This window comes from Streptomyces fradiae ATCC 10745 = DSM 40063 (assembly GCF_008704425.1).
Lineage (GTDB): Bacteria > Actinomycetota > Actinomycetes > Streptomycetales > Streptomycetaceae > Streptomyces > Streptomyces fradiae.
Window position 1 is genome coordinate 4,680,797 of the sequence record NZ_CP023696.1, and the last position, 57,671, is coordinate 4,738,467.

General features: G+C 75.8%; 43 protein-coding genes, 1 tRNA gene and 1 pseudogene (2 of these 45 running past the window's edge). 28 read left to right on the forward strand and 17 right to left on the reverse strand.

Annotated features, from left to right (window positions below; genetic code table 11):
* The 4 genes from CP974_RS21060 to CP974_RS30400 all read left to right on the forward strand — a co-directional run.
* On the forward strand, positions 1–2,845 hold the 3' portion of the coding sequence (locus CP974_RS21060) for a M4 family metallopeptidase (protein WP_031129015.1). Its footprint begins 188 nt before the window's first position; the window shows 2,845 of its 3,033 coding nt (coding positions 189–3,033); the start codon falls outside the window, past its left edge; it ends in the stop codon at positions 2,843–2,845.
* Positions 2,846–3,264: 419 nt separating this feature from the next.
* Positions 3,265–3,942 carry a response regulator gene (locus CP974_RS21065; protein WP_223844533.1) on the forward strand — a complete coding sequence of 226 codons (678 nt, stop codon included), beginning with the start codon at positions 3,265–3,267 and terminating at the stop codon, positions 3,940–3,942.
* A complete protein-coding gene (locus tag CP974_RS21070; RefSeq protein WP_031129013.1) occupies positions 3,939–5,054 on the forward strand; it encodes a sensor histidine kinase in 1,116 nt (371 codons plus the stop codon). The genes CP974_RS21065 and CP974_RS21070 overlap by 4 nt, the downstream gene beginning before the upstream one ends.
* 487 nt (positions 5,055–5,541) lie before the next feature.
* Positions 5,542–6,240: a MarR family winged helix-turn-helix transcriptional regulator gene (locus tag CP974_RS30400; RefSeq protein ID WP_223844534.1), complete on the forward strand. Its 699-nt coding sequence runs from the start codon at positions 5,542–5,544 to the stop codon at positions 6,238–6,240.
* Positions 6,241–6,349: 109 nt separating this feature from the next.
* Here the strand turns inward: CP974_RS30400 and CP974_RS21080 are convergent, their stop codons facing one another.
* Positions 6,350–7,132 carry a hypothetical protein gene (locus CP974_RS21080; RefSeq protein WP_031129008.1) on the reverse strand — a complete coding sequence of 261 codons (783 nt, stop codon included), beginning with the start codon at positions 7,130–7,132 and terminating at the stop codon, positions 6,350–6,352.
* Positions 7,133–7,510: 378 nt separating this feature from the next.
* Here CP974_RS21080 and CP974_RS21085 point away from each other — a divergent pair, with 378 nt between their 5' ends.
* The 5 genes from CP974_RS21085 (at position 7,511) to CP974_RS21105 (ending at position 13,556) form a co-directional block, all read left to right on the forward strand.
* A complete protein-coding gene (locus CP974_RS21085) occupies positions 7,511–10,564 on the forward strand; it encodes a sensor histidine kinase (RefSeq protein WP_223844535.1) in 3,054 nt (1,017 codons plus the stop codon).
* Entirely contained in the window at positions 10,561–11,088 is a 528-nt protein-coding gene (locus CP974_RS21090) for a roadblock/LC7 domain-containing protein (RefSeq protein WP_031129005.1), read from the forward strand. The genes CP974_RS21085 and CP974_RS21090 overlap by 4 nt, the downstream gene beginning before the upstream one ends.
* Positions 11,085–11,495, forward strand: coding sequence for a DUF742 domain-containing protein (locus tag CP974_RS21095; protein ID WP_031129004.1), 411 nt, complete (start codon positions 11,085–11,087; stop codon positions 11,493–11,495). The genes CP974_RS21090 and CP974_RS21095 overlap by 4 nt, the downstream gene beginning before the upstream one ends.
* Positions 11,476–12,090, forward strand: coding sequence for a GTP-binding protein (locus tag CP974_RS21100; RefSeq protein ID WP_031129003.1), 615 nt, complete (start codon positions 11,476–11,478; stop codon positions 12,088–12,090). The genes CP974_RS21095 and CP974_RS21100 overlap by 20 nt, the downstream gene beginning before the upstream one ends.
* 230 nt (positions 12,091–12,320) lie before the next feature.
* Positions 12,321–13,556, forward strand: a complete 1,236-nt coding sequence (locus tag CP974_RS21105; RefSeq protein WP_031129002.1) for a styrene monooxygenase/indole monooxygenase family protein — start codon at positions 12,321–12,323, stop codon at positions 13,554–13,556.
* Between the two features lie 87 nt (positions 13,557–13,643).
* On the opposite strand, the gene CP974_RS21110 is transcribed toward CP974_RS21105, so the two are convergent.
* From CP974_RS21110 to CP974_RS21130, 5 genes are all read right to left on the reverse strand, one after another.
* On the reverse strand, positions 13,644–14,783 hold the full coding sequence (locus CP974_RS21110; RefSeq protein ID WP_051838982.1) for a C40 family peptidase: 1,140 nt from the start codon (positions 14,781–14,783) through the stop codon (positions 13,644–13,646).
* A gap of 215 nt (positions 14,784–14,998) precedes the next feature.
* Positions 14,999–15,289, reverse strand: coding sequence for a DUF8847 domain-containing protein (locus CP974_RS21115; protein WP_031129000.1), 291 nt, complete (start codon positions 15,287–15,289; stop codon positions 14,999–15,001).
* 10 nt (positions 15,290–15,299) lie between these two features.
* Positions 15,300–16,022 (reverse strand): TetR/AcrR family transcriptional regulator, encoded by a 723-nt coding sequence (locus CP974_RS21120; RefSeq protein ID WP_031128999.1) that lies wholly within the window; start codon positions 16,020–16,022, stop codon positions 15,300–15,302.
* Between the two features lie 246 nt (positions 16,023–16,268).
* Positions 16,269–16,904, reverse strand: a complete 636-nt coding sequence (locus CP974_RS21125) for a response regulator (RefSeq protein WP_031128998.1) — start codon at positions 16,902–16,904, stop codon at positions 16,269–16,271.
* Entirely contained in the window at positions 16,901–18,121 is a 1,221-nt protein-coding gene (locus CP974_RS21130) for a sensor histidine kinase (protein ID WP_031128997.1), read from the reverse strand. The genes CP974_RS21125 and CP974_RS21130 overlap by 4 nt, the downstream gene beginning before the upstream one ends.
* Before the next feature lie 183 nt (positions 18,122–18,304).
* On the opposite strand from CP974_RS21130, the gene CP974_RS21135 reads away from it, so the two are divergent.
* From CP974_RS21135 to CP974_RS21145, 3 genes are all read left to right on the forward strand, one after another.
* Positions 18,305–19,393, forward strand: a complete 1,089-nt coding sequence (locus tag CP974_RS21135; RefSeq protein WP_031128996.1) for an ABC transporter permease — start codon at positions 18,305–18,307, stop codon at positions 19,391–19,393.
* Positions 19,390–20,073, forward strand: a complete 684-nt coding sequence (locus tag CP974_RS21140) for an ABC transporter ATP-binding protein (protein WP_031128995.1) — start codon at positions 19,390–19,392, stop codon at positions 20,071–20,073. Before CP974_RS21135 ends, CP974_RS21140 begins: the two co-directional genes overlap by 4 nt.
* 475 nt (positions 20,074–20,548) lie before the next feature.
* Positions 20,549–22,378 (forward strand): alkyl/aryl-sulfatase, encoded by a 1,830-nt coding sequence (locus tag CP974_RS21145; RefSeq protein ID WP_215908538.1) that lies wholly within the window; start codon positions 20,549–20,551, stop codon positions 22,376–22,378.
* Positions 22,379–22,670: 292 nt separating this feature from the next.
* On the opposite strand, the gene CP974_RS21150 is transcribed toward CP974_RS21145, so the two are convergent.
* Entirely contained in the window at positions 22,671–23,606 is a 936-nt protein-coding gene (locus tag CP974_RS21150; RefSeq protein WP_031128993.1) for an AurF N-oxygenase family protein, read from the reverse strand.
* A 414-nt stretch (positions 23,607–24,020) separates the two neighbouring features.
* On the opposite strand from CP974_RS21150, the gene CP974_RS21155 reads away from it, so the two are divergent.
* Entirely contained in the window at positions 24,021–25,133 is a 1,113-nt protein-coding gene (locus CP974_RS21155; protein ID WP_031128992.1) for a ferritin-like domain-containing protein, read from the forward strand.
* Between the two features lie 161 nt (positions 25,134–25,294).
* Positions 25,295–25,907 (forward strand): annotated as a pseudogene (locus tag CP974_RS21160) (Uma2 family endonuclease).
* Positions 25,908–25,927: 20 nt separating this feature from the next.
* Here CP974_RS21160 and CP974_RS21165 read toward each other — a convergent pair.
* The 7 genes from CP974_RS21165 to ligD form a co-directional block, all read right to left on the reverse strand.
* A complete protein-coding gene (locus CP974_RS21165; protein WP_031128991.1) occupies positions 25,928–27,418 on the reverse strand; it encodes a penicillin-binding transpeptidase domain-containing protein in 1,491 nt (496 codons plus the stop codon).
* Positions 27,415–28,923, reverse strand: a complete 1,509-nt coding sequence (locus CP974_RS21170; protein WP_085921554.1) for an FtsW/RodA/SpoVE family cell cycle protein — start codon at positions 28,921–28,923, stop codon at positions 27,415–27,417. Before CP974_RS21170 ends, CP974_RS21165 begins: the two co-directional genes overlap by 4 nt.
* A gap of 245 nt (positions 28,924–29,168) precedes the next feature.
* Positions 29,169–30,440 (reverse strand): ATP-binding protein, encoded by a 1,272-nt coding sequence (locus CP974_RS21175; RefSeq protein WP_223844536.1) that lies wholly within the window; start codon positions 30,438–30,440, stop codon positions 29,169–29,171.
* Between the two features lie 83 nt (positions 30,441–30,523).
* Positions 30,524–31,492: a hypothetical protein gene (locus CP974_RS30740; protein ID WP_261344845.1), complete on the reverse strand. Its 969-nt coding sequence runs from the start codon at positions 31,490–31,492 to the stop codon at positions 30,524–30,526.
* A gap of 333 nt (positions 31,493–31,825) precedes the next feature.
* On the reverse strand, positions 31,826–34,309 hold the full coding sequence (locus CP974_RS30410; protein WP_224354481.1) for a PBS lyase: 2,484 nt from the start codon (positions 34,307–34,309) through the stop codon (positions 31,826–31,828).
* A 488-nt stretch (positions 34,310–34,797) separates the two neighbouring features.
* A complete protein-coding gene (locus CP974_RS21195; RefSeq protein ID WP_223844537.1) occupies positions 34,798–35,718 on the reverse strand; it encodes an ATP-dependent DNA ligase in 921 nt (306 codons plus the stop codon).
* 226 nt (positions 35,719–35,944) lie between these two features.
* Complete coding sequence (gene ligD / locus CP974_RS21200; RefSeq protein WP_085921278.1) at positions 35,945–36,931, reverse strand: non-homologous end-joining DNA ligase; 987 nt, start codon at positions 36,929–36,931, stop codon at positions 35,945–35,947.
* Positions 36,932–36,972: 41 nt separating this feature from the next.
* Between ligD and ku the strand changes: the two genes are divergently transcribed.
* The gene (gene ku, locus CP974_RS21205) at positions 36,973–38,205 is read left to right on the forward strand and encodes a non-homologous end joining protein Ku (protein ID WP_031136382.1); all 1,233 of its coding nucleotides are present in this window, start codon (positions 36,973–36,975) and stop codon (positions 38,203–38,205) included.
* Positions 38,206–38,261: 56 nt separating this feature from the next.
* On the opposite strand, the gene CP974_RS21210 is transcribed toward ku, so the two are convergent.
* Entirely contained in the window at positions 38,262–38,579 is a 318-nt protein-coding gene (locus tag CP974_RS21210; protein WP_037939707.1) for a trypco2 family protein, read from the reverse strand.
* A 155-nt stretch (positions 38,580–38,734) separates the two neighbouring features.
* Here CP974_RS21210 and CP974_RS30415 point away from each other — a divergent pair, with 155 nt between their 5' ends.
* The 5 genes from CP974_RS30415 to CP974_RS21240 are packed head-to-tail and all read left to right on the forward strand — an operon-like array spanning position 38,735 to position 47,251.
* Positions 38,735–40,846, forward strand: coding sequence for a S1 family peptidase (locus CP974_RS30415; RefSeq protein WP_223844538.1), 2,112 nt, complete (start codon positions 38,735–38,737; stop codon positions 40,844–40,846).
* A complete protein-coding gene (locus tag CP974_RS21225; protein ID WP_162530970.1) occupies positions 40,843–43,242 on the forward strand; it encodes a serine/threonine-protein kinase in 2,400 nt (799 codons plus the stop codon). The genes CP974_RS30415 and CP974_RS21225 overlap by 4 nt, the downstream gene beginning before the upstream one ends.
* A 33-nt stretch (positions 43,243–43,275) precedes the next feature.
* Positions 43,276–45,012, forward strand: a complete 1,737-nt coding sequence (locus CP974_RS21230; protein WP_031130225.1) for a vWA domain-containing protein — start codon at positions 43,276–43,278, stop codon at positions 45,010–45,012.
* Positions 45,009–45,935: a GlnX family signal transduction membrane protein gene (locus CP974_RS21235; RefSeq protein WP_031130226.1), complete on the forward strand. Its 927-nt coding sequence runs from the start codon at positions 45,009–45,011 to the stop codon at positions 45,933–45,935. Before CP974_RS21230 ends, CP974_RS21235 begins: the two co-directional genes overlap by 4 nt.
* Complete coding sequence (locus tag CP974_RS21240; protein WP_037937433.1) at positions 45,932–47,251, forward strand: ABC transporter substrate-binding protein; 1,320 nt, start codon at positions 45,932–45,934, stop codon at positions 47,249–47,251. The genes CP974_RS21235 and CP974_RS21240 overlap by 4 nt, the downstream gene beginning before the upstream one ends.
* A 92-nt stretch (positions 47,252–47,343) precedes the next feature.
* Here the strand turns inward: CP974_RS21240 and CP974_RS21245 are convergent, their stop codons facing one another.
* On the reverse strand, positions 47,344–48,312 hold the full coding sequence (locus CP974_RS21245) for a CpaE/TadZ family protein (protein WP_031130228.1): 969 nt from the start codon (positions 48,310–48,312) through the stop codon (positions 47,344–47,346).
* Between the two features lie 524 nt (positions 48,313–48,836).
* On the opposite strand from CP974_RS21245, the gene CP974_RS21250 reads away from it, so the two are divergent.
* From CP974_RS21250 to CP974_RS21260, 3 genes are all read left to right on the forward strand, one after another.
* Complete coding sequence (locus CP974_RS21250) at positions 48,837–50,033, forward strand: ATP-binding protein (protein ID WP_373276756.1); 1,197 nt, start codon at positions 48,837–48,839, stop codon at positions 50,031–50,033.
* Positions 50,030–51,100: a ParA family protein gene (locus CP974_RS21255; protein WP_031130230.1), complete on the forward strand. Its 1,071-nt coding sequence runs from the start codon at positions 50,030–50,032 to the stop codon at positions 51,098–51,100. The genes CP974_RS21250 and CP974_RS21255 overlap by 4 nt, the downstream gene beginning before the upstream one ends.
* Before the next feature lie 299 nt (positions 51,101–51,399).
* A complete protein-coding gene (locus tag CP974_RS21260; RefSeq protein ID WP_031130231.1) occupies positions 51,400–51,681 on the forward strand; it encodes a hypothetical protein in 282 nt (93 codons plus the stop codon).
* 139 nt (positions 51,682–51,820) lie between these two features.
* On the opposite strand, the gene CP974_RS21265 is transcribed toward CP974_RS21260, so the two are convergent.
* Positions 51,821–51,892 (reverse strand) — tRNA-Arg (locus tag CP974_RS21265).
* A gap of 105 nt (positions 51,893–51,997) precedes the next feature.
* On the opposite strand from CP974_RS21265, the gene CP974_RS21270 reads away from it, so the two are divergent.
* From CP974_RS21270 to thrC, 5 genes are all read left to right on the forward strand, one after another.
* Positions 51,998–52,501: a response regulator gene (locus tag CP974_RS21270; RefSeq protein WP_078915498.1), complete on the forward strand. Its 504-nt coding sequence runs from the start codon at positions 51,998–52,000 to the stop codon at positions 52,499–52,501.
* 100 nt (positions 52,502–52,601) lie between these two features.
* A complete protein-coding gene (gene nrtL / locus CP974_RS21275) occupies positions 52,602–53,795 on the forward strand; it encodes an ArgS-related anticodon-binding protein NrtL (protein ID WP_031130233.1) in 1,194 nt (397 codons plus the stop codon).
* Positions 53,796–53,811: 16 nt separating this feature from the next.
* Positions 53,812–55,203: a diaminopimelate decarboxylase gene (lysA, locus tag CP974_RS21280; protein WP_031130234.1), complete on the forward strand. Its 1,392-nt coding sequence runs from the start codon at positions 53,812–53,814 to the stop codon at positions 55,201–55,203.
* 104 nt (positions 55,204–55,307) lie between these two features.
* A complete protein-coding gene (locus CP974_RS21285; RefSeq protein ID WP_031130235.1) occupies positions 55,308–56,654 on the forward strand; it encodes a homoserine dehydrogenase in 1,347 nt (448 codons plus the stop codon).
* A 7-nt stretch (positions 56,655–56,661) separates the two neighbouring features.
* Positions 56,662–57,671: the 5' portion of a threonine synthase gene (gene thrC / locus CP974_RS21290; protein WP_031130236.1), read on the forward strand. 61 nt of this gene lie beyond the right edge of the window; 1,010 of the gene's 1,071 nt are visible here — the first part of the coding sequence; its start codon is at positions 56,662–56,664; the stop codon falls past the right edge of the window.

Sequence of the window (57,671 nt, forward strand, 5' to 3'; positions counted from 1 at the left end):
CGCCCCCACCGGGGCCGGCGCCACCGGACCCGCCGGGACCACACCGCCCACCGCGGGGACCGACGTCATCCCGCTGCCCGACACCGACACCCCGCAGCTCGTGGACGGCCTGGACGCCCCGGTGGACGCCAAGGCCGCGCCCGCCGACGCGGCCCGCGCCCATCTGGCCGCCGAGCGCGGCCGGTACCGCATCCCCGAGCCGCGCCGCGACCTCGTACCGCTGCGCACGTACCGGCACGGCGCCGACGAGACGGTCCGGCTCCAGCAGCGGCACCGCGGCGTCCCCGTCCTCGGCGGCCAGTACGTCGTGCGGATGGAGACCGGCAAGGGCGAGCGCACCGTCACCGGCACCTCCGGCCGGTACTTCACCGGCCTGACGGTCGGCACCGCCCCGGCGGTGAGCGAGGCCACCGCCGTGCGGCGCGCGGTCACCGCGACGCTCACCCGCCTCTCCGGCGACCGGCTCGCCCGCACCGGCCCGGACGGCTCCGCGCGGCGCGGCACGGCCGAGGAGGAGCGGGCGCTGCGCGGCGCCTCCGCCGGGCTTGTGGTCGTGCCGCGCGGCGAGGGCGTGCTGACGTACCACGTGACCGTGCGCGGCACCCATCCCGTCAGCGGCGAACCGGTCCTCCAGCACGTGTACGTGGACGCCCGCGCCGGCTACCCGGTCCTCCAGCACACCGGCATCAAGACCCTCGCGCCGCCCGCCGGCGCCCCGGCCCCCGCCGCGCCGCGCGAGGACGCCGCCCGCGGGGGCGCCCCGCGCGAGAACGGCACCGGCCAGAAGGCCCCAGGTCAGCAGGCCCCCGGCCAGAACACCACCGGCCAGAACACCACCGGCCAGAACACCACCGGCAGCGGGGTCCGGCTCGACGGCTCCAAGGTCCCGCTCGCCGTCCACCGCCCCGCCCCGGACGGCCCGTACGAGCTGTCCGACCGCGCCCGCATGGCCTCCGGCACGGGCAACGCGCTCACCACCTGGGACGCGAGCGGCCTGGACGTGTTCGACGTGCTCGGCACCTGGCCGGACGGCCTGAAGCCGGTCGCCTCCGCCACCCCCGACTTCGGGAAGGACGCCACCGACTCAGGCGCCGTCGACGCCCACTGGGCCGCGGCCCAGGTCTTCGACTACTACCGGGACCGCCACGGCCGCACCGGACTCGACGGGCGCGGCTCGGCCGTCGACTCCCTCGTCGGCGTCACCGCCTTCGGCGAGCCGTACGTCAACGCCTTCTGGGACGGCACCAAGATGGTGTACGGCTCCGGCGACGACGAGTTCCGCCCCCTCTCCGCCGACCTGGACGTCGTCGGCCACGAGATGACCCACGGGGTCGTGGAGAACACCGCCGAGCTGGTCTACGCGGGCCAGTCCGGCGCCCTCAACGAGGCCGTCGCCGACTACTTCGGCAACGCCGTCGACGTGGACCGCTCCGGCCGCTCCATGGACGACCCCGACGCCGGCCTCATCGGCGAGGACCTGTGCCGCACCGCCGCGCCCCGCGACTGCGCCCTGCGCGACCTGGACGACGGCGCCACCACCGCCGAGGACTTCCTCGGCGTCACCTTCGGGATCGACAACGGCGGCGTCCACCTCAACTCGACCATCTTCTCCGGCGCCCTGTGGGACCTGCGCCAGGACCTCGGCCCCGAACTGGCCGACCGGATCGTCTACAAGGCGCTGGCCGAGTACCTCACCCCGCTCGACGGGTTCACCGAGGGCCGCGAGGCCGTCGTGGCCGCCGCCCGCGCGCTGGGCGCCACGCCCCGGCAGCTCGACACCGTGAAGCGGTCGTTCCACGCGCACGGCATCGTGCGGGGCTGGGAGAACGCCCTGGGCGCCGACTCCGACGCCCTGCTGCGCAAGGTCAACACGGACGGCACGGAGGTGCAGGCGGGCGGCGGCTGGTGGACCGCCGCGACCTCGAACGACGACGGCTCGGAGCCGTACTCGGTGTACGCGGGGCGGCTCGACGGCAAGGGCGCGCCGAAGCCGATGAGCCCCAACGACGGCCGCTTCCACGTGAACCCGGCGACCGACGGCCGGACGGTCGTGTGGGTCGCGTACGGCCCGCGCGGCGTCGACATCCTGTCCCGGCCGCTCTCCGGCGGCCCCGTCAAGCGGCTGCTGACCACCGAGGCGGACGTCCTGAGCGTGCGCGTCGACCGCGGTACGACCGTCTTCGACCTGTACGACCTCTTCGGCACCGGCCGGCACGTCGGCGTCCTGCGGCCCGGCGACCCCCGGCCCTCGTACGTCGACGGCGCCGGCCCCGACACGCTGACCGGGCTGCCGTCCGTCGGGCACGGCCGCGTCGCCTACGCGAAGCTGTACCCGGCCGGGGACGGCCACCGGCTGGGCGTCGAGATCCTCGACCTGGCCACCGGCCGGGCCGTGCTCGCCGAGCAGCACGGCGAGCCCGAGACGGTGGGGCGCACCGGGATCAACGCGACCCACGTGTTCTGGCTGAACGACGAGAACGTGGACGACGAGGGCCAGGTGACGATCCGCAGGTCCGGGCACGACGGGACCGGCACGTACGACATCAGCAGCGAGTACAAGCCGGGCGCCCTCGCCGCCTCCGACCTCACCGTGTCGGACACGGCGGTCACGGTGAGCGCGCAGCCCCTCGCGGGGGAGGACGCCGGGGACCGGCTGTCCAACGCGGCGCTGCCCAAGGTCTGGCAGCTCGCCGCCGACGGCTCGCGCGTCCAGCGGATGTCGTGCGACCGGGGCATGCAGCTCTCCCCGGCGGCCGACTCCGGCACGCGGGTCGTGTGGCTCGACGGCACGAGCGGCTGGACGAACCTGGTGACCCGCGCCCGCCCGGCGGGCCGCTGCGGATGACCGGCCCCTCCTGACCCGGAGCCCCCGGCGCCCACGCGGCGCCGGGGGCTCCGCCGCGGTGGGGACGCCCGCCGCCCCGCCCCGCCGCGCCCGCCGCCCCGTGGCGGGCGCGGTGCCGCGTACCGCCGCCGCGGCCACCGACCCGCACGTCCCGCACGTCCCGCACGTCCCGCACGTCCCGCACGTCCTGCACGTCCCGCACGTCCCGCACGTACGTCCCGCACGTCGCCCACCACCTGTCGCCCGCCGCCCCCGCCCGCCCGCTCGCTCGGGCGCGCAAAGGCCCCGCACGGCGTGCGCGCCTCGCGCCTGCGGCGGCCCGTGCGCGGGCGCGAAGGGCCGGTTCGCGCCGGTCCGCGAGGGGGCGCGCACCGCCTATGCTGAGGGCGCTCCAGAACGCCTGAGTGGGGTCCGGCCGTATGAACCGTTCAGCAGTGCACGTGATGATCGTCGATGACGAGGACCTGATCAGAGAGGGGCTCCGGCGGATCGTCGACGGATTCGACGGCACCCGCGCCGTCGCGTCGTGCACCGGCTCCCGGGCCCTGGACGAGGCGCGCGAGCACCGCCCCGACGTGGTGCTCCTCGACGTCCGGATGCCCGACCGGCACGGCCTGGACGTCCTCGCGGACCTGCGGTCCCTGCCCGAGCCGCCGGTGGTGGCGATGCTCACCACCTTCGACGCGGACGAGCACCTGGCGGCGGCGCTGCGCGGCGGGGCGGCCGGGTTCCTGCTGAAGGACACCGCCCCCGAGCAGCTGGAGTACCTCATCAAGGAGCTGGCGGCCGGCGGCCGGGTCATCGCGCCGAAGGTGGCGCGCACGGTCGTCGACGGCTTCCTGCGCGCGGGCACCGGCGAACCGTCGGACCCGCCGACGGACCCCGCGGACCGCGCCCAGGCCGACGAGCTGACGCCCCGTGAGCGGGACGTGCTCGTCCTCCTCGCGGAGGGCCTGTCCAACGCGGAGATCGCGCGGCGCCTGCTCATCGGCACGACCACGGTGAAGGACCACGTGAGCACGGTGCTCGCCAAGCTGGGTGTGACCAACCGGGTGCAGGCGGCGGTAAGGGCGCACCAGCTCCGGCTCGTACGGTGAGGTGGCGCCGCCCGACCGCCGAGGAACTCCTCGTGGTCGTCGCGGCGGCCGAACCGCTCACCCTCGAAGGGCCGCTCACCGCCCTGCGGGCCACCGTGTGCGCGGCCGCGCTGCTCTCCCTGGCCCTGCGGCGGCGCCTGCCGGCGACGGCCCTGTGCCTGGCGCTGCCGTCCATGCTGACGGGCGCGCTGTGGCTGCCCGCCATGGTGGCGATGTTCCGCGTGGCGCGCGGCCGGTCGCGCGGCCGGACCGCCGCCGCGTGCGGCCTGCTCTTCGCGGTGTCGGCCTGCCCGTGGCCCCTCCGGGACCTGGCGGCGATGACGTACCAGGAGGTGCTCATCAGCGTCGAGGCCGCCGCCCTGATGAGCACGGGCCCCACCGCGCTGGGCCTCCTCGCGCGGGCCCGCGCCGAGCTGCGCGCCCGGCTCGCGGACCTCACCGCCACCCGCGCGCGGGAGCAGCGGCTGGAGGCGGAGCGGGCCGTCGCCCGCGAACGCGCCCGGCTGGCCCGCGAGATGCACGACACCATCGCCCACCACGTCGGCATCATCGCCGTCCAGTCCGGCGCCCTGCGGGCCGCCGAGACGGACGACGCGTGGAAGCGGGACACCGCCGAGAGCATCCGCCGCCACGGCGTACGGGCCCTGGAGGAACTGCGCGACCTCGTGGGCGTGCTGCGCGCCTCCGACGGCGGCGCCGCGCGGGCGGCGGGCGGCACGGGCCTCGCCGCGCTGCGCGACCTGACCGGCGACAGCCTCCTCGACGTCGCCGTCGACGTGACCGAGCCGGGGGCCGCCCCGCCGCCGGAGGTGGAGTGCGCGGTCTTCCGGGTCGTCCAGGAGTCCCTGAGCAACGTGCGCAAGCACGCCCCCGGCGCCCGTGTGGCGGTACGGGTCGCGCCCGCCCCGGGCGGCGGCGCGCTGGAGGTGGAGGTCCGCAACGCGGCGCCCCCGGCGCCCGTACCCGCCGCGGGCCCGCCGGACGACGCGCTGCCCGGCGGCGGGTACGGGCTGGTCGGGCTGCGCGAGCGGGCCGAGCTGCTCGGCGGTTCGCTCACGGCGGGGCCCCGCCCGGACGGCGGGTTCGCGGTGCGGGCGGTGCTGCCGCTGTGAGCGGCCCGCCGGTCGGAGGGGGCCGACCGGCGGTTACGGCCGCGGGGTGCGCGCGGCACGATGGGCGGGCCGGACCCCGGCGGGCACGACCGGCCCGCCGGACTCGCAGGGGGAAGCGTCCACGGTGGCGTCGGCGCACCCGTGGGACGGCACCGGCCGACGCGGTCCCGGCGTACCGGCGCACCGGGGCAGTGGCGCGCCGGTACGCCGAACCGCCGCCGCGGACCGTCCGGCGATGCGGCCGCGGCCCAGGCGCAGGACCGCATCCTGCTCCGGTGGTGGGCACCGGCGGAGCCGGCCGCCGCCGACGAGCCGCCGTGGCCGCCCCGGCTGCCGGGGCCCCTCGCCGCCGCGCGCCGCGGCGGTCCGCCCGGCCACCCCGCCGACCTGCGCTGACGGCCCGCCCCCTGCGGAATACTGGCCGTACCGCGGACGCGCCGTGCCGCGGTACGGCGGCCAGGACACGCGCGAGGGGCGAGGACAGCACATGCGGGCAGGCGGTACGGGCGGGGAACGCGCGGAGCCGGTACACGGCGGGCCGGCGCACGGCGCGCACGGCCACGGGGCCGGCACCGGCCACGGGGCCGGGACGGCGCACGGCCACGGGGCCGGCGGCGACGCCACCGGGGCCGACCTGGCGTACCTCGCGCTCGAACGGGAGCTGGCCGTCTTCCTGCGCCGCGCCCGCGCCTCCTCCGGCGAGATGGCCCGCGAGGTCCACCCCGGTCTGGAGCCCGCCGCGTACGGGCTGCTCGTCCGCCTCGACGAGGCCGGGGGCCAGCGGGCCACCGAGCTGGCCGGGTACTTCGGCGTCGGCAAGGCCACGATGAGCCGTCAGCTCCGGGCCCTGGAGGAACTGGGCCTCGTCGTCCGGGAGCCCGACCCGGCCGACGGGCGCGCCTCGCTGGTCCGCCTCACCGGCGAGGGCCGGGACCGCTTCCGCCGGGTGCGCGACGCCCGCCGCGCCCGGTACGTGCGCAAGCTCGCGGGTTGGGACCGCGCCGAGGTCGCCGAACTGGCCCGGCTCCTCCACCAGCTCAACACCGGCTCCGAACCCCGCGACCCCCGCCCCGGCCCCGAGCGCGCCCCTGATTCGGCTCCCGGCCCCGAGCGCGCCCCTGATTCCGCCCCCGGTCCCGAGCGCGCCCCCGGTTCCGCCCCCGGGCCCGGCGGTCACCGCCCCTGAGGCGCCCCCGTGCCGCGGCCCCGGCACGGGCCCGCGCGCCGGAGCCGGGACGGCCGGTGCCCCGGCCCCGCCCTCCGCGCGATCGGGGGACGGGCCGCCGGACGGGCCCTCACAGTTCGGCGTAGACCGCCGTCGCGTCGTCGTGGAGCTTCCAGCGGCGCGCCCCGCCCGCCGCCGCGTCCCGCGCCTCCCGCGCCCTCACCCGGCCGAGGAGCCCGCGGGCGCCCTCCTCGCGGAGCACCGCCAGGCAGTCCGCCCAGTCACCCTCGCCGAACAGCTCCACCCAGCGCGCCGCCCCGTCCGTCAGCGCCGCGACCGCCCGCACGGCGGACCGGGGCGACACCCCGGCCACCGCCCGCCCCGCCACCGACGGGTCGGCGGCGGCCGTGAAGAAGCCGCCCTCGGCGTTGCGCAGCCGGTCCGTCGCCTCGTGCGAGCGCAGCACCTCGGGCGGGACCAGATCCAGCCGGTCGTCCCGTACCGCACGGACGGCCCCGCCGGGGGACTCGAGCAGCAGCACCGCGTCGGACAGCACCAGGTGCTCCACGGCCTCCGCGTCCCAGCGGGCCATGGCCACCGTCGCCTGAGGGGTGCGGACGTGAGAAAGGTCACACGTGTCACGGTGGGATTCCGCCGTGCGCCGGATCGCCTCCGCCAGGACCTCCGGCAGGGGCAGGTCGCGCCGGGAACCGGACAGTTCGGTCAGCGCGCCCCCGAGGCGCGCGGTGAACCAGGGGACGGGGTGCACACAGCCGACGTCGGTGGACGGCGGTGTCACCCCGTCGAGAACCACCAGGACGCCGCCCTGGCCGGACGCCGGGACCGCCGTGGCCGCCCAGTCCTCGTTGGGGCGTTCGGGATCACCGGGCAGTGAGGCGCTTTCCGTGTACACGAAGATCAGTCTGCACCAGGTCCTCACCGGGCGCCCAAGGACGTGGAGACCCGCGCGGACCGGGCCGGCGGGCACGCGCACGGCCGGGCGCCCGCCAGGGCCGGAGCGCGGCACGACGTGCGGGCGGGCATAGTGCCAAAGCGCGCCCGGACAGTCCAACCCGGCGCCCCGCCCGCCCCGGCCGCCCGCGGCGGCGGAAGTTGTTCACCAACTCCGGAGTGTTGTTCACTCGTTCGGGTGGCGGAGCGGCCGAGGAGTGCGCGCTTCCCAAAAGGGCTGGAATGGTCGGAAGCCGTGCCAGGGGTGGGAGCGCTCTCCGGGTGTGACCGGTCGTCACCTCTGCTTCAAGGGCGAACGAGTTCAAGAATGTGAGCACCGGTGCAGAAGCGCAGTGACACTCCCGGCGATCCCCAGGTTCCGGGCGGCCGCAGCGTACGGGTACGGAGTCGGCTCGTCGCCGGCGTCGCCCTCGTCGGCATCACCGTCGTCGGCGCGGGGGCGCCCGGCGTACTCACCACGTCCGCCGATCTGACGGAGTCCCAGGGCCTGGTCACCTTCGCCGAGCTGAACCGCCAGGCGGTCACCCTCGCCCACTCCCTGGCCGACGAGCGCGACGAGGTCACCGCCTACGTCGCCGCCGGCCGGGACGCCTCCCGCGCGCGGGACGGCGACGGGGACGGCCAGGGCACCGAGGACGGCGAGGGCGCCGGGAGCGGACCGAGCGCCCAGGGCGCGCAGGACGGCCGGGGCACCGCCGCCGCGAGCGCCGGCACCGGGAAGCGCACCAGGCCCGCCCTGTCCGAGGCCCACAGCGCCCGCGTCGACCGCCAGATCGAGGAGATCCGGGGCGCCGCACCCGACGACGTGCGCCGCGCCCTCGCCGACGTGCCCTCCCTGCGCCGCACCGCGCTCACCGGCGACGGCACCGCGCTCGCCGCGCACCGCGCGTACACCGAGGTCATCGACAAGCTGCGGGCCCTCGCGGCCCAGCTCGCCGACCGCACCCCGGCCCGCGCCGCGGGCGGCCCCGGCCGGGCGCCCGCCGAACTGGGCCAGGCCGTCGAGCAGGCGTCCGCCACCCGCGGCCTGCTCCTCGCCGCCCTCGCCGTCCCCGAGCCCGGCGGCACCGGCCGCACCGTGTTCGACCCGGTCACCGGCCGGTACGTCACCGAGGAGGACCCCGGCGCCAAGGCCGCCGACGGCGCCCGCGACGAGCTGAGCGCCGCCGCCCACCGGGCCCGCGTCCGCGAGCAGGTCGCCCTCGCCGACTTCGGCAGCACCGCCGACGCGGCCACCCGCGACTCCCTCGCCGCGACCGTCACCGGCCCGGACGTCAAGGCCGCCGAGGGCTACCTGGCCAAGCTCGCCGACGCCCCCGAGCTGACCCGCGCCGAGCGCAGGACCGACCCCGGGAGGCTGTCGACCGCGCTGACCGCCCGCATCGAGCAGATGCGCGGCGTCGAGTCGGCCCTCGCCACCCGCCAGGTCGAGCGGATGGAGCGCCTGCGCGACGACGACGTCACCGCCCTGGAGATGCGGATCGCCCTGCTCGGCGGCTGCCTGCTCATCGCGATCGGCGTCTCCACGGCCGTCGCCCGCACCCTCACCCGGCCGCTCGCCGTGCTCCGGCTGGGCGCCGCCCGCGTCGCGGAGGCCCCGCAGAGCGAGGAGCCGATCCGCTTCACCGGCCGGAACGACGAGTTCGCCCAGGTCGTACGCTCCCTCAACACCCTCCACGGCAAGCTCCTGGCGCTGGGCGAGCGCGCCGCGCGCGGCGAGGAGCGCGAGAGCGCCACCGCCGAGCTGGCCGCCCGCCAGGCCGAGCTGCGCGCCGAGACCGAGCGGCTCACCACCGAGCTGGAGCGGCAGCGGCACACCGTCCACCACACGTTCGTCAACCTCTCCCTGCGCACCCTCGGCCTCGTGGAGCGGCAGCTCACCGTCATCGAGAAGATGGAGGAGCGCGAGCAGGACACGGAGCGGCTGGCCACGCTGTTCAAGCTGGACCACATGGCCACGGTCATGCGCCGGCACAGCGAGAACCTGCTGATCCTCGCCGGCCACGACCACAGCCACGCCCACCAGGGCCCGGTCCCGCTGGTCGACGTGCTGCGCGCGGCGGTCAGCGAGATCGAGCGGTACGAGCGGGTGGCCATCCAGTCGCTGCCGCAGCGCGCGTACGTGGCCGGGTTCGCCGCCGACGACATCAGCCACCTGCTGGCGGAGCTGCTGGAGAACGCCACGTCGTTCTCGGCGCCCGAGGAGCAGGTCCAGCTGTCCGGGTGGCTGCTGGACGGCGGCGACGTGATGCTGTCCGTGCGGGACAAGGGCATCGGGGTCGCCCCCGACCGGCTCGCCGACCTGAACGCCCGCCTCGCGGACCCGGCGCTCGCCGAGGCCGCGGTGCCTTCACGGGGCGGCGCCCGGAGCGGGGAGAGCGCCCGGAGCGGAGAGGGCGCCCCTGAGGGCGAGGGCCTCGGTCTGCGCGTCGCGGCGCTGCTGGCGGCGCGGCACGGGGTGCGGGTCGAGCTGCGGGCGGAGCGGGACGGCGGGGTGACGGCCGTCGTCGTGCTCCCGCAGGCCCTCCTGCCGGACGCGCCCCCGGCGGCGGGCCCCCCGGCGGTGGCCATCGCGGAGGGGTACGGGACGGTCTCCCTGCCGGGCTCGGTCGCGGAGGCCAACTCCAACGACCTCCAGGCCCGCCGGGGCACCACCGAGGCGCCCGCGGTGACGGGGGCGCCCGCGGAGGGCGCGGCCCCGGCGGCGGAGCCCGTGGAGTCCGTACGGGAGGACGTCCCCGGGACCGATGCCGGGGAGCCGCAGGCGGAGCGGGCCGAGGACACCGAGGGCCAGCGGGACCCGGAGGACCCGGAGGACCAGCGGGACCCGGAGGGCCAGCGGGACCCGGAGGACCCGGAGGAGGAGGCCGAGGACCACGCCGCCGCCCGCGACGACGTGGACACCGCCCCCGACGGGCTCCCCGCGCACGAGACGACCCTCCAGGTGCGGCTGCCCGCGCCCGGTGGGGAGGAGGAGCACGCCCGCGCCGCCGACGCCGGCCCCGCCGGGCAGCGGGTCACCGACAAGGGCCTGCCGAAGCGGACGCCCCGCGTCGTCGACGCCGGGGCACCCCGCGCCGAACGCGGCGGCGGGGTGAACGCCGAGGAGCTGCGCCGCCGCCTCGGCGGCTTCCACCGGGGCGCCCAGGAAGGCCGGCGCGACGCCGAGGCCGAGATCGCGGGCACCGCCGACACGGGCACGGCCGACACGCGCACGGCCGACACGCGTACGACCGACGCGCGCACGGCCGACACGGGCAAGGCCGACACGGGTAAGGCCGATCCCCGCACGGTGGACGCGCGTGCGGCCGGCCCGCGTACGGAAGAGGCGGCACCAGGAACGGGGGACACAGTCGAGGAGGCACACCCTTGAGTCCGACGACCGGCACAGGCACCCAAGGACTGAGCAGCGAGGCACGCAACCTGCACTGGCTGCTGGGCAATCTCGTGGAGGAGGTGCCTGGCGTCCGGTCGGTCGCCGTGGTCTCGTCGGACGGCCTGCTCCTGCTCTCGTCCGACCCCGACGCGGCGAGGACCGCACCGGGCGTGGACGGCGCCGCGGACGCCCGCACCGGCGGCGCCCCGGCCCGGCCGCGCGGCCCGCGGGGCTCCAGCGCGGACCTCGCGACCATCGTGTCCGGGATCGCCAGCCTCACCATCGGCGCCGCCCGGCTGCTGGACGCCGGCGCCGTCAAGCAGACGATGGTCGCCATGGAGGAGGGCAGCGTCTTCGTCATGTCGATCAGCGACGGCTCGCTCCTCGGCGTGCACGCCGCGCCCGACTGCGACATGAGCGTCATCGCGTACCACATGGCCCTCTTCGTCGGCCGCGCCGGACACGTCCTCACCCCGGAACTCCGCAGCGAGCTGCGCCAGTCCATGGAGGGCGGACGATGACGGCCCTGTCCGCGAAGCTGCCGGTGCGCGGCGAGGGCCGCCGGCCCGCGCGCGTCCGCCCGTACTCGCTGACCGGTGGACGGACCCGGTTCGGGCACGTCCTGCTGGTGGAGACGTTCGTCGCGGCCCCCGCCGGGGCCGCCGCGTCCGACGCGGCCGAGGGGCGGACCGCCCGGCCCGCCGGGCGGGTCATGCCCGAGATGCGGGCCATCGTCCAGGTGTGCCGCCGCATGCGGACGGTCGCCGAGGTGTCCGCGCTGCTGAGGATGCCGCTGGGGGTCGTCCGGGTGCTCATCAGCGACCTGGCCGACCAGGGAAAGCTCCGTGTGTACGGGACCGGGCACGGCACCGGGCATCCCGACCGCGCACTGCTGGAAAGGGTGCTGAGTGGACTTCGCCGTCTCTGACCTGCCGGACGAGGAGGTACTCGCACCCTGGCAGCTCGACCAGGAGCGGGCGCCCATCGCCACCAAGGTCGTCGTCGCGGGCGGCTTCGGCGTGGGGAAGACCACCTTCGTCGGGTCGGTCTCCGAGATCACCCCGCTGCGCACCGAGGCCCTGATGACCCGCGCCAGCGAGGACACCGACGACCTCTCGGCCACCCCGGACAAGGTCACCACCACCGTCGCGATGGACTTCGGGCGGGTCACGCTCGACGACGACCTCGTCCTGTACCTGTTCGGCACGCCGGGCCAGGAGCGGTTCTGGTTCATGTGGGACGACCTGGTGCGGGGCGCGATCGGCGCGGTCGTCATGGCCGACACGCGGCGGCTCACCGACTGCTTCGCCGCGCTGGACTACTTCGAGAGCTGCGGTCTGCCGTACGTGGTGGCCGTCAACCACTTCGAGGGGACCACGCGGTACGAGGCCGAGGACGTGCGGGACGCGCTGACCGTCCCCGCCGACGTCCCCATCGTGATCATGGACGCGCGGGAACGGTTCACCGTGGTGGAGTCGCTGCTCGCCCTGGTCACGCGGGCGCTGGAGAAGACCCCCGCCTGACGGCCGATGGCCCGCCGCCCCCGCCCGACGGCCGCGTCCCGCGGGGGCGGCCCGCCCTCCCCTCCTTGCTGGTCCGGGTCCCGGTCCCCGCCCCGGTCCCGGACCCACCGCCGCCCGCCGAACCGCCGTCCCGCCGGACCCACATCCCGGCCGTCCCGCCGTCCCGCCGTCCCCGCCGTCCCCGCCGACCGCGCCGCCCGCGGCGCCCCAGTGAAAAGAGGCCCTTCTCGATGCGCCAGATACTCATCGTCGGAGCCGGCCAGTCCGGTCTCCAGCTCGCGCTCGGTCTCCAGGCGCACGGATACGACGTCACCCTGATGTCGAACCGCACGGCCGACGAGATCCGCTACGGGCGCGTCATGTCGACGCAGTGCATGTTCCACACCGCGCTCCAGCACGAGCGGGACCTCGGCCTGAACTTCTGGGAGCCGCAGGCGCCGCGCATCGAGGGCCTCGGCATCTCGGTCGCGGGCCCGGAGGGCGCCCGCGCGGTCGACTGGGTGGGCCGCCTCGACGGCTACGCCCAGTCCGTCGACCAGCGGGTGAAGATGGCCGGCTGGATGGACACGTTCGCGCAGCGCGGCGGTCGGCTCGTCATCCACGGCGCGGCCGTGTCGGACCTGGACTTCTTCGCCCGCACCTACGACCTGGTCCTCGTCGCGGCGGGCAAGGGCGAGCTGGTGTCGATGTTCGAGCGGGACGCGGAGCGGTCCCCGTTCAGCGAGCCGCAGCGCGCGCTCGCCGTCGCCTACGTGCACGGGATGGGCCCGCGCCCCGAGCACCCCGACTTCGACGCGGTCCGCTGCAACCTGGTGCCCGGGGTGGGCGAGCTGTTCGTGATGCCGACGCTCACCACGAGCGGGCGCGCGGACATCCTCTTCTGGGAGGGCCTTCCCGGGGGGCCGCTCGACGTGTTCCGGGGCGTCAAGGACCCGGCGGAGCACCTGGCGCTGACGCTGCGGCTGATGGAGCGCTTCACGCCGTGGGAGTACGCCCGCGCCACCGGGGTGGAGCTGACCGACGCGGGCGGCACCCTCGCCGGGCGGTACGCGCCGACCGTGCGCAAGCCCGTCGGGCGCCTCCCCGGCGGCGGCGCCGTGCTCGGCGTCGCCGACGTGGTGGTCGCCAACGACCCGATCACGGGACAGGGCTCGAACTCGGCCGCCAAGTGCGCCGCGAGCTACCTGGCCTCCATCCTGGAGCACGGCGACCGGCCGTTCGACGAGGAGTGGATGCGGGCCGCGTTCGACCGGTACTGGGACACCGCCCGGCACGTCACCAAGTGGACCAACGCCATGCTCGGCGCCCCGCCGGAGCACGTGCTGCGGCTCATCGGCGCGGGCCAGGAACTCCCGGCCGTGGCCCACCGCTTCGCGAACGGCTTCGACGACCCGGCCGACTTCGAGGACTTCCTCTACGACCCGGCGAAGACGGACGCCTTCCTGGAGACCGCGGCCAAGGCCTGACGCGGAACGGGGGCCCGGCCGGGCCGGACCGTCACGGGCCGGCCGGACCGGACCGCCACGGGGCCCGGCCGGACCCCACCCGGCCGGCTACGCCCCGCCGCCCACCTCGGCGGCGCCCCCGCCCGCCGGAGCGCCCGCCCCGGTACCCCCGCCCACCCCCGCCGGCGGGGTGTACGAGGCGAGGGGCGGGGCGCCGGCGTCGGGGCGCACGGCCCCCAGGACCGGGAGCGCGGCGAGCGGGGACACCGCCACGGCGGCGCCCGGACGCGGGACGTGCACGACCCGGCCGCCGCCCGCGTACAGCGCCACGTGCGTGGCCTCCGGGTAGTAGACGACCAGGTCGCCGGGGCGCAGCGACCGCAGCGGCACCGCCGGGAGGGTCCGCCACTGCTCCCCGCTGGTGCGCGGCACCGGCCTGCCGGCCTCCGCCCAGGCCCGCGAGACCAGCCCCGAGTCGTCGAACGCGCCGGGGCCCGACGCGCCCGCCCCGTACGGCTTGCCGAGCTGCCCGGTGGCGTACGCGACGGCCTCGGCGCCCTGTGCGGACGGGGCCCCCTCCCCGGCGGGCCCCGCCTCGCCCAGCAGGTCGCTCTGGGCCCGCGCGGTCTGGTCGCGCTCCAGGGCGGCCAGCTCCGTGAGCCGCTGCGGGGGCAGCCCGGCCAGGGCGGCCTCGACCTCCCGCAGGGCGGCCAGGGCGTCGTCGCGGGCCCGCTGCCGCGCGGCGATCAGCTCCTGGTTGCGCTCCAGGGCCCGGCGCGCCGCGGTCGCCATCGCGTCCGCCTGCCGCGCGCCGCCCCGCAGCCGGGCCACCGTCGCCGCCTGCTCCCGTGCGAGGCGCCGCAGCAGCAGCGCCTCGTCCAGGGCGTGTTCCGGGTCGCCGGCGAAGAGCAGCCGAAGGGCGGGGGAGAAGCCGCCGCGCCCCTGGTACTGGGCCCTGGCCAGCCGTCCGGCGGCGTCCCGGGCCGCCGCCAGCGCGTCGCGGGTGCGGGTCAGGTGCCCGCCGAGCCGCCGCACCTCGGCGGTCTGCGCGGCCAGTTCCTCACCGGCGGCGTTGTAGGTCTCCCCGGCGGCCTCGGCGTCCCGGTAGAGGCGCTGGAGGCGGGTCAGCAGCGCGGAGACGGACTCGCCCTCGGCGCGCGCGGGAGCCGGCGGCGGTACGGGCCACGGGCCGCCCAGCACGAGGGCGGCGGTGAGCGCGCACACGGCCGCGCTCCTGGGGAACGTCATGGCACCACCTCCGTTCGACCGGGAGATGATGACTCGTCGGACAAGTCGAAGAAACGACGAACATCCGGAACGGTCCGAACGGCCGAACGCGTTCACCGTGCCGGGGCCGGGACGGCCACCCCGCCGGCTCGCGGCACCCGGGCCACACCACCCCGAACGGCCCGCGCCCCGCACCCACCCCGGCCGCAAGGCGCACCCACCCCGACCCTCAACCCTTACCCAGCCCCCTTACCCCCCTCGCCCCCCGGCCCGGACCAGGGCCACTTGAGGGCGCGCCGCTCGCGGCCGGCGGGCTCGTACGCGTACTTCCAGCCCCGCTGGAGCCCGAGGCGCTTCGTGTGGCCGGCCGGGACGCGCCGGTAGGCGTACACCGTGGGCGGGCCGCCGTCCTCGTTCGGCACGGGCACCTCGTACCACTTCGGCGGGTGTCCCGTCGGGCCGGTCAGCACCGGCAGGACGCGGCCGTCGAGGGGGCCGCCGGAGAAGGGGGTGTTCTCGCTTCGCACCCCACCAGTCTCACAGCAGGTGCGCGGCCCCGCCCACCACGGGCCCCATCCGGCGGGCCAGCGTCCCCACCGGCCCGTCCGGCCGCTCCAGCGCCAGGATGCCCCGCACCACCAGCGCGGTCTGCGGGTCCGTCGCGGCGGTGGCGGCCAGCAGGGCCACCAGGTGGTCGACGAGCCAGCCGCGCAGCTCCGCCAGGGGAGGGCGCTTGTCCTCGTCCAGCCAGATCAGCGAGGCGGCCTCGACGGAGGCGATCCAGGTGCGCACCGCCATCCGCAGCCGGGGCCCCGGCTCGGGGACGTCGAAGTGGGCCAGGATCTGCTCGGCCGCCGCCCTCCGCACCCCGTCGACGATGGCGGTGGTCTGCGACGTCTCGGCGACGCTGCCGCCGCGTAGGAGCGCCGCGAACCCGGCGTCGTGCTCGTCCACGAAGGCGAGGTACCGGTCGAGCACCCGCGTCAGCCGCTCGGTGGGCGGCCCCTCGGGCGGCTCCGCGAAGCACAGCTCCAGCCGGTCGGCGGCCGACCGGAGCGCGGCCTCGTAGAGCTGCTGCTTGCCGCCGGGGAAGTACCGGTACACCAGCGGCCGGGACACCCCCGCGGCCTCCGCGACGTCCTCCGGCGAGACCTCCTCGGGCGCGCGGTGCGCGAAGAGCGACAGCGCGGCGGTGAGCAGCTGGGCCCGCCGCTCCTCGACACTGAGCCGGCGGTACGCGGGCGTGGCGGCACGGGTCATGCCCGCAGCGTAACCCCGACGGGTGTACGAACACCCGCCCCCGACCCCCGCTCCCGACCCCGGCCGGCCCCAGCCACACCGGCCTTCCGCACGCATGGCCCACCCGCCCGCGCCGGACGCTCCCGCGCCGTTGCCCGCGAGCGGGCGGCCCGGAAGCCCCTGGGAGGCGTGCCGGTGGGGGATGACCGGGCGCCCCCTGGAGGGGTGCGGGTTCGTGGCGGCTCCGGGCGCCCGCCCGCCCTCGGGTCAGCGGCGGATGAGGCCCAGATCGGTGGCGGTGGCGACGGCGGCGGTGCGCGAGTCGACACCGAGCTTGGCGTAGATGCGTGCCAGATGGGACTTGACGGTGCCCTCGGTCAGGTGGAGGCGGTCGCCGATGGCCTGGTTGGACAGGCCGTCGGCGACCAGGGCGAGCACTTCGGTCTCGCGCCGGGTCAGGGCGGTGCCCGGTGTGCGCAGCCGGTTCATCAGCCGGTCCGCGACGGTGGGCGCCAGCGTGGTGCGTCCCGTGGCGGCGGTGCGTACGGCTGCGGCCAGTTCCTCGGGCGGGGCGTCCTTGAGGAGGTAGCCGGTGGCGCCCGCTTCGATGGCGGGGAGGGTGTCGGCGTCGGTGTCGTACGTGGTGACGATCAGCACGCGGGGGGAGCCGGGGCGGGCGGTGATGGCCGCGGTGGCCTCGGCGCCGTTCATGCCCTTGCCGAACTGGAGGTCCATGAGGACGACGTCGATGCCGCCCTGGGCAGCGCGGGCGACGGCGGCCTCGGCTGTGGCGGCCTCGGCCACCACGGTGATGCCGTCCTCGGTCTCCAGTACGGCGCGAAGTCCCGCCCGTACGACGGGGTGGTCGTCGGCCAGGAGCAGGCGGATGGGGGTGTCGGTCACGCGCGGGCCTCGGGCTCGTCATGGGCGGAGGGGGTCAGGGGGAGCTGGGCGGCCAGTGCGGTGCCGTGGCCGGGGGCGGACTCGACGGTGAGGGTGCCACCGAGGGCGTGCACGCGGGCGCGCATGGCCGTCAGCCCGAAACCGCCGGCCTCCGGGTCGGGGGCGGGAAGGCGGTCGGGGCGGAAGCCGCCTCCGTCGTCGACGATGTCCACGGCGACGTGGTCGCCGAGGTAGCTCAGGGTGACCTCGGCGGTGGCGGCCTCGGCGTGGCGGACGGTGTTGGCCAGCGCCGACTGGGCGACGCGCAGCAGCGCGACCTCGTGCGCGGTCGTCAGCGGTAGGGGCTCGCCGGTGAGGTGGAAGCGCGCGGTGATCCGATGGCGGATGCTGGTGGTCGCGCACAGGCGCTCCAGGGCGCCGGCGAGAGTCGTGCCCTCCAGGGCGGGCGGGGTGAGGGCGGCGACGAAGCGGCGGGCCTCGGCGAGGTCGTCCACGGCGGCCTGCCGTGCCTGGTCGACGTAGCGGGCGGCGTTCTCCGGTGCGTGCGGCAGGGCGCGTTCGGCAGCGCGCAGCAGGAGCTGGATGCTGGAAAGGCCCTGGGCGAGGGTGTCGTGGATCTCGCGGGCCAGGCGCTCGCGTTCGGCGAGCACCCCGGCGGCATGCTGCGCGTTGGCCAGATCGGCGCGGGTGGCGGTGAGCTCTTCGATCAGACGCCTGCGCTGTTCGCTTTCCCGGTACAGGGCCTGGTAGCCCCATACCACCGCGACCGCCACGGCGGCGCCGATGGCCGGCCCGATCGCCATCGCGGGGCTGAAGGCCCCCTGGTGCGCGGCGAAGCCGGTGATGGCCGTCACCGCGGTGGCCGCCACCGCCGCCAGTCCGGCACGGCGGGACAGCAGGTGCAGCTGAAGGAAGTACAGCGGGAACGCCACCCACACCCCGTCGGCGGACCGGGTCAGCAGGACCAGCCAGCAGGCGCCCACGGCGGCCAGCCACAGTGCGGCGGCCCGCCGCGAGCGGCGCACCCGTGGCAGCACAGGACCGGCCGCGTAGATCACGGCGCACGCCGCAGCCGTGGCGGTGATCAGCCCGGCCTGCGGGTGGTGGTCGACGACGGCCCGGCCGGCGGCCAGCGCGAGCAGGACGACGACCAGCACATGCAGGCACCAGGCCAGCGCGCGGGTGGTGGGGGTCAGGGTGGGGGCGGTGGAGTTCACGGTCCCTCCAGCCTATGGACAAGCCCCCGGTCCCGGCCTCCACCGAAAGTTGCAACCGGTGTGCCGCCTTTCGGCGCGGCGATTGCCGTCCTGGGCCGGATGCCCGGGCGGGGGTCCGGAAGTGAGGGTGGAGTCATACCGCTTCCACCCCTGTGACATCCCACGAGAAGGCAGGCCCAAGCCGTGTTCGTCGCCTGGAGAGACCTGAAGTTCGCCAAGGGGCGCTTCGCCCTGATGGCGACCGTCATCGTGTTGATCACCCTGCTGGTCGGGCTGCTGTCCGGGCTCACCGCCGGCCTGGGCCGGCAGAACATCTCCGCGATCACCGGCCTGCCCGCGGACAGGATCGCCTTCGCCGCGCCCGGCGAGGGCGAGGAACCGTCGTACTCCAACTCCACCGTCACCGAGAAGCAGTGGCGGCGGTGGGCCGAGACGCCCGGCGTGAGCAGCGCCGAGCCGCTGGGCATCACCACCACCAAGGCGAGCGCCGGCCCCAAGAGCACCGGGGTGTCGGCCTTCGGCGTGCGGCCCGGCTCCGTGCTGGCCCCCGACAGCGACAAGCTCGACGACCATGCGGCGGTCCTGTCCGTCACCGCCGCCGCCGACCTCGGCGTGACGACGGGGGACACCTTCACGCTGGCCGGACAGGAGGTGAAGGTCGCCGCGGTGACCGGGGACGCCTCCTACAGCCACACCCCGGTCCTCTGGATCAGCCTCGACAGATGGCAGAGGACCACGCCCCCCACGGGCGGGACCGACCAGCCGACCGCCACCGTCATCGCGCTGAGGACCACCTCCGGAGCCGACATCGGCGCCGCCGACGAGGCAGCGGGCACCGAAACGGTCTCCAAGGACGACTCCCTGTCCGCGATCGGTTCCTACACCTCCGAGAACGGCTCCCTGCAGCTGATGCGCGGCTTCCTGTTCGCGATCTCCGCCCTGGTCATCGGCGCCTTCTTCACCGTGTGGACCATCCAGCGCAGCGGCGACATCGCCGTGCTCAAAGCACTGGGCGCCTCCACCACGGGCCTGCTCAAGGACGCCCTCGGTCAGGCCTTGATCCTGCTGACCGGCGGCACCCTGATCGGCACCGGCATCGCCGCCGCCCTCGGCGCACTCGTGGCCGGCTCGGCCGTGCCGTTCCTCCTCACCCCCGCCACCGTCCTGGTTCCGGCCGCCGTGATGATCGCGCTCGGCGCGCTCGGCGCCGCCCTGTCCATCCGCCGCATCACCTCCGTCGACCCGCTGACCGCCCTGGGGAGCGCCCGATGAGCCTCGACCTGACCGACATCACCCTCATCTACCCCGACGGCGAGAACCGCCTCACCGCCCTGGACCGGGTCACCCTCGAGGTGCCCAAGGGCACCCTGACCGCGGTCGTCGGCCCCTCCGGCTCCGGCAAGTCCAGCCTTCTGGCCGTCGCCGCCACCCTCATCACCCCGGACACCGGCACCGTCACCATCGACGGCCAGGCAACCACCGGCATGACCCGCGCAGAACTCACCGACCTGCGCCGTCACAAGATCGGCATCGTCTTCCAGCAGCCCAACCTGCTGCCCTCCCTCACCGCCGCCGAACAGTTGCAGGTCATGGCCCAGATCGACGGCCGCAAACCCCGCACCGCCCGAGACCGGGCCATGGAACTCCTCGACGGCGTCGGCCTGGCCGACCAGGCCCACCGGCGCCCCCATCAGCTCTCCGGCGGCCAGCGCCAGCGCGTCAACATCGCCCGGGCCCTGATGAACGACCCCACCGTCCTCCTGATCGACGAACCCACCAGTGCCCTCGACCACGAACGGGGCGCCGCCGTCATCGACCTGATCACCCGCCTCACCCACCGGCAGGCCACCGCCACCGTCCTGGTCACCCACGACCGCACCCACCTGACCGCCGTCGACCAGATCGCCGAAGTCCGTGACGGCCGCCTCCGCCTGCCCGCGGCGGCTCGCTGATCCTCCGAGCCCCGCAGGCACGGGGACGCGCCCGCGCACACCGGGGCGCGCCCCGGCCCCTCGACCCCACCCCCGCGGCGGCGACCACCGCGCCGGTCCGCGCACCACGCCCGAGACGGCCACCGCTCGATCGGCCGCAGGTGGTACGGCCGGGACGCGAGCGGCGGGCCAGCCGTGAGGCGGCTGCCGGATCTGCGGTACCGGAGGAGCTGAGACATCCCTGACGTGGGGTCTTCCCCGCCTCGCGGCGCGGTCTGCCGCTGACGGGCGACACGAGCAGTCGGAGAACGGCTCCCGGCCCGGCATGCCATGTCATGTCCCAAGAATTATAGTGCGATTCAAGCGTTTTGAGTACTTTGTGAATAGTTCGCGGTGAATCGCCTGGTGACCCGCGTCATTCGAATGGAGTTCCCTCATGAGCGGTAGCCGTGCAACCGAGGCGACACGTCGGTCGCCGGCGGACGCGGTCGGGGGAATGCCGAGCGCTGATGAGCGGGATTTCGAGGACGCCGACCGCGGGTTCGTCGGCCGCAGTGGAACCCGGCAGATCACCGCGACGGACGGACGGGTCGTCTGGGACCTGGACGCCTACGCATTCATGGAGGGGGACGCGCCGGAGACGGTGCATCCGAGCCTGTGGCGTCAGGGGCGGCTGCTGATCAAAGACGGCCTGTTCGAGGTCGTTCCGGGGATCTACCAGCTTCGGGGCTTCGACCTGTCCGTCATGAGTGTCATCGAGGGCGACAGCGGGGTCGTCGTCGTCGATCCGCTGGTGAGCAAGGAGACCGCGGCCGCTGCGTTCGCCCTGTACACCGAGCACCGGGGTGTGCGCCCGGTCGTGGCGGTGATCTACAGCCATTCCCACATCGATCACTTCGGCGGGGTGAAGGGGGTCGTCAGCGAGGATGACGTGAGGTCGGGCCGTACGCAGATCATCGCTCCGCACGGCTTCATGGAGCACGCGGCGTCGGAGAACGTGTTCGCCGGCACCGCGATGGCCCGGCGCGCCGGCTACATGTACGGGGCCGCACTGGAGAAGGGGCCGGCCGGGCAGGTGGGTACCGGTCTGGGCCAGACCGTGTCGACGGGCGAGGCGACCCTGATCCCGCCCACGGTGCATGTCACGGAGACGGGCCAGACGCTCACGGTCGACGGGGTCAGGATCGTCTTCCAGGTCACGCCGGGCACGGAAGCACCCGCGGAGATGAACTTCTACCTTCCCGATCACCGCGCGCTGTGCACCGCGGAGAACACCTCCCACACGCTGCACAACGTGCTCACCATCCGTGGCGCACAGGTACGCGACGCCCGAGCCTGGGCCGACTACCTCACGCAGACCATCAGCCTGTGGGGCGACGAACTCGACGTCGTGTTCGCCTCGCACCACTGGCCCACGTGGGGCCGCGCACAGGGGGTGGAGTTCCTCGGGCTGCAGCGTGACCTGTACTCCTACCTCCACGATCAGACCCTGCGGCTGCTGAACCAGGGCTACGTCGGGCCGGAGATCGCGGAGATGCTGCGGATGCCGCCCGCGCTGGAAGCCGTCTGGTCCACCCGTGGCTACTACGGATCGGTCAGCCACAACGTCAAGGCCGTCTACCAGCGTTACATGGGCTGGTACGACGGCAACCCCGCGCATCTGTGGGCCCACCCTCCCGTCGCGGCGGCGCAGCGGTACATCACGGCGATGGGCGGTGTGGACGCGGCGGTGGGCATCGCCCGGCAGGCGTTCGACGAGGGCGACTACCGCTGGGCGGTCGAGGTGCTCAACCACGTCCTGTTCGCCGACGAGGACCACATCCCCGCCCGCGCGCTGCAGGCGGACGCGTTGGAGCAGCTGGGCTTCGGCGCCGAGAACGGTACGTGGCGCAACGCCTTTCTCTCCGGCGCCCACGAGCTGCGGCACGGCCGGTTCGGGACCCCTACCACGGCGGCGGCACCCGACATCATGGCGGCGCTGACCGTTGAACAGGTCTTCGCCGGCATCGGTGTCCGCATCGACGGGCCGCGCGCCTGGGATGAGCACATCGTGCTGTCCTGGGTCCTCACCGACGAGGAGAGAACCCACGTCCTCGAGGTGCGCAACGGCGCGCTGAACCAACGCGTCGCCGACGCTCCCGCGCCCGGCTCCACGACGTTCACGCTCACCCGGCCGGTGCTGATCTCCCTGCTGACCGGCGCCCGGGAACTGCCCGCCGCGCTTGCCGAAGGGAGTGTGAGCGTTGACGGCGACCCCGCCGACCTCGGCCGGCTCGTCGACCTGCTCGCCCCCGTCGATCCGGACTTCGCCATCGTGACGGCTTGAGCCGGTACCCCGCTTCCTGGGCCAGGCGTCGCCCTGCCCCAGGGAGCAGGCCTCGCCGTCAGCCCGGCCCGGCCGTCCTCCCGGGTCGGCACCCGCACGGGAGCCGGGTGCCGGCGGTACTTCCGACAGCACGACCCGCAGCCCGCCTCCGGGCCCGTCCCTGAACCTGCGCCGAGGCCGACAGCACGAAGGCGCGCCCGGCCGCTCGCGGGCGCACGCGGCTCCCGCCCCCGGTGGTGGGGGCGCCCTCCACCGGGAGGACGCCCCGCGCGCCGCAAGCCGCGTCCGGTGACTACGCCAGCAGCCCCGAGCTCTTCCACAGGCGGCGGCCCGGGCCGCGCAGGACGCCGATGTCGTCCAGGAAGTCCGTCAGCCGCCGGGCGCCCGACTGCATGACCTCCCGGCGGTGGCCGCTCGCCCGCACCTGGGCGACGGCCTCGCGGCGGTCGAGGCCCACGTGCTCGTACACCTGGGGGTTGACGAAGCAGATCGAGAAGACGCGGGCCGCCTCGCCGCAGCTCAGCCGGGTGAACTCCTGCTCCCAGCGCGGCGCCGTGACCATCTGGCGGCGCAGCTCCTCGCGCGCGTAGCGCACGTGCCGGGCCTCCTCCACCACGTGGATGCGGGTCACGCCGCGTACCAGGGTCTGGATGCGCTCGTCCGGGAAGGTGAGCCGCTGCATCCAGTCGAGGATCTCCTCGCCCAGCAGCGTCGCCGCGAACGAACCGGGCGTCGTCGAGACGGTCTTCAGGACGCGCGCCAGGTTGTGGTAGACCCGCGGCACCGGGTACGCGGGGGCCCCGGACTTCTGGATCATGCGCGCGAACATCATGGAGTGGCGGCACTCGTCCGCGATCTCGGTGAGGGCGTAGCGGACGTGGTTGCTGGTCAGCGACTTGTCGTAGATGTGCCGGACCAGCAGCTGCATCAGGATGATCTCGAACCAGATGCCCAGCGACGCGAGCGAGGCCGCCTCGTGCCGGGCGAGGTCCATCCGCTGCTCCTCGGACATCTTCCGCCACAGCGGGGTGTCGTAGAGGGAGACCAGCTCCGGCGGCCAGAACCACTTGCCGTCCTCGAAGGGGCTGTCCCAGTCGAGCTCGGTGTCCGGGTCGAAGGAGTGCTTGGCGGAGGACTCCAGCAGCCGGGCGGCGACCTGCTCGCGGTCCCGGAGCGGGCCCAGCGCGTCGCGCAGCAGGCGCAGATCGGGTTCGGACACGGTCGTCATGGTCTGTCCCACCTCGCAGTCGGCTTTACGTGTGCGGTGTGCGGTGTGCGGCCGGTGGGCGCGGACCCCGTCGGCCTGCGGTCCCGTCGGCCTGCGGGCCTGCGGGCCTGCGGGCCTGCGGGCCTGTGGGCCGTGGGCCCGCCGGTCTGTGGGGCTGTCGGCCTTGGCCGGTCGTCGGCCCTCGCGGTTCGGAGGTCCGAGGGTCCGGGGTCCGCAGGGGCCGCCCCGCCCCCTTATGAGACTGTGTGTCAGCAAGGACGTCAATCCCCCGGACGCGACTTGTTGACCCGGTGTCTAGCAGGATGGACCCTGCCGTAGGGGAGCCCCCGCACGGGAGCCCCCGCCGGGGCGTCGGTCCGCACCGCCCGGCCCACCCCCGACCCGTACCCGCGGCCGACGTGAAGGAGCCCGCCCGTGTCCACGCTCGACCTGTACGCCAACGAGCCGGGAGCCACCGGCTGGGAGGTCCCCGCATCCGGCGCCGCCCGCTTCTCCTGGGAGTACGACGAGGGGCGCGAGCGGCTCCTCGCCCTGTACCAGAAGGGCAAGGACAAGCAGTGGGACGGCGCCCGGCGCATCGACTGGGAGCTGGAGGTCGACCCGTACGACCCGCTCGGCACCCCCGACGAGGCGATGACCGTCCACGGCACCCGCCACTGGGCGAAGATGACCGCGAAGGACCGCGGCGACCTGCGCCGCCACTACGCGTCCTGGCAGTTCAGCCAGTTCCTCCACGGCGAGCAGGGCGCCATGGTCTGCGCGGCCCGCATCATCGAGGCCGTCCCCGACATGGACGCCAAGTTCTACTCCGCCACCCAGGCGATGGACGAGGCCCGGCACGCCGAGGTCTACGGGCGCTTCCTCCACGAGAAGATCGGGATGCTCTACCCGATCAACGACAACCTCCAGTCGCTGCTCGGCGACACCCTGCGCGACTCCCGCTGGGACATGCCCTACCTCGGCATGCAGGTGCTCATCGAGGGCCTGGCGCTCGCCGCCTTCGGCATGATCCGCGACACCACGGACAAACCGCTGCCCAAGCAGATCCTCGCGTACGTCATGCAGGACGAGGCCCGGCACGTCGCCTTCGGGCGGATGGCCCTGCGCGACTACTACCGGCAGCTCACCGACGCCGAACTGCGCGAGCGCGAGGAGTTCGTCATCGAGGGCTGCTACCTGATGCGCGACCGGCTGCGCGGCGTCGAGGTGCTGGAGAACTTCGGCATCCCCAAGCGTGAGGCCGAGGAGATGTCGGAGCGGTCGGAGTTCCTGCGGCTCTTCCGGAAGCTGCTGTTCAGCCGGATCGTGCCGTGCGTGAAGGACATCGGCCTGTGGGGCGAGCGGCTCCAGCGGGCGTACGTGGACATGGGCGTCCTCGACCTGGGCGACTCCAGCCTGGACGCGCTCATGGCCCAGGACGAGGAGATCGCCGAGCGCCTGGACGCGGAGCGCTTCGCCCGCGAGGAGGCCGAGCGCGTCGCGGAGGTCGAGGACGCCATCGCGGAGGGCGGCGGAGGCCGTGCCTAGGGCCGGAAGGCGGCCGGGCGTCGTCGCCGGGAAGGTGGGACTGCCAGTGGCATAGGCCGGAGTCAATCCCCTGTGCGCTGTGCGCTCGTCAGAGGGGCGTTCCGCCGTTCACGCTGGGTACTCTGGCCCTACCGGGCAGACTCCATCGCATGGGAGCGATCATGGCCGCCGCACGCGATTACGGACTGGGCGACGACTACACCTGGCCTCGTCCGCCGGGCCGGCGGGTGGACGGCGGACGACCTGGACCGGCTTCCGAATCTCCCTCCGCACACGGAGCTGATCGACGGGAGTCTCGTCCTCATGAGTCCGCAGACCGATTTTCGTATGGCGGCGATGCGCCTGCTGGAGTTCGGCTTGTGGGTCCAAGCGCCGGAACACCTCTACGTCGCCCGTGAGATGACCACGAGGCTGGGGAAGTGGGACCGGCTCGAGCCGGATCTCATGGTCGTGCAGCGCAGTGCTCGCACGGGGCCCGATCAGACGTGGTACGAGCCGGACGACGTCGTCCTCACCGTCGAGATCGTCTCCAGGGACTCCGTCCGGAGGGACCGGGACGTCAAGCACCGCAAGTACGCCGACGCGGGCTTCCGCCACTTCTGGCGGGTGGAGGAGGAGGGCGGCCTCCCCGTGGTCTACGTCTACGAACTGGACCCGGCCACCCAGCAGTACGCGGTGCCCGTCATCCACCGTGACCGGCTCAAGCTCGACCTGCCCTTCCCGATCGACATCGACCTCACCGCCTTCGACCGCCCCCAGCGCCCGAATCCCTGAGCGGGCGCCTTCTCACAGACTCACCCCCGGCCCCCCTCCGCCGCCAGGGCCGACTCCATGACCGCGCGGGCGATCGGGGCCGCGCTGCCGCCGCCGCTGATCTCCTCGCGCCGCGCCGCCGCGTCCTCCACGACCACCGCCACCGCGACCGCCGGGCGGGGCGCCCCCGCCGCTCGGGCCCAGCCGATGAACCAGGCGTACGGGGTGCCCTGGTTCCCCACGCCGTGCTGGGCGGTGCCGGTCTTGCCGCCGACCTCCGCGCCCTCGATCGCCGCGTTGCTCCCGGAGCCCCGCTCCACCACGTCCACCATCAGCGCGCCCAGCGTCCGCGCCGTGCCCGGCGACATCGCCCGCGCGTACGTCTCCCGGTGCGCCCGCCCGACGACGCCGCCGTCCGCCGTGGTCGTCGTCTCCACCAGGTACGGGCGGGCCACCTCCCCGCCGTCCGCGACCGCCGCCGCGACCATCGCCATCTGCAGCGGCGTCGCCCGCGTGTCGTACTGGCCGATCGCCGACAGCGCCAGCCGGTCCGGGGACATGTCCGCGTCGAAGTTCGACCGCGCCACGCGCGACGGTACCCGCAGGTCCGCGTCGTTGAAGCCGAACGACCGGGCCGCCGCGACCATGCGGGTCAGGCCGACCTCCACCCCGAGGCGGGCCAGCACCGTGTTGCACGACCAGCGGACCGCGTACGCCAGGGACGCGTCGTCGCAGCCCCGCGCCTCGTTCGGCAGCAGGGTGCGGGTGCCCGGCAGCGGGTACGGGTCGGGGGTGCCGCTCGGCGCGTACACGTCCGTCACCACGCCCGCGTCCAGCGCCGCCGCCGCCGTCACGATCTTGAAGGTGGACCCCGGAGGGTACGTCTCGTGCAGCGCCCGGTTCAGCATGGGGCGGCCCGGAGCCGCGTTGAGCCGCGCCCAGGCCGCCGCGGGCTCCGCCCCCGTGCCCGACAGCAGCGCGGGGTCGTACGACGGGCTGGAGACCAGGGCCAGGACGCGGCCGGTGGACGGCTCCAGCGCGACGACCGCGCCGCGCCGGCCGGCCAGCCCCTCGTACGCGGCCCGCTGGAGGCCGGCCCGGATGGTCGTGGCGACGTGCCCGGCGGGGTGCCGCCCCCGGCCGGGGCCGCCCGGCCTGCCGAGTCCGCCGATGAGGGGGAGCCCGGCGAGGTGCGGGCTGGTGCCGGAGAGGATGCCGTCCTCGGCGTCCTCCACCAGCGTCGTGCCGTACGTCTGGGAGGCGTGCCCGGTGACCGGCGCGTAGAGGGGGCCATCGGAGTAGGTGCGCTCGTACCGCAGGGTCTGGCCGGTGTCCTGCGAGCCGGTGACGGGGCGGCCCTCCACCAGGATGTCGCCGCGCGGTTCGGCGTACCGGGCCAGGACGGGGCGGCGGTTGGCCGGGTTGCCGAGGAGCCGGTCGGCCTCGAGGACCTGGACGCGCGCGGTGTTGGCCAGCAGGGCGACGAGGAGGAGCAGGCACAGGGCGGCGGCGCGGCGGATGTACGTCGTCACCGGGCGCCCTCCCGCGTGGGCGCCGCCGGGGCCGGGCCGGGGGGCCGGGCGGGGGCGGTGGCCCGCGGGGCCGCGCCGCCGGGGAGGGGGCCGCCGTCGTGGGGCGGGTCGCCGCCGGGGCCGCAGCCGGGACCCGGCTCCGGGGCGGAGCCCGCGTCGGGGGCGGGACCCGGCTCGGGGGCGGGCGCGCGGGCCGAGTCGCTCATCCGTACCAGCAGCGCCACCATCACCCAGTTGGTGACCACGGAGGAGCCGCCCTGCGCGAGGAACGGCATGGCCATGCCGGTCAGCGGGATCAGGCCCGTCACCCCGCCCGCGATGACGAACACCTGGAGCGCGAGGATCGACGCGAGCCCCGTCGCCAGCAGCCGCCCGAACGGGTCGCGCAGCGCGAGGCCGGAGCGGAAGCCGCGCGCCACGAGCAGCGCGTACAGCAGGAAGATCGCGGTGAGCCCGGCGTGACCGAGCTCCTCGCCCGCCGTGGCGAGGATGAAGTCCGACTTGGCGGCGAAGCCGATCAGCGCGGAGTGGCCCTGCCCCAGCCCCGTGCCGAACATCCCGCCCGCCGCGAACGCGAACAGCGACTGCGCGAGCTGGCCCGGCCCCCGCCCCGCCTCGATCGACGCGAAGGGGTGCAGCCAGTCCTCCACCCGCCCGTGGACGTGCGGCTCCAGCGCGCCCACGGTGAACGCGCCCACCGAGGCGAGCAGCAGCCCCACCGCGATCCAGCCGGTCCGCCCCGTCGCCACGTACAGCAGGATCACGAACAGCCCGAAGAACAGCAGCGACGTCCCGAGGTCCCGCTCCAGGACCAGCACGCCCACGCTGATCAGCCACACGGCGAGGACCGGCCCCAGCACCCGCCCGGCCGGCAGCCGCACCCGCCACAGCCGGCGGCCGGTGTGCGCGAGCGCGGTGCCGTTCGCCGCCAGGTACGCGGCGAAGAACACCGCCAGCAGGAGCTTGGCGAACTCGCCCGGCTGGAACGACAGCCCGCCGACCCTGATCCAGATGCGGGCCCCGTTCACGGCGGGGAAGAAGATCGGCACCGTCAGCAGGGCCAGCGCGGCGGCCACCGACAGATACGCGTACCGCTGGAGCAGCCGGTGGTCCCGCAGGCAGACGACGACCAGGGCGAACAGCGCCACGCCCAGCGCCGACCACACCAGCTGCGTGGGGGCGGCCCGGTCGGCGGGGGTCTCCAGGTCCAGGCGGTAGATGAGGACCAGGCCGAGGCCGTTCAGCAGCACGGCGATCGGCAGGAGCAGCGGATCGGCGTACGGGGCGCCGAACCGCACCGCCAGGTGGCCCGTCAGCGCCAGCAGGCTGAGGCCGGCCCCGTAACCGGCCACGTCGTGCGGTACGGCCCCGCTGCGGGCCAGTCCCACGGCGGCGTACCCGAGCATCGAGCACAGCACGGCGCACACCAGCAGCGAGAACTCCACACCGCGTCGCCTGGGGAGACGCACCCGGGGCGGCGGGGCGTCCGTCGTCGCTGCGGTCATGGGTCGCAACGTAGCAAGTGGTGGGGGTTATGTCGCTTATGCCGGATCAGATCCGGTCGGGTCGGGTCGGGACGGAGCGGATCGGAGCGGGTCGGGCCGGGTCGGGTCGGATCGGAGCGGGTCGGGACGGGACGGAGCGGGACGGGTCGGATCGGAGCGGGTCGGGTCGACTCGGGTCGCGTCCGGGTGAGGGGTCCGGGGGCCGGCGGGGCGACCGTCCGGCGGGGCCGCCCGGCCGGCGCCGGTCAGGTGCCGTCCGGGGCGTCCTCCGCCGTGAGGTCCACGTACTCCGGGAGCGTCAGCCGGGCCTCGGCGCCGCCGTCCGGGGCGTTGGCCAGCACCAGCTCCGCTCCGATCACCGCCGCCTGGCCGCGTGCGATGGTCAGCCCCAGTCCGTGCCCCTTGCCGCCGCTCTCGGTGCGGAACCGCTGCGGGCCGTGCTCCAGCAGGTACGCCGGGAAGCCCTCGCCGTGGTCCCGTACCGTCACCACCGGCCCGTCCACGGTCAGCTCGACCGGCGCCGCCCCGTGGCTGTGGGCGTTGGCCAGCAGATTGCCCAGGACCCGCTCCAGCCGCCGCCTGTCGGTCTCCACCCGCGCGTCCCGCACGACCCTCACCCGCGCCCCCGCGCCCGAGGCGCGCGCCACCCGCTCGGCCAGCGGCCCCAGCGCGTACACGTCGAGGTCCACCCGCTCGCGGCCCGTGTCCAGGCGGGAGATCTCCAGCAGGTCCTCCGTCAGCGCCCGCAGCGCCCGCACCCGGTCCCGCACCAGCTCCGACGGCCGCCCCGGCGGCAGCAGTTCGGCCGCCGCCGACAGGCCGGTCAGCGGCGTCCGCAGCTCGTGCGCCACGTCGGCGGTGAACCGCTGCTCGGCCAGCAGCTTGCCCTGGAGCGCCGACGCCATCGTGTCCAGGGCGCCCGACACGGTCGCCACCTCGTCCTGCGGGCGCGACGGGTCCTTCGTCCGGGGGTCGCCGACCCGCGCGTCCAGGTCGCCCGCGCCGATCCGCCGCGCCACCAGCGCCGTCAGGTGCAGCCGCCGCGTCACGCGGGTCACCGCGAACGAACCGACCAGCAGCGTCGCCGCGATGGCCAGCACCGACGAGCCGAGGATCGCCTGGTCGAGGCCGCTGATGGTGCGGGCGCTCAGCGAGTAGTCGAGGCGTACCGCGAGCGCCCGGCCGTCCGCCGGGCCCGCCGCCCACATCGTCGGCCGGCCGCCGTGGTCGGCCACCATCGTGCCCCGGCTGCCGCCCGTCGCCAGGGCCCGCAGCGACGGCGGCAGGCCGACCGGATCGACGCCCGCGAAGGCCGGCAGCGGTTCCCCCGCCTCGTACGCCCGCGTCACGTCCTCCAGCCGGGCCAGGGCCTTCTCGCGGGACGCGTCCACGGTCTGCCGGGTCACCGACACGTGCACGAGGGCGCCCAGCAGCGCGGCGAGGGCGCAGCACATGAGCGTGATGAAGACGGCCGCCTTCCAGGTGAGCGTCGCCGTCCAGGCGGGCCGGCGCGGCACGCCGGGCACCCGCCGTGTCCAGGCGGGCCGGCGCGGCACGCCGGGCACCCGCCGTCTCCCGCCCGCGCGGCCGGGGGCGGCGCTCACCGGGGCCCCGCCGCCGCGGCCCGGGCCGCCGTCCGAGCCTGCGGCGCGGGCCCGTAGGCGGTCCGCGCCTCCGGCTCCCGCTCCGGGTCCCGCTCCGGCTCCCGTTCCGGCGCGGGGGCCGTCCCGGCGGCTTCCGGCTCCGCGCCCGGTTCGCGGGCCGGCGGGCCGCCCACCGACGGCCGGTCCGCCGACGGCTGGTCCGCCGGGGTCCGGTCCGCCGCCGTCCGGTCCGCCGACGGGGCGCCGGCCGGCGGGAGGGGGGCCGGCGGAGGCGGGGTCGGCTTGACCCGTACGATCTCGTCCCGCGCCGGCAGCATGGTGCCCTGCCGGGCGTCCCACGACCACGCCGTGCGGTACTCGTAGCCGGGGATGCCCGCCGAGACCGCCCGCAGGATCAGGTCCCGGCCCGCCAGCTCCACGCTGACGAGCTGCTCCACCGTCGACATCACCCGCGTCAGTCCGCCGCCCTCCGCCAGGTAGCAGCGCACCGCGACCTGCTGGTCCGCCACCCGGACGGCGAGGATCAGCTCCTCCCGGCCGTCCCCCGTCAGGTCCCGGTAGTACGGCCGCAGCACCGGGCACGCCTCCGGTGCGGTGCCGCACCGGCGCACCGCCCGCGCGGTCCGCTCGTCGACGCCGTCCCCGCCGCCCTGCCCCTCCGCGTCCGCCGCCAGCTCGGCGCGCACCACCGCCACCGGGTCCACGTCCCGGACGCCGCCCTCCGGCACGCGGACACCGGGCACGCGCCGGGTGTCGCTCTCGCCGTAGTCGAGGGGCGGCGCCGTGACCGGCGGCAGATCGGGCCACAGCCGGACCGGCCCCACGGCGGTCGGGGTGGCGCCCGCGCCGCGCAGCTCGCCCGCGTCCCCGCAGGCCGCCAGCGGCAGCAGCAGCGCGGCGGCCGCGACGGGCGGCACCAGGCGGGCCGCGCGGCGCACGGCGGGACGGCGGCGGTGCGGGGTCACGTCTTCGGAGCTCCTGGCGGTCAGGGTGGTGCCGCGCGCTCCCTGCGACCGGGGCGCGCGCCCGGGTCGGGCCGCCGCCACCTTAGGCGCAGCGCGTTGCGGGGGCCCCTCGGTGATGTAACAGCCGTCCCACGACCACCCCACCGGCCCCGGCCGGCGCCGTACGCCCGGCCTCCGGTCTGCCGAGGCCCCGCCCGGGGACCCCGGCCGCCTCGGGCGCGGCAGCCCCGGACGGCCCCGGACGGCCCCGGACGGCCCGGCCGCGGACGGCCCGGCCGCACGGACCCCCGGCTCCCTGGCGGCCTCGGCCGCACCGGGCCCCGGCCCCCGGCCTCAGCCCCCGACCGCCCCGCCGAGGGCGCGGCGGCACAAGGACAGCAGGTGCTCGTCCTCGTGGACGTCCTGGTCGCCGCTCACCCCTGCCGCGACGTTGTGGCGCCGCTTCCGGGCCAGCTCGCCGCGCAGCAGCGGGGCGGCGTCGGGCGCCAGGCGCTCCACCGGCCCCAGCTCCGCCAGGCACTCCGCGATCGCGACGCGCGTGTGCCGGTTCTCCCGCCACGCCGCCGCCAGCACCGGCAGCGCCTCCCCGGCGTCGCCGGTCACCCGGCACAGCGCGGTGCCCGCGTCCACGCGCAGCCACATGTCGGGCGCCGTCAGGCAGGCCCGCAGCTCCGGCGCCGCCGCCCGCGCCGACCCGCCGAACGCCCCGACCGCCCACGCCGCCGACCGCCGCCCCTGGACGTCCGGCGCCCGCAGCAGCGCCCGCAGCCTCGGCAGCACCGCCCCCGCGTCGCCCTCCACCGCCCACAGCGCCCGTGCCGCGGCCGTCACCGTCCCGGCGGACGGGTCGCCCAGCAGCGCCCGCGCGTCCGCCGCCGCCTCCCGCGCGGCCGGGCCGAACGCCGTGACCGCCCGCAGCGCCGACTCCAGCACCCACTCGCGGCGGAAGGCCGGCGCGGCGCGCAGCACCCGCAGCACCTCGGGCAGCGCCTCCACCGCCCGCAGCCGCGCCAGCGCCAGCAGCAGCGGCCCGGACTGCTCGCCCAGCTCGTCGTCGAGCGGCAGCGCACCCAGCCTGCGGCGCAGCAGCGGCACCAGCGGAGCGCCCGCCTCCGCCAGGTGCGGGATGGCGTACAGCAGCCGGCAGTCCGGCTCCGGCTGCTCCAGGGCCCGCGCCAGCGCCGGGACCGCACGGGCGTCGCCCGCCCGGGTCAGGGCCAGCAGCGCGCTCGGCGTACCGGGCCGGCCGCCCACCCAGTCGGGCACCCACGGGGCGGGGTCTGCCGCCACCCGCGCCGCCAGGTCGTCGGCGGCGGGCCGGGCCAGCGCGAACAGCCCCTCCAGCCAGCTCGCGGCGACCGCCCGCAGTCGCGGCTCCGGGTCGCGCAGCTGCGCCCCGACGAGCCGCACCACCCCGTCGTACGCCCCCCGCCAGGTGCGGACCAGGCTGCCGCACATCCACACCGCGTCGGTGCGCTGCGCCGCGTCGGGGCTGCGCAGCTGGGCGCTGACCAGGGCGATACGGTCGTCCACCCGGTCGTCGAGGGCGCCGTGCAGGGTGCGCAGGAGGTCGTCCTCCCACGCCGTGCCCCGCCCCGCCCGCTGCTCCTCGCGCGGTTCCCTGGGCTGGCCGAGCAGCGTCGGAGCGGCGGGTCGCGACTCGGCCGGTTCCGACGGTGGCACGCAGTGCACGGGACCTCCGGACACAGGGCCGTCCCAGCCGCCTTGCGCCGCCCAGGAGTTGGCCGAATTCCACAGGTTCGACGGGCCGCCGGGGCCGCCGCAGGACCTTCCGGAGGCCGCTTCGAGGCCCGATCCGGCCCCCGCACCGACCCCGCCGGCCGTTCCGAAACCCGTTCCGAAACCCGATCCCGAGCCCGCCCCGGCCCCCGCTCCGGGACCGCGGCCCGCACCCGCGCCGGCTCCGCCTCCCGCCCCGAGGCCCGCTCCCGCCGACCCCCCCGCACCCCCGGCCCCGGCCCCCGCTCCGAGACCGGATCCCGCACCCGTGCCACCGGCGCCCCCACCGGCACCGACACCCCCGCCCGTACCGGTCCCGCCGCCGGGGGCGCGCGACGCCGAGCGGCGCAGCTCCGCCAGCAGCGCGGTCACGGTCCGCACGACGTCGGGCGGCAGCCGCCCCGGCGCGCACCGGGCGATCTGGGCCAGCGCGGCCAGCCGCAGCGCGGGGTCCTGGGCGGCGCCGGACAGCCAGGCCAGCCAGGCCGCGGTCTCCTCGCGGAGGGACTCGTACCGCAGGGCGATCCGGCCGATCGCCTCCACCAGCGCCAGCCGCACCTCGGCGTCCCGCTCGACGGTCAGCCGCTCCCGCAGCAGGTCACGGACGTGCACCGGATCGCCGTGCAGCGACGCCAGCGCGCCGGGGACCGCGAGGCGCACCTCCCGGTCGGGGTCGCCGACCAGGCCCAGGAACACGTCGGCGCCGGCGGCCACGGCGGCGGCGGCCATGGCGTAGTTGGCGGCGTCCTCGAACTCCTCGTCCTCCGGGTCGAGGTCGTCCAGCTCGTCGTCGCCGCACAGGTCGATGCCGCCGATGCTGGCCAGCAGCTCCACGACGCAGCCCCGGTCCTGCACGTCCGGGCTCGCCACCAGCTCCAGCAGGAACGGGATGCACGCCAGCGTCGAGTCGTAGACATCGCCCTGGTGGTGCACCGTGCCGTACATCCCGTCCAGCGCCCGCTCGCGCTCCGCCGGGTCGTCGGACGCCAGGCCGCGCAGCAGCGCGGGCACGTCGTCGGCCGGACCGTAGGCATGACCCAGCGAGGCCCAGTCGACCTCGTCGATCCCCGTGAACATGCCTTCCCTCCCCGTGAACCCTGCACTTGGGGGCAATAGTGCACCACACCGGCGAGGGTGATGCCCCGGCAATCGGACACGCCTCGGACACGCGAAGGACACGTGCTCGTGCCCCTGTTCTCCGCTTCTCCGCCCCTTCGCCGGACCCGCGTCCGGCCCGGCGCGGGCGCGTCCGGACGGGGGTAGGCGACGGCGGGCGCCCCTCCTGCACGCCGTGCCGCCCCCGCCCGCCCGCGGCGCCCGCCCGCCGTGCCACGGCTGCCCCTGCCCAGCCCGCCCGCCCGGCCCGGTCCGGCTCAGCCCGTACGGTGCCTCCGCGCCCCGATGGCATCTCCGCCGCGCCCCGCGCCCCGCCGCCCGCCGCTCCCCGCGCGCCCGCCGCCGGTCCGTCGCGGCCCGGTCGTGCGACCGGCCCCGCCCGCCCGCCAGGCCCCCCGCCCATCCGCCGTGGCCCGCCGCCCGCCCGGTCCCCGGAGCGCCCGGCTGCCTCAACCGCCCCGCTCCCCGCCCCCCTTGAGGCGCAGGACCGTGGTCACCGTGTGCCGGGTGGTGCCCTGCGCCACCTCCGCCTCCAGCGCGGGCGGCACCGACCGGTACGCGACCTCCCCCACGCCGACCGCCGTCGCCGTGCCGCCGCCCACCGGCTCCGGGAGGCCGCGCAGGGCCGCCCCGGCCTCGGCGCGCAGCCGGGGCGCGAGCGGGCCGGACACGACGGGGGCGTCGTCGTCGGGCAGCACCAGCACCAGGGCGGAGGGGCGCTCGCGGGGGCCGGTGAAGCCGATCACCACGGCGTCCCGCGTGTCGGTGTGGCGCAGCTTCCGCCACGCGCGGCGGCCCGCCCGGTACGGCTCGTCGAGCCGCTTCACCACGAGCCCTTCGACCCCGACGGCCGGCAGGGTCTCGAACCAGTCCCGCGCCACGTCCGGGTCGGTCGTCATCGGCACGGCCTGGATCGGCGGCCCCAGCCCGGACAGAAGCGCCTCCAGCCGCTCGCGCCGCCGGACGTACGGGGCCGGGCGCAGGTCGGCGCCGTCGGCGGCGAGCACGTCGAAGGCGGCGTACGAGGCGGGCAGCCGCCGCGCCAGCGCGGGCGCCCGGCCGGGGGTGGCCGCGGCCCGCCCCTGCACGGCCGCGAAGTCGGTGCGGCCGCCCGACCAGACCACGACCTCCCCGTCCAGCACCGTGCCGTCCGGCAGGGCGCGGGCGGCCTCGGCCAGGTCCGGGAACGCGGCCGTGACCAGGCGCCCCGACCGCGCCTGGAGGACCACCTCCCCGGCGGCGCCCCGGAACAGCACCATCCGGTGCCCGTCGAACTTCGGCTCGTACGCGAGCCGTCCGGGGTCCCGGGGCAGTGCGTGCACCGCCTCCGCGAGCGCCACCCGCACGGGCGGTACGACGGGGCCCTTCACGACGGGCGCCCCGCCCGGCCGGGGCACGGGCGACGGCGGACGTCCAGAAGACGACGGCCCTCCGGGCGGTGACGGCGGGCGCCCCGGCGACAGCGGGCGTCCAGGCGGCAACGGCCGCCCCGGCGGCGGCGGGCGCCCGCGCCGGAGCCCGTCACGACGCGGCCCGTCACGACGCGGCCCGTCACGACGTGGCCCGTCACGACGCGGCCCCTCACGACGCGGCCCCTCACGACCGGGCCCCAGGCTCCGGCCGCCCCGGCCCTCCGGCCCCGGACGTCCCCGGCCGCCCCGGCGCCCCCGGCCGCCCGGACCCCCCGCCCCCCGACGCCCCCGGCACCGGCCCCGCCCCCTCGTCGGCGGCCAGCGGGGCCAGCAGGTCGCCGTACCGCCCCAGGCGGGGGCCGAGGTCGCCCAGCAGGAACATCAGCTGCCCCGGATCGCGGCACCCCTCGACCTCCTCCCAGGTGACCGGCGTCGACACGGCCGGGAGGCGGCGGGCGCGCAGGGTGTAGGGGGCGGCCGTGGTCTTCGCGGCGGTGTTCTGGCTGTGGTCCACGAAGACCTTGCCGGGCCGCAGCGCCTTCGCCATCCGGTGCACGACGTGCTTCGGGTGCTCGGCCTCCGCCTCGACGGCGAGCCCGCGGGCGTACGCGGACACCTCCTCCGACGGGGTCGGCTCGACCGGCACGTACAGGTGCAGGCCCTTCGCGCCGGAGGTCTTGGCGTACGCGGTGAGCCCGTCCTCGGCGAGCCGTTCCCGCAGCCACAGGGCGACCCGGCAGCACTCGACCACGGTGGCGGGCGGGCCGGGGTCCAGGTCGAGGACGAGCCGGTCGGCGACGGCCGGGGCCGCCGCCCGCCACTGCGGGGTGTGGAACTCCACGACCAGGTTGGCCGCCCACATCAGCGAGGCCAGCCCGTCGACGACGACCTGGCGGGCGCGCGGGTCCTCCGAGCGGGGAACGGGCGCGGTCCTCACCCAGTCGGGGGTGCCGGGCGGCGGGTTCTTGGTGAAGAAGAGCTGCCCGTCGGGGCCGTCGGGATAGCGCAGGAACGACAGCGGCCGGTCGCGCAGGTGCGGCAGCAGCGCCTCGGCCACGGTCGCGTAGTAGTGCAGGATCTCGCCCTTGGTGGTGCTGGTGGCCGGGTGGATGACCTTGTCCAGGTTGCTGAGCGCGAGGCGCCGCCCCTCCACCTCCGTGATCGGCGTCATAAGATGAGAATCCCATGATTCCGGTACGAAAGGGACGAACCGTGCGATCCATCTGGAACGGCGCGATCTCCTTCGGGCTGGTCAGCATCCCCATCAAGCTGGTGAACGCGACCGAGAACCGCTCCGTCTCCTTCCGCCAGATCCACACCGCCGACGGCGGCCGCGTCCGGTACCGCAAGGTGTGCGAGCTGGACGGCGAGGAGCTCCCGTCCGCCGAGATCGGCAAGGCGTACGAGGAGGCCGACGGGACGATGATCCCGATCACCGACGAGGACCTGGCCGCGCTGCCGCTGCCCACGGCCAAGACGATCGAGATCGTCGCCTTCGTGCCGGCGTCGGAGATCGACCCGCTCCAGCTCGACGCCGCCTACTACCTGGCGGCGAGCGGGGTGCCCGCGGCGAAGCCGTACACGCTGCTGCGCGAGGCCCTGAAGCGCAGCGAGCGGGTGGCCATCGCCAAGTTCGCGCTGCGCGGGCGGGAGCGGCTCGGCATGCTGCGGGTGGTGGACGACGTGATCGCCATGCACGGTCTGCTGTGGCCGGACGAGATCCGGCAGCCGGAAGGGGTCGCGCCCGACACCGCCGTCACGGTCCGGGACGCCGAGCTGGACCTCGCGGACGCGCTGATGGACACGCTCGGCGAGGTCGACATCAGCACCCTCCACGACGACTACCGGGAGGCGGTCGAGGAGCTGATCGCCGCCAAGGCTGAGGGCGCCGTCGAGGCGCCCGCCGAGGCGAAGCCGGAGCGGGGCGCGCAGGTCATCGACCTGATGGCGGCGCTGGAGAGCAGCGTACGGGCGGCCCGCGAGGCCCGTGGCGAGGAAGCGGCCGGCGAGGAGGCCACCGGTCGGGCGGCCCGGGAGCCGGCCGGGGACCAGGCCGGGCGGGCGGCCGGGGAGGCCGCGGAGGCCGAAGGGGGCGAGGAGGGCGCCGGCGGGGCGGCGTCCGTCACGGAGCTGCGCCGCCGTACGCCGCCGAAGGCCCCGGCCGCGCCCAAGGCGAGCGGCGGCCGGAAGTCCACGGCCCGCACCGCCGCGAGGACGGCCGACGCGGCACCGGCGCGCAAGTCCACGGCGAAGAAGACCGCCGCGAAGAAGGCCGCCGCCAAGAAGACGGCGGCGAGGACCACGGCCGGGACGGCCGCGAAGTCCGCGTCCAAGGCGTCCGCGAAGGGGGAGGGCAAGAAGGCCGCAGCCGCCCGCGGGACGTCGTCGGGCGCCACGGGGAAGACCGCCGCGAAGAAGTCCACCCCGCGCAGGAAGTCCGCCTGACGGCCCGGCGGCGCGGGCGCCGCGCGATCCGCGCCCCCGCCGTCACCGCGCGGCCCTCAGTCCGCCGCCCGCGGCGCCGGAGTGCCCCGCGAGACGCGGACCCGGCCGCCCCCGTAGTCGGGGACCAGCTCCACCTGCACGTGATGGGTGGTCTGCCGGTCGACCTGACCGCCCATCTCGGCCGTGACCACACCGATGTTCAGTCCGCCGCGCCCCGACGCCGAGCGGTGCACCTGCACCGTGAACTCCACGTTCACCCGCTCCACGGTGAAGCCCAGCGGGCGCCCCTGCGCGTCGGCGCGGGCCTTCTCCAGCTCCCCCCGGATCTGCCGCACCACTTCCGCGAGTTCCACGAAGCCCTGTTCGTCCGCCATCGCCGCACGCCCCCCGTGTCGTGGTCGAGTCTTCCGATCGCCAAGTATGGGGCAGAAACGCCCTCGCGCGTATAGTGCCGACCATGGTGGCCGACGGGGGTATCAGCGCCAGTCCTTCCGCTTTTCCAGGTTCTTCGACTCCTTCCGGTGCCGCGGTGTCTTCCGCTCCTTCGAGTGCCGCGCACCTCTCCCTGAGGACCCCGCTGTGGGCGGTCCGCATCCGGCGGGGCGACGGCGAGATCGCCGGTGCCGGCGTCCTGCTGAGCCGCGACCGGGTCCTCACCTGCGCCCATGTCGTCACGCCCGGCGAGCCGGTCACCGCCGAGTTCGTCGGGGCGGCCGGGGGCCGGGCGCCCGGCGGCCGGGTGCCCGCCGTCACCGCGCGGGTCGACGAGGGGGCGTACGTCCCCGAGGCCCTCGACACGGACCAGGACCCGCGCGGCGACGTCGCCCTCCTGCGGCTGGACCGCCCCCGGCCCGCCCGCGAACCGGTCACCCTGCACCGGCTGTCCGCCCCGAACCGCACGGTCCGGATGTACGGCTTCCCGCACGAGTACAACGGCGGCGTCTGGTTCCGCGCCACCATCGTCGGAGGCTGGGGACGGGACGGGCAGGTCCAGCTCGTCCCGGCCACCCCCGGCGAAGTGGCCGCCCCCGGGTGCAGCGGCGCCGGGGTCGTGGACGACCGGACCGGGGCGGTCATCGGCATCGTCCTCACCAGCGTGACGGACCGCCTCGGCAACGCCTTCTCGTCCATGAGCCCCGCCGAGACCATCGTCCAGCACCTCCCGCAGGTCGCCGCGTGGACGCGGGGCCGCACCGCCGTCGACGACCGGCTCCGCTCCCGCACCGGCTCCGGCGGTGGCCGCCCGTCCCTGGACCAGCCGTTCGCGCTGCGGCTCGCCGCCTGGCTGCGCGGCGACGGCGACCAGGTGAAGATCAGCGTCGTACGCCCCGGTGACCAGATCCGCGCCGAGACCCTGCGCCGCGCCATCACCCTCGCCGACCGCGAGTTACGCACCGCGGACTCCGTCGGCCGGGCGGCCCTGGACGCGCCCGGCACCGTCCCCTCCGCCGGCGGCCACGACCTGGCCCTCGACGTCACCGGCGCCACCGCCGCCGACACCGCCGAACGCGTCGCGGAGCGCATGGGCCTGTGGCAGCACCCCGCCGGCCCCGCCGTCGAACGGATCAGGACCGGCGGCGCCGCCCTCACCCTGGTCGTCGTCGGCGTCGACCGGGCAGCCGACCCGCCCGCCCTCCTCGACCTCCTCGCCGTCCTGCGCCGGGGCGGCAGCCGTCTCCTCCTCGTCTTCCGCGAACCGGGCCCCCTGTACGAGCGCGCCCGCGCCGAACTGGTCGACGGCCCGGACCGGGAGCGCCGGGAGCGCCTCGTGGCCCGCCTCCGCGAGCTCACCGGCCCGCTCGCCGCGTCCCTGGGCGACGCGATGGCGGCCGTACGGGCCGACGACCCGAAGCAGGTGCACGACGCCCTCTACCGGGCGGGCCTCGCCCTCCACCTGCTGACGGGCACGCAGCAGCCGCGGGAGCGGTCGGGCCACGGGGCCGCCGGGACCCCCGCCGCCCCGGCGCCGCCTCCCCACCCGCCGTCCCCCGGCGCCCCGGCACAGGAGCCGCCCGCCCGGCCCCTCTCCGCCCCGGCCGCTCCCTCGGCCCCATCCGGTCCGGCGGCCCCGGCCGGTCCGGCCGCGCCCGCCCAGGCCCCCACCGCGGCTCCGGCCTCCTCCGCACCGGTCGACCTGGCCGCGTACGAGCGGCTCGCCGACCGGCTCGAAACCCGCCTGCGCGCCGCCGCCGACCGCCTCGACGCCCTGCGCCGCCGCCGCGCCGAACTGGCCGGCCGGCTCGACGGGTACCACGCGCTCCACCGCAGCCTCACCGAGGGCGCCGAGGACCTGGACGTCGACGCCCTCCACCGGCGCGCCCACCGCTTGCTGCGCACCCGCCCGTGCGACGTGCCCGCGGCGGAGGAGGCCGTCGCGGCCTACACCGACCTGGTCGAACGCGCCGACAGCTCCCGGCGCGACCGCGCCGCACGAGACGGGCGCGGACGCGAACACCCCACACGGGACCGCCCCGCAGGGGACGGGCACGGACAGGACCAGCACGGACAGGACCGTCCCGCACAGGACCGCTCCGCACGGGACCGGCACGGACAGCCCGCCCGGCACGAGCAGCCCGCACAGCCCGCACAGCCCGCCGGAGAAGAGCAGCGGCAGCGTGGAGGAGGTGGCGCACCGTCATGACGGCATCCGCCAGGCCCTGCACCCGACCCGGCTGCACCGGCACGCTGATGGCAACCGGCTTCTGCGGCACCTGCCACCGGCTGCCCCCGGCCCCCGGCTCCGCCCCGGCGGCCGGCCCCCCGGCCGCCGCCGCGACCCTCCCCGCCTCCACACCGGGCCCCGCCCCGGCCGCCCCCGCGGCCGCACCCGCCCACGGCCCCGCCCCCGCCCCCTCCGCGCGCCGTCCGGCCGGGGCGGCCCCCGCCCTCCTCGACCACGACGGCCTCGTCCTCCTCCCGCACCTCGAAGCCCCGGACCCCGGCGTGGCCGCCAGCCCCACCGCCCGGCCGCCCACCGGCGGCCGGCGCTGCGGCTACGAGAACTGCACGGGCGTCATCGGCGTCGCCTATGACGGGGCCCCCGCCCCCGACCGGGGCTTCTGCCCCGAGTGCGGGCACCCGTACTCCTTCGAGCCCCGGCTGCGCCCCGGCGACACGATCGGCGGCCACTACCGGGTGCTCGGCTACCTGGCGGTGGGCGGGCTCGGCTGGGTCTACCTCGCCGAGGACACCAAGGTCCCCGACCACCTCGTCGTCCTCAAGGGCCTCATCAACAGCGGAGACGCCGTCGCCCGCCGCTCCGCCGTCGAGGAGCGCCGCTCCCTCACCACGCTCCACCACCGCGACATCGTCCGGATCATCACCCACGTCCAGCACCGGGCGCCCGGCGACGACGAGCCGACCGGCTACATCGTCATGGAGTACATCGCGGGCCGCTCCCTGGCCTGGCTCCGGTACGCCTCCGACGAGGAACTGACCGCCGCCTTCGGCCGCCCCTTCGGCATCGACCACGTGATCACCTACGGCTGCAAGATCCTCGGCGCGCTGGAGTACCTCCACGACCAGGGCCTCCTGTACTGCGACATGAAGCCCGAGAACGTCATCCACTACGGCCGCGACATCAAGGTCATCGACCTCGGCGCCATCCGCCGCGTCGACGACCGCACGTCCGGCCTCGTCTACACCCGCGACTACGCCCCGCCCCGGAGTGAGCGCGAGCAGCGCGGCTTCCACGTCGACACCGACCTCTACACGGTCGGCCGCACCCTCCAGGTCCTCGCCGCCCGCGCCGAACCGGCCTCCGGCCTCGCCGCCCGCTCCTTCGAGGCGCTGATCCGCCGCGCGACCCACCCGGACCCGGCCGCCCGGTTCACCTCGGCCGCCGAGATGTCCCGCCAGCTGTGGGAGGTGCTGCGCGAGCAGCAGGCGCTGAAGGGGCACGAGCCGTACCCGGAGCGCTCCACCCGCTTCGCGCCCACCGCCGCGCTGTTCGGCGCCGCGCTCGGCAGCGTGCCCGAAGCCGACCGGTGGGCGGGCGCCGACACCGACGCGCCCCGCCCCCTGCCCGTGGCCGCACCGGGCCCGCGGGAGGTCGTGTCGGGCCTGCCCGTGCCGATCCCCGACCCGGACGACCCGGCCGCCGCCCTGCTCGCCGGGCTCGCCGCGCACAGCCCCGAGCGGGTCGCCGGGCAGGCCGCGCGCGATCCGGCGCTGGGCACCGTGGAGGCGGCGCTGTGGCTGTGCCGCGCGTTCGCGCACCGGGGCGATCCGGACGGGGCCGGGACGTGGCTGGACGAGGCCGCGCGGCGGGGCGCGGGCGCGTACGACTGGCGGCTGTCCTGGCACCGCGGCCTCGTCCGGCTGACGGAGGGCCACGTACGGTCCGCCGAGGAGGAGTTCGCCGCCGTGTACGCGGCGCTGCCGGGCGAGTGGGCGCCCAAGCTGGCGCTCGGCTACTGCGCCGAGTACCTGAACGCCGGCGCCGCGGGGGCGCGGGACTACTACGAGGCGGTCTGGCAGCGGGACCGTACGCAGGGCAGCGCGGCGTTCGGGCTGGCCCGGCTCCAGCTGCGGGGCGGCGACCGGGCGGCGGCCGTCGCCGTACTGGACGGGGTGCCCAGCACCTCCCGCCACCACGACGCGGCCCGCGTCGCGGCCGTACGGGCCCTGGCCGGCCGCCTCCCGCACACCGGGACCACGCCGGGCGGGGCCGGGGGGCCGGGGGGCGGGCCGGGCGCCGGGGAGCTGCGGGAGGCCGCCGAACGGCTGGCGGCGCTCGCCCGCACCGGTGAGGACCGGGCCGCCCGCGAGCGGCTCCTCACCGAGGTGCGGGAGTGCGCGCTCGCCTGCCGGCCGCCCGGCGGCTGGGGCGCCGCCTTCCCGGCGGGCGAGGTGCTCGGCGAGGAGGACGACGTCACGGCGCTGAGCAGGCTGCTGTCCCGCTCGCTGCGGGGCCTCGCCGACGAGGTGCGCGACGGCGGCCTGCGGGACGACCTGCTCGACCGGTCGTACGCGGTCCTGCCGCCGCCGCGCCTGCGGCTCGTGGCGGCGGGCCGGCGTGGGAAGAGACAGGACTAGGGCGCACGCACGCGACGAGGGGGACGCGAGGACATGAGGCCGGAGAGCAGCGGGGGCGGCGCGGGGGGCGCCACGGCGGCCCTGGAGACCAGCCAGTCGAAGTACCTGTCGGCGAGCGGCGGCGAGCAGGAGATGCACGTCGTCCTGACCGTCCGCGTCGAGGGCACGGTCCCCACCCACCCCACAGACCCCACCCACCCCACCCATCCGGCGGACCCCACCGGCCACCCCGGCCGCGGCCCGCACGGTGACGACCGCCGCGGCCCGGACGCAGGCGACCGCCGGGCCCCGGACGGGGACGCCGTCCGGCACCCGGACGGGGACGCGATCCGGCACCCGGCGGGGGCCGGGCCCGGCGGCGCCCCGCTCCTGGCCCAGGTCCTCGTCGTGGACTGCTCCGGCTCCATGACCTGGCCGCAGGAGAAGTTCCGCGCCGCCCGCCAGGCCGCCGCGGCGGCCATCAGGATGCTGCCGGCCGGCACGCGGTTCGCCGTCGTCCAGGGCACCGAGGACGCCACGATGGTCTTCCCGGCCCACGAGGGCATGGCCGTCTCCTCCGCCGGGCAGCGCCGCCGCGCCGAGGCCGCCCTCCAGGGCCTCCCGGCCGGGGGCGGCACCTGCATCGGCGCCTGGCTGGACCTGGCCGGCCGGCTCCTCGCCGCGCAGGACGCGCCCATCGGCCACGTGCTGCTGCTGACCGACGGCAGGAACGAGCACGACCGCACCATGCCGCTCGACGCCGTACTGGACACCTGGGAAGGCCGGTTCGTGTGCGACGCCTGGGGCATCGGCGACGGCTGGGACGCCGGTGAGCTGCTGCGCGTCGCCCGCAGGCTGCACGGCAGCGTCGGAGCCGTACGGGAGGAGGCCGCGCTGCCCGGCGAGTACGAGAAGCTCACCGCCCGGCTGCTCACCAAGACCGTGCCCGAGCTGACCGTCGAGGTCACGCCCGCGCCGGGCACCGCGATCCGGTACCTCAAGCAGGTGTTCCCCACCGAGGCCGACCTGGAGCCGGGCGGGCCGCCCGGACCGGACGGCGCGTACCGCTACACCACCCGCGCCTGGGGCGACGAGACCCGCCGCTACCACCTGTGCCTCACCGCCGACCCCACCGGGCGGCCCCGCGGCGAGGACCTGCAGCTGGCCGCCGTCGGGCTCGCCCGGCCCGCCGCCGGCCCGGCCATGGCCCCGACCGCCGTGCGGCTGCCGCCGCCGCGCGCCTGCGTCGTCCACTGGACGGAGGACCCGGCGCTCTCCCGGCACACCGACACCCAGGTCGCCCACTTCCAGCTCTACGGCCGGTTCGGCCAGGCCGTCGCCGCCGCGGCCGCCGCCTACCGCCGGGGCGACCGGGAGGCCGCCGAGCGGCACCTCGGCGAGGGCGTCCGGCTCGCCCACGCCGTCGGCGCCACCCGGCCGCTCGCCGACTTCCGGCGGCTGGCCGACATCGAGGACGCGGCGGCCGGGCGGCTGCGGCTCAGACCCGACCTGGCCCCGATCGACTTCGAGCACCTGATCACGGCGAGCAGCCACAGCACGTACGGCCCCGAACCGGACGACCCCGCCCCGCCACCCGGCCTGCCGCCCCACCCGCCCGGCGGCGCGGGCACGGACCCCGCCACGGGCCCCGACCCGGGCCCCGGCACCGCGTTCAGCGCGACCGCCCCCGCCCCCGCCCTCACCCGGCCCTGCCCGGCCTGCGACGGGCGCGCACCGCTCACCGCCCGGTTCTGCCCCCGCTGCGGCCACGACCTGCGGGAGCGCCCGTGAGCACCACCGCGCGCGACCTCAGGCGCCGCCTGAAGCTGCTGGTCGGCCTCGGACTGGCCGCGACGCTCGTGCTGTCCGGCGTCTACCGGGCCGTCCACGACGACGCGGCCCGCCTCTCCGAGGCCAGCTCGCCCGGCGTCCTCGCCGTCGACACGGCCAGGTCCTCCCTGCTGCTGGCCCACGAGACCGTCCCCGAGAGCGGCCTGGAGGGCGCCGGCTCGGGCTCCTTCCACACCCGCGTGTCCGTCGCCCACCAGGCCCTCGCGCTGGCCGCGTCGGAGAACGTCACCGGCATCGAGGGCCGCCGCACCCTCCAGACCGTCACCGGGCTCATCGCCGTCTACACCGGCTGGGTCGAGCAGGCCCACCGCGAGCCCGCCGGCTCCCCGCTGCGCACCGCGTACCTGCACTACGCCGCCCGCGTCCTCGACGACCCCGACACGGACCAGGACATCACGGGCCGTCTCGACCTCCTGCGCGAGCGGCAGATGGCGGTGGCCGAGAAGCAGGCCGCGTTCGGTACCTGGACGGCGTGGGCGCTGGCGGTGGGCGCCGTCCTGTTCGCCGCCCTGTGCGCGGCGCTGGTGGAGGCCCAGCGGTTCACCCGGCGCCGGTTCCGGCAGGTCGCCGACGTACCGCTGCTCCTGGCGACGGTGCTGTGGGCGGCGGGCGCCGCGGTGCTGGCGTGGCACACCGCGTGGACCCGCGCCGGCGCGGCGGACGCGCTCGCCGAGCTGCGGGGCGAGCCGACCGGGGCCCGGGTGGCGGAGGCGGGCGAGAGCGTGGCCGGTCACCTGGCCGACGTCGGCGCGCGGGCGGCGGTCTCCGACCTCGTCCTGGTGGGAGGGGTGGCCCTGGTGGCCCTGACCGTGAGCGGCCTGCTGCCGCGCATCGCCGAGTACCGCCCCCGGAGGCCCCGATGACCGGCCGGCTGCGCCTGGAGGGATGGAAGCGCGCGTATGCCGTCGTGCTCTGCCTGGTGGTCCTCGCCGCGGGGGGGATCGCCTGGACGCAGTGGCAGGGGCGCGCGGAGCGCTCGGTGACGCTGCTCGGCAACTGGACCGGCGCCGACGAGGCGCGGTTCAAGAAGGAGGTACTCGAGCCGTTCGAGGCCGAGCACGGGATCAGCGTCGTCTACCAGGGGAGTTCCGCCGAGAGCCAGGTGCTCGCCGCCGACGTGGAGGCGGGCGCGCCCCCGGACGTGGTGATCATGCCGGGCCCGGGGGAGCTGGCGGAGTACGCGGCGCTGCGGCGGCTCAAGCCGCTGGACGGCCTGTTCGACCCGGACCACTACGGGCCCATGTGGACGCCCCGGATCGCGGGCGGGGTGTACTGGGTGCCGGTGAAGGTCGACCTGAAGAGCATGGTCTGGTACCCGGCCGCCGTGCCCGAGGCCGACCTGCCCGCCCTCGCGCGGAAGCCGGGGGAGTGGTGCCTCGCCCTGGAGTCCGGCGCCACCTCCGGCTGGCCGGGCACGGACTGGGTGGAGGACGTCCTGCTCCAGCAGGCCGGCTGGCGGAAGTACCAGGACTGGGCGACGGGCAGGCTCTCCTGGAAGGACGACGCCGTGCGGCAGGCGTGGGAGACGTGGGGCGGCCTCGTCGGGGCGGGCGACCGCAAGCGCGTGGAGCGCGCCCTGCTCGGCGGGTTCGCCGACCCGTGGGGCGGTGAGCGGCCCACCTGCACGACGCAGCGGCTGGAGCACCAGGCGTCGTTCGTCCGGGCCGGCGGGCACTGGTCGGCCGCGGAGGGCCGGTACGTCCACTCCAAGGCCCTCATCCCGCGCGCCCGCAAGGACCTGACGGCCTGGGAGGTGTCCGGGGACCTGGCGGCCATGCTGCGGGACACGCCCGAGGCGCGGGCGCTGATCCGGTACCTGGCGGACCCGGGCACCGCCCGGCTGGGCTTCACCGCCAACCGGGCGGTGCCCGAGGGCGCGTACGCCGAGGACCCGGCGGAGGGCGGCAACGGCTCCGGGAAGGGCGGCACCGGCTCGGCGAAGGGCGGCACCGACCCGACGAAGGGCGCCATCGACGCGACGCTGCGCGGCCGGGGCACGATGCGGTGCTGGGACGCCTCCGACGCGATGCCGCCGGCGATGCGCGACGCCTTCCACCAGGCTGCGCTGCGCTTCCTGGCCGACCCGGCGGAGCTGCCGGAGCGGCTCGCGGTCCTGGAGGAGCTGCGGGTCCGGCACCGGGGGGCGGCGTGGCTCCCGGCGGTGTGCGGCGAGAGCTGACGGGGTGTGCGAGCGCCGACGGGGCGCCCGCACAAGGCGGCGACGGCCACGGACGGAGCCGCGGCACATCCCCCGGCCCCTCCCTTCCTCCCCTACCGGGTGCGCAGGGCGCGGCGGAGGGCCTCGGCGGCGAGTTCCACGGCGGCGTCGCGGGTGGCGCGGGCGAGCAGGGCGGGATGGATGGGCCCGCCCTGGGCGAGGTGCCGGTCGTAGGGCAGGGGCAGCACGGTGACGCCCGGCTCCCGCAGGTGCGCGACGGCGGTCCTGAGGTCCAGGGTCATGTCGGGGGCGTTGGAGGTGAGGACGACGACCGTGCTGTCGATCGCGCGGCGCCCCGGCAGCGCGCCGAGCCAGTCGAGCACCACGCGGGTGCCGCCCACGCCCTCGGCGGTGCGCGGCGCGACGATGACCCGCGCGTGCGCGGTGTCCATCGCCGTGCGGGCGACCTCGCCGGGCAGGGTCTCGCAGTCGACCACGGTCACCGCGAAGTGGCGGCGCAGCGCCAGCGACACGGTCCGGTACGTGGGCACGTCCAGCGGCGGCCCGACCCGGCCCTGGCCGGCCGGGAGCAGCCAGCCGCCGTCGGTGACGGGGACCAGGTAGCCGGTGATGTCGTTCAGGTCCATGCGGGGCGTCAGGATCCGCGCCAGCTCACCGCACGACCACCGCACGGACGGGGCGCCCATCCGCACGGCGAGGGTGCCGAGCGCCGCGTCGGCCTCCAGGGTGAGCACCGGGTCCGGGCGGTGGTGGGTGAACGTACGGCCTAGCAGCGCGGCGACCGTCGACTTGCCGACCCCGCCGCGGATGGACGTCACGGCGACGACCCGCCCGCTGGGCACGGGCAGCCGCACCTCCTGGCCGCCGCGTCCCTGCTCCCCGCCCTCCTTGGTGCCGGGCGAGGCGAGCCCGCGCAGGGACTGCCCGACGCGCCGGACGGCGGAGTCGCCGTGCTGGGGCCGCCCGAGGGCGGAGGCGAGCCGCGCGTCGACGGTCGGCACGGACTCGGGCGCGGGCAGCGGCACGTACGGCCTGCGCATCAGATGGTCGCCGTGAGTCATGCCGTACTCCTAAGCGCGGGGGCGAGGACGCCGGTGGCGAGCGGAAACAGTACGAGACCCCCCACCGACTCCACCAGGCCACCACCCCCGGACGGCGCAGAGCCACCACCCCCGGACGGCACCGGACCACCGGGCCCGGACGGCACCGGACCACCGCCCCCGCTCCTCGCGCCCGCGGCGCCGGCCCCCACTCCACTCACGCGTTCGAACCTACCACCGGCCCCGTCGCGCAACGGGCCCGAAGGCCCCACCCCTCCGCACCCCGCCACCCACAACTCCCCCCACCCGCAACGAATCCGCCCCCCGCCCCGGCGGCTCGGCGCGCCCGCCCCCGACTCCCAGATCCCTGCCGCCCCGCGAGTTGCGCAAGACCGCGCACGCCCAAGCCCACGGACGCACCCGCACCCCACGCCTACGCGTCAGGGCCCCGAGGGGATTCCCCAGGCGGCCTGTGAGGCGAATACCCCGGCACCTGAACCCCTCGTGCACCTCCTGCCCCCGCCGCACACGGCAGAATGGGCCCGGTGAGCGACGAAGACGTGGACCTGGCCGAAGTCCTGGGAACCCAGGAGTCCGCATGGCTGGAGTTCAAGCGCAGCCCCAAGCGCGAGGGCAGGCGCGGAGACGCCATCGCCAACGCGGTGTGCGCCATGGCGAACGACCTGCGCGGTCGCGGCGGGGGCGACATCCTGGTGGGGGTGGACGACCAGGGCATGCCCGTCGACGACGTCGACGTCAGCGATCAGGCGCTGCTGCAGCTCACCGAGATCCGGGACTCAGGCCTCATCCTCGACCGTCCCTCCCTCACCGTCGAGCGGTCCCTCTACCGGGGCAAGCCCGTCATCCGGATCCGCGTGGCCGCGTCCGCCACCCCTCCGGTGCGGTACGACGGTGTCGTCTGGGTCCGCCCGGGCCCCACCACCCGGAAGGCCAACCGGGAGGACGAACGGGTCCTCACGGAGCGTCGACGAGCCCGGGACGTGCCCTTCGACACGCGCCCTCTGGAGCGCGCCCGCATCGAGGATCTGGACCTGGATGTGTTCCGGCACTCCTACCTGCCGTCGATGGTCGCCCCCGACGTCATCGAGGAGAACGGCCGCCCCATCGGGCTGCAGCTCTCCTCTCTCCACCTCGCCACCCCCGGCGGAACGCCGACCACGCTCGGCGTACTCGCCGTCGGACTGGACCCGAGCAGCCAGGTCCCCGGGGCCTACGTCCAGTTCGTCCGCTACCAGGGCGACGATCTCGACGCCCCGATCGCAGACGAACAGGAGCTGCGGGAAAACCTGGTGAGTCTCGCCTCGCGCCTGGAACCCCTGCTGCGCAGCAACCTGCGCACGCGGCTCGTGGAAGACGGCTTCCGGGAGACCCCGCGCCCGGACTACCCGCTGGAGGCGCTGCGCGAGTTGTGCATGAACGCCCTCATGCACCGCAACTACGAGACGTCCCACGCCCCGACCCGGATCGTGTGGTTCGACGACCGGATCGAGATCACCAATCCCGGTGGGCCGTTCGGGCAGGTACGGGACGACAACTTCGACCGGGTCACCGACTACCGCAACCCGTCCCTCGCCGCGGCGCTGAAGGGGCTCGGTTACGTCAACCGGTTCGGCCGGGGCATCGGCCGGGTACGCAGGGCGCTGGAGGACAACGGCAATCCCCCCGCGGAGTTCCAGGTGGACGAATCGTCGTGGGTCGTCGTGGTCAGGAGGGCGGCATGACGTCGATCGCGCTGTTCAACAACAAGGGAGGCGTGGGCAAGACCACCCTCACCTATCACCTCGCCCACATGATCCGGCGCCTCGGCCTGAGCGTCCTGGCCGTCGACCTGGACCCCCAGGCCAACCTCACCTCCATGTGCCTGGACGAGACGGAGATCGAGGAGCTCTGGGAGAACCCCTCCGAACTCATCGACCAGGGAGCGGCGAAGGCAGGGATCCCCGGTACCGGGCGGGTGCGCAGCGGACAGACGATCGCCGACGCCGTCCGTCCCATCCTCGAAGGGGTCGGCGACATCGCGGCCGTCGAACCCGCCGAACTCCAGCCGGGCCTCTGGCTGCTGCCGGGCAGCCTCGACCTCAGCCGCTTCGAGGACAAGCTGTCCAACGAATGGTCCCGTGCCTACGCGGGTGACATCGCGGCGATCCGTACGTCCACGGCGTTCCACCGCATCATCGAGCAGGCCACACGGACCGTCGGGGCGGACGTCGTCCTCGTCGACGTCGGCCCCAACCTGGGAGCCATCAACCGAGCCGCCCTGATTTCGGCCGACACGGTACTGATGCCTTTGGCCGCGGACCTCTTCTCGCTCAAGGGCCTCAGCAACCTCGGGCCGACACTGCGCCAGTGGCGCGCCGACTGGCAGCAGCTCGTCCTGCCCAGGGTGCCCGCCGGCATCTCGGCACCCCGGGCCGAGATGCGTCCCCTCGGGTACGTCATCATGCAGCCGGAGATGCGCCTCGACCGGCCGGTCAAGGCGTACGAGCGATGGCTCAAGCGAATCCCCTGGGTCTACTCCTCGGCGGTCCTCGACGAGGCGGAGCCCACGAGGGAGGACGATCGGCACCGCATCGCGACCATGCGGAACTACAGGAGTCTGATGCCGCTGGCGCACGACGCCCGCAAGCCCATGTTCGACCTGAGGCCCGCCGACGGCGCACTGGGCAGCACCCAGCAGTACGTGAAGACCTGCTTCAGGGAGTTCCAGACCCTGTCCCGCGAGGTACTCGCGCGGATCGGTGAGCCCCCGGAGGACGCCTGCCCCCCATCCCCGACGGACCGGCACTAGCTGTTCTGCCCGAGAGGTACGGGCGGTGGACCGGCTGATCGAACCCGAAGAGGGTGAGAACCCTGCGCGCCGCTGCGTGGTCGAGGACAGCCGGCCCCTCGGCGTCATCGCGTGCCGCTGTGGTGCGTCCGCCGGGCGGCGCTTCATCGACGGGGGCGGCGTCCACCTGCGCGGCTTCAGATGCGGGATCGGCACGTCCCCGATCCCGAGGCTTCGAACCTCCGGGTTCGGCGGGGGCTTTCGCTGTACATAGGCTGACAAGACCGGTGCGGTGCACCTTGAGATTCCAGGGAGACGGCATGGACTTGCTTGCAGTCCTCGACGAAGCGGTGGCCGTTCTCAAGGCTTCTCTGGGCGACGATGACCGGGCGCAGGGCTGGACCGATGACCTCCGAAGAGAGGTGCAGGAGGAGATTTCGATCAACCGCTCGGTGCTGCGTCGCCACGGGACGGACATGGTGCGGCACCTGCGTCCTCGCTTCGACGAGTGGATGGAGCGCGAGGGCGTGCGGGCCGGACGCCTCCGGGATCTGGTGGGCGACGTGCAACGGTCGCTGACGGAGGCTCGCGCCACCGAGTGAGAACCCCCGACTGGGGCGTTCGTCGCCCGGCGTCAGTCCGCGACCAGTCCGCGGACTCCAGCGCGCACCCGCACATACGCGAAGACCCCGGCCTCAGCGTTTCCGCTGGTGACGGGGTCTTTGGGCACCTCATGCGAAGTGCCCCCGGCAGGATTCGAACCTGCGCACACGGCTCCGGAGGCCGTTGCTCTATCCCCTGAGCTACGGGGGCGTTCGCCGGTGTTTCGCGGCGACGGGAAGAACACTACCAGCTCTCGGAGGGTGCCTGTGAACAGGTATTTCCGGTGGCGAGGTGGTGGCGGGTCGCCCGCGCGGGGTGGAAGTGGCGAAAAGCCGGACGCGGGGGGTGGGCGGGACCTACTCTCGAGTTGTGTCAGGCGTCTCCGGTCGGGTGCTGGTTGTGGACGACAACCGGGTCATCCGGCAGCTGATCAGGGTCAACCTGGAGCTCGAGGGCTTCGAGGTGGTGACCGCGGCCGACGGTGCCGAGTGTCTGGAAGTCGTCCATCAGTGCCGGCCCGACATGGTCACCCTCGACATGGTCATGCCCCGCCTGGACGGGCTGAGCACCGCCGCCCGGCTGCGGGCCGACGAGCGGACCCGGCACCTGCCCGTCGCGATCATCAGTGCCTGCGACGAGGCGGAGGTGGCGAGTGGGCTGGAGGCCGGTGTCGACGCCTTCCTCTCCAAGCCCTTCGAGCCCGCCCGTCTCGTGCAGATGGTGAGGGGGCTGCTTCTGTCTTCGGGCGGCGACCGGGTCGCGGGGGAGAGGACCGGTGAGAGGACCGGCGACGGGAGAGCGGGAACCAGCCTCGGATGAGCGGGTGCGCTCGGGGGTCGGCAGGTGCGCTCGGGGATCGGGTGACCGGATGGTGAAACCGGGTCGCGTCCCCTCCCCTCCCCTCGCCTACGCTTGTCCCGTGACCCCCGCCGACCTCTCGCTCACCGTCGCGCACGCCGTCCGGCGCGCCGTCGGCGACGGGGACCTGGCCGTACGCGAGCTGCCCGGCCGCCTCACCGTCGAGCGGCCCCGCCCCGGCGGCCTCGGCGACTGGGCCACCAACGCCGCCCTCCAGCTCGCCCGCCCCTCGGGCCTGCCGCCCCGCGAGGTCGCCGAGGTGCTGCGCCGGCGGCTCCTCGACGTACCCGGCATCGCCCGCGTCGACATCACCGGGCCCGGCTTCCTCAACCTCACCCTCCGCCCCGACGCCCGCGCCGGCGTCGGGCGGCTCCTCGTCGAGCGGGTCCGCCGGGAGGGCCTGCGGTACGGATACGGGGACGCCCTCGCCGGCCTGCCCGAGGACCGGGTCCACTTCCGGGTCGCGGAAGGCGCCGGCCCGCGCGTCCGGGCCCTGACCGCTGCCGTCGCCGCCCTGCTGCGCTCCCAGGGCGCCCCCGCCCGTGTCGATGAGGGTGGCGGAGACGGTCAGCGGGGTGGCGCGGGTGACCTCGGGCATGGCGACGGCCCGCGCCTCGCCAGCCCCGGCGGTAGCCCCGGCACCCCCGGCGGTAGCCCCGGCACCCACGGCGCCAGCCCCGGCACCCACGGCGCCAGCCGCGGCGCCCGCCCCCGTGCCAGCCGCGGCGCCCACCCCGGCGTCCGCCTCCACGCCCGCCCCCCGCACTACGACCTCGCCGCCCTTCCCCCCGACGTCCGCCAGTGGGCGCTGCTCCGGCCCGCCCCGCACGACCGGGTCCTCGACGCGGCGCCCCTGCTGCGCCAGACGGAGAGCGGCAACGGCCTCTTCACCGTCCAGTACGCCCACGCCCGCTCCGCCGCCCTCCTGCGCAACGCCGCCGACCTGGGCTTCAGCGCCGCGTACGAGGACGGCCCGCACGACGCGCACCCCGGCGCCGCCGAGCTCCTCGCCGCGCTCGGCGACCACCCCGCCGTGCTCCTCGCCGCCGCCCGGCAGCACGCGCCGGACCGGCTCGCGCGGCACCTGGAGGTCCTCGCCGACGCGTTCCTCGGGTTCCAGCACACCGTGCTGCCCCTCGGTGACGAGAAACCCTCGGCCGCCCACCGCTCCCGGCTCGCCCTCGCCGAAGCCGCCGGGACGGTGCTGGCCGGCGGCCTGTCCCTGCTCGGCGTCAGCGCCCCCACCCGCCTCTGACAGCAGTGAGTGAGAGATGAGCCGTTCCGCACACCCCGCCGGGCCCCGCCACGCCGACGTCCTGCCCGAGGGCCACTACAGCGCGCCGCCCGCCGACCTCAACCACCTCGACCCGAAGGTGTGGTCCCGCACCGTGCGGCGCGGCGACGACGGCGTCCTGACCGTGGCGGGCATCCCCGTCACGGCGCTCGCCGAGGAGTTCGGCACGCCCGCGTACATCCTGGACGAGGCCGACTTCCGGGCCCGCTGCCGCGCCTGGGCCGACGCCTTCGGCGCGGACGCCGACGTCTTCTACGCCGGCAAGGCGTTCCTCTCCCGCGCCGTCGTGCGCTGGCTGCACGAGGAGGGGCTCAACCTCGACGTCTGCACCGGCGGCGAACTCGCCACCGCGCTCTCCGCCGGCATGCCCGCCGAGCGGATCGCCTTCCACGGCAACAACAAGAGCCAGGCCGAGATCCGGCGGGCCGTCGAGGCCGGTGTCGGGCGGATCGTCGTCGACTCGTTCCAGGAGATCGCGCGCGTCGCGCACACCGCGCAGTCCCTCGGCCGGCGGCAGCGCGTGCAGATCCGCGTGACGGTCGGAGTCGAGGCGCACACCCACGAGTTCATCGCCACCGCGCACGAGGACCAGAAGTTCGGGCTCGCGCTCGCCGGCGGCCAGGCCGCCGAGGCCGTGCGCCGCGCGCTGCGCCTCGACGGGCTCGAACTGGTCGGCATCCACAGCCACATCGGGTCGCAGATCTTCGACATGGCCGGCTTCGAGGTCGCCGCCCGCCGCGTGGTGTCCCTCCTCGCCGAGATCCGCGACGAGCACGGGATCGAGCTGCCCGAGATCGACCTCGGCGGCGGCCTCGGCATCGCGTACACCTCCGACGACGACCCGCGCGAGCCGCACGAGATCGCCAAGGCGCTCGGCGAGATCGTGCGCCGCGAGTGCGAGGCCGCCGGGCTCGCCACGCCGCGCATCTCCGTCGAGCCGGGCCGCGCCGTCGTGGGCCCGACGGCGTTCACCGTGTACGAGGTCGGCACGGTCAAGCCGCTGGAGGGGCTGCGTACGTACGTCTCCGTCGACGGCGGCATGTCGGACAACATCCGCACCGCGCTGTACGACGCCGAGTACAGCGTCGCCCTCGTCTCCCGCGCCTCCGACGCCGAGCCGATGCTGTGCCGGGTCGTCGGCAAGCACTGTGAGAGTGGCGACATCGTCGTACGGGACGCCTTCCTCCCCGCCGACCTCGCGCCGGGCGACCTGATCGCCGTGCCCGCGACCGGCGCGTACTGCCGTTCCATGGCCAGCAACTACAACCATGTGCTCCGCCCGCCCGTCGTGGCCGTCGCCGACGGTGCGGCGCGGGTGATCGTCCGGCGCGAGACGGAGGAAGATCTCCTGCGTCTCGATGTCGGGTGACGAAATAGATGTCTCAGGATCCGGACGGGAGGACAGAAACTCCCGTCCGGTGAGTGAGACTGGACCACCGTAGAGATACGCGGAATGACAGGAAACGAGGTCGGATGATGCGTACGCGTCCGCTGAAGGTGGCGCTGCTGGGCTGTGGTGTGGTCGGCTCAGAGGTGGCGCGCATCATGACGACGCACGCCGACGACCTCGCCGCGCGCATCGGCGCCCCGGTCGAGCTCGCCGGCGTCGCCGTCCGCCGGCCCTCCAAGGTCCGCGAGGGCATCGACCCGGAGCTGATCACCACCGACGCCACGGCGCTGGTGAAACGCGGCGACATCGACGTGGTGATCGAGGTCATCGGCGGCGTCGAACCCGCCCGCACCCTGATCACCACCGCCTTCGAGCACGGCGCCTCCGTCGTCTCCGCCAACAAGGCGCTCCTCGCCCAGGACGGCGCGGCGCTGCACGCCGCCGCCCAGGAGCACGGCCGGGACCTGTACTACGAGGCCGCCGTCGCCGGTGCGATCCCGCTCATCCGGCCGCTGCGCGAGTCCCTCGCCGGCGACAAGGTCAACCGCGTCCTCGGCATCGTCAACGGCACCACCAACTTCATCCTCGACAAGATGGACACCTCCGGCGCCGGCTACTCCGAGGCGCTGGACGAGGCGACCGCCCTCGGTTACGCGGAGGCCGACCCGACCGCCGACGTGGAGGGCTTCGACGCCGCGGCGAAGGCCGCGATCCTCGCCGGGATCGCCTTCCACACCCGTGTGCGCCTCGACGACGTGTACCGCGAGGGCATGACCGAGGTCACCGCCGCCGACTTCGCCTCCGCCAAGCGCATGGGCTGCACCATCAAGCTCCTGGCGATCTGCGAGCGGGCCGCCGACGGCGGGTCCGTCACCGCGCGCGTGCACCCCGCGATGATCCCGCTCAGCCACCCCCTGGCCTCCGTGCGCGGCGCCTACAACGCCGTGTTCGTCGAGTCCGAGGCGGCCGGGCAGCTCATGTTCTACGGTCCGGGCGCCGGCGGCTCGCCGACCGCGTCGGCCGTACTCGGCGACCTGGTCGCCGTCTGCCGCAACCGCCTCAACGATGCGACGGGCCCCGGCGACTCCGCGTACACCCAGCTGCCCGTGAGCCCCATGGGCGACGTGGTGACGCGGTACCACATCAGCCTCGACGTGGCCGACAAGCCGGGCGTGCTCGCCCAGGTCGCGACGGTCTTCGCCGAGCACGGCGTGTCGATCGACACCGTCCGCCAGCAGGGCCGGGACGTCCACAGCGGCACCGAAGGCGCCTCCGCCGAGGGCGGCGGGCGTCGGGAGGGCGGGGAGGCGAGCCTCGTCGTCGTCACCCACCGCGCGCCCGACGCCGCCCTCTCCGGGACCGTCGAGGCTCTGCGCCAGCTCGACACCGTGCGCGGTGTCGCCAGCATCATGCGTGTTGAAGGGGAGTAGAGGACCCATGACCAGCAAGGGCACCCACCAGTGGCGCGGCATCATCGAGGAGTACCGGGACCGCCTTCCGGTCACGGACGCGACGCCGGTCGTCACGCTCCGTGAGGGTGGTACGCCCCTCGTCCCCGCGCAGGTCCTCTCCGAGCGCACCGGATGCGAGGTGCACCTGAAGGTCGAGGGCGCCAACCCCACCGGTTCGTTCAAGGACCGCGGCATGACCATGGCGATCACCCGCGCCAAGGAGGAGGGCGCCAAGGCGGTCATCTGCGCCTCCACCGGCAACACCTCGGCGTCCGCCGCCGCGTACGCGGTGCGCGCGGGGATGGTCTGCGCGGTCCTCGTCCCGCAGGGCAAGATCGCGCTCGGCAAGATGGGCCAGGCGCTCGTCCACGGCGCGCGGATCCTCCAGGTCGACGGCAACTTCGACGACTGCCTGACGCTGGCCCGCTCGCTCTCCGACAACTACCCGGTCGCGCTGGTCAACTCGGTCAACCCGGTCCGCATCGAGGGCCAGAAGACCGCCGCGTTCGAGATCGTCGACATGCTCGGCGACGCCCCCGACATCCACGTGCTGCCCGTCGGCAACGCCGGGAACATCACGGCGTACTGGAAGGGGTACACCGAGTACGCCGCGGACGGCATGGCCTCGCGCACCCCGCGCATGTGGGGCTTCCAGGCGTCCGGCTCCGCGCCGCTCGTGCGCGGCGAGGTCGTCAAGGACCCGTCGACCATCGCCACCGCGATCCGCATCGGCAACCCGGCCTCCTGGAGTTACGCCCTGGCCGCGCGCGACGAGTCGGGCGGCCTCATCGACGAGGTGACGGACCGTGAGATCCTGCGCGCCTACCGGCTGTTGGCCGCGCAGGAGGGCGTCTTCGTGGAGCCCGCGTCGGCCGCGTCGGTCGCGGGCCTGCTGAAGGCCGCCGAGCAGGGCAAGGTCGATCCGGGGCAGACCATCGTCTGCACGGTCACCGGCAACGGCCTCAAGGACCCCGACTGGGCGGTCGCCGGGGCCCC

Coding starts and splice junctions, on each gene's coding strand:
- CP974_RS21065 (WP_223844533.1), top strand. CDS start 3,265: ATGAACCGTTCAGCAGTGCACGTGATGATCGTCGATGACGAGGACCTG.
- CP974_RS21245 (WP_031130228.1), bottom strand. CDS start 48,312: ATGACTCACGGCGACCATCTGATGCGCAGGCCGTACGTGCCGCTGCCC.
- ligD (WP_085921278.1), bottom strand. CDS start 36,931: ATGACGCCGATCACGGAGGTGGAGGGGCGGCGCCTCGCGCTCAGCAAC.
- CP974_RS21105 (WP_031129002.1), top strand. CDS start 12,321: ATGCGCCAGATACTCATCGTCGGAGCCGGCCAGTCCGGTCTCCAGCTC.
- CP974_RS21210 (WP_037939707.1), bottom strand. CDS start 38,579: ATGGCGGACGAACAGGGCTTCGTGGAACTCGCGGAAGTGGTGCGGCAG.
- CP974_RS21110 (WP_051838982.1), bottom strand. CDS start 14,783: ATGACGTTCCCCAGGAGCGCGGCCGTGTGCGCGCTCACCGCCGCCCTC.
- CP974_RS21230 (WP_031130225.1), top strand. CDS start 43,276: ATGAGGCCGGAGAGCAGCGGGGGCGGCGCGGGGGGCGCCACGGCGGCC.
- CP974_RS21260 (WP_031130231.1), top strand. CDS start 51,400: ATGGACTTGCTTGCAGTCCTCGACGAAGCGGTGGCCGTTCTCAAGGCT.
- CP974_RS21120 (WP_031128999.1), bottom strand. CDS start 16,022: ATGACCCGTGCCGCCACGCCCGCGTACCGCCGGCTCAGTGTCGAGGAG.
- CP974_RS21255 (WP_031130230.1), top strand. CDS start 50,030: ATGACGTCGATCGCGCTGTTCAACAACAAGGGAGGCGTGGGCAAGACC.
- CP974_RS30400 (WP_223844534.1), top strand. CDS start 5,542: ATGCGGGCAGGCGGTACGGGCGGGGAACGCGCGGAGCCGGTACACGGC.
- CP974_RS21240 (WP_037937433.1), top strand. CDS start 45,932: ATGACCGGCCGGCTGCGCCTGGAGGGATGGAAGCGCGCGTATGCCGTC.
- CP974_RS21285 (WP_031130235.1), top strand. CDS start 55,308: ATGATGCGTACGCGTCCGCTGAAGGTGGCGCTGCTGGGCTGTGGTGTG.
- CP974_RS21145 (WP_215908538.1), top strand. CDS start 20,549: ATGCCGAGCGCTGATGAGCGGGATTTCGAGGACGCCGACCGCGGGTTC.
- CP974_RS21140 (WP_031128995.1), top strand. CDS start 19,390: ATGAGCCTCGACCTGACCGACATCACCCTCATCTACCCCGACGGCGAG.
- lysA (WP_031130234.1), top strand. CDS start 53,812: ATGAGCCGTTCCGCACACCCCGCCGGGCCCCGCCACGCCGACGTCCTG.
- CP974_RS30410 (WP_224354481.1), bottom strand. CDS start 34,309: ATGTTCACGGGGATCGACGAGGTCGACTGGGCCTCGCTGGGTCATGCC.
- CP974_RS21225 (WP_162530970.1), top strand. CDS start 40,843: ATGACGGCATCCGCCAGGCCCTGCACCCGACCCGGCTGCACCGGCACG.
- CP974_RS21150 (WP_031128993.1), bottom strand. CDS start 23,606: ATGACGACCGTGTCCGAACCCGATCTGCGCCTGCTGCGCGACGCGCTG.
- CP974_RS21095 (WP_031129004.1), top strand. CDS start 11,085: ATGACGGCCCTGTCCGCGAAGCTGCCGGTGCGCGGCGAGGGCCGCCGG.
- CP974_RS21170 (WP_085921554.1), bottom strand. CDS start 28,923: ATGACCGCAGCGACGACGGACGCCCCGCCGCCCCGGGTGCGTCTCCCC.